The organism is Duganella sacchari (assembly GCF_900143065.1).
GTDB lineage: Bacteria > Pseudomonadota > Gammaproteobacteria > Burkholderiales > Burkholderiaceae_D > Rugamonas > Rugamonas sacchari.
Map to the genome: position 1 here is coordinate 1 of NZ_FRCX01000017.1, position 57,671 is coordinate 57,671.

Annotated in this window: 47 protein-coding genes and 1 pseudogene (1 of these 48 running past the window's edge); 34 read left to right on the forward strand and 14 right to left on the reverse strand. The window is 62.2% G+C overall.

Features of this window, described 5'->3' with window-relative positions; translation table 11 throughout:
* The 4 genes from BUA36_RS30490 to prfB form a co-directional block, all read right to left on the reverse strand.
* The coding region (locus BUA36_RS30490; RefSeq protein ID WP_371851501.1) for a helix-turn-helix domain-containing protein at positions 1–252 on the reverse strand (252 nt) is incomplete at its 3' end.
* Between the two features lie 104 nt (positions 253–356).
* Positions 357–1,886, reverse strand: coding sequence for a lysine--tRNA ligase (gene lysS / locus BUA36_RS26875; protein WP_072789498.1), 1,530 nt, complete (start codon positions 1,884–1,886; stop codon positions 357–359).
* A gap of 27 nt (positions 1,887–1,913) precedes the next feature.
* Positions 1,914–2,582: an HAD family hydrolase gene (locus BUA36_RS26880; RefSeq protein ID WP_072789501.1), complete on the reverse strand. Its 669-nt coding sequence runs from the start codon at positions 2,580–2,582 to the stop codon at positions 1,914–1,916.
* Positions 2,582–3,686, reverse strand: a protein-coding gene (prfB, locus tag BUA36_RS26885) for a peptide chain release factor 2 (protein WP_139260707.1) whose coding sequence is annotated in 2 segments (ribosomal slippage) — positions 2,582–3,604 and positions 3,606–3,686 — 1,104 coding nt in all. Because the reading frame shifts where the segments join, the coding sequence is not laid out codon by codon here. Before prfB ends, BUA36_RS26880 begins: the two co-directional genes overlap by 1 nt.
* A gap of 153 nt (positions 3,687–3,839) precedes the next feature.
* On the opposite strand from prfB, the gene BUA36_RS26895 reads away from it, so the two are divergent.
* From BUA36_RS26895 to BUA36_RS26920, 6 genes are all read left to right on the forward strand, one after another.
* Positions 3,840–5,870, forward strand: coding sequence for a bifunctional 2',3'-cyclic-nucleotide 2'-phosphodiesterase/3'-nucleotidase (locus BUA36_RS26895; protein WP_371851502.1), 2,031 nt, complete (start codon positions 3,840–3,842; stop codon positions 5,868–5,870).
* Complete coding sequence (locus BUA36_RS26900; RefSeq protein WP_072789514.1) at positions 5,867–6,391, forward strand: tetratricopeptide repeat protein; 525 nt, start codon at positions 5,867–5,869, stop codon at positions 6,389–6,391. Before BUA36_RS26895 ends, BUA36_RS26900 begins: the two co-directional genes overlap by 4 nt.
* A gap of 163 nt (positions 6,392–6,554) precedes the next feature.
* Entirely contained in the window at positions 6,555–7,712 is a 1,158-nt protein-coding gene (locus BUA36_RS26905; protein WP_072789518.1) for an ABC transporter substrate-binding protein, read from the forward strand.
* 69 nt (positions 7,713–7,781) lie between these two features.
* Positions 7,782–8,672 (forward strand): branched-chain amino acid ABC transporter permease, encoded by an 891-nt coding sequence (locus BUA36_RS26910; RefSeq protein WP_072789521.1) that lies wholly within the window; start codon positions 7,782–7,784, stop codon positions 8,670–8,672.
* Between the two features lie 3 nt (positions 8,673–8,675).
* Positions 8,676–10,625, forward strand: coding sequence for a branched-chain amino acid ABC transporter ATP-binding protein/permease (locus BUA36_RS26915; protein WP_072789524.1), 1,950 nt, complete (start codon positions 8,676–8,678; stop codon positions 10,623–10,625).
* A 12-nt stretch (positions 10,626–10,637) separates the two neighbouring features.
* A complete protein-coding gene (locus BUA36_RS26920; RefSeq protein WP_072789527.1) occupies positions 10,638–11,360 on the forward strand; it encodes an ABC transporter ATP-binding protein in 723 nt (240 codons plus the stop codon).
* Positions 11,361–11,393: 33 nt separating this feature from the next.
* On the opposite strand, the gene BUA36_RS26925 is transcribed toward BUA36_RS26920, so the two are convergent.
* Entirely contained in the window at positions 11,394–12,233 is an 840-nt protein-coding gene (locus BUA36_RS26925; RefSeq protein WP_072789530.1) for a transposase, read from the reverse strand.
* A gap of 119 nt (positions 12,234–12,352) precedes the next feature.
* On the opposite strand from BUA36_RS26925, the gene BUA36_RS26930 reads away from it, so the two are divergent.
* From BUA36_RS26930 to BUA36_RS26950, 5 genes are all read left to right on the forward strand, one after another.
* Positions 12,353–13,192, forward strand: coding sequence for an aldo/keto reductase (locus BUA36_RS26930; protein ID WP_072789533.1), 840 nt, complete (start codon positions 12,353–12,355; stop codon positions 13,190–13,192).
* 12 nt (positions 13,193–13,204) lie between these two features.
* Entirely contained in the window at positions 13,205–14,281 is a 1,077-nt protein-coding gene (locus BUA36_RS26935) for a DUF4272 domain-containing protein (protein ID WP_084560370.1), read from the forward strand.
* A gap of 79 nt (positions 14,282–14,360) precedes the next feature.
* Complete coding sequence (locus BUA36_RS26940) at positions 14,361–14,750, forward strand: RcnB family protein (protein WP_072789536.1); 390 nt, start codon at positions 14,361–14,363, stop codon at positions 14,748–14,750.
* Between the two features lie 109 nt (positions 14,751–14,859).
* Positions 14,860–16,899 (forward strand): alpha/beta hydrolase domain-containing protein, encoded by a 2,040-nt coding sequence (locus BUA36_RS26945; RefSeq protein ID WP_072789540.1) that lies wholly within the window; start codon positions 14,860–14,862, stop codon positions 16,897–16,899.
* 155 nt (positions 16,900–17,054) lie between these two features.
* Positions 17,055–18,914, forward strand: coding sequence for a carbohydrate-binding module family 20 domain-containing protein (locus BUA36_RS26950; RefSeq protein ID WP_229255824.1), 1,860 nt, complete (start codon positions 17,055–17,057; stop codon positions 18,912–18,914).
* On the opposite strand, the gene BUA36_RS26955 is transcribed toward BUA36_RS26950, so the two are convergent.
* Genes BUA36_RS26955 through BUA36_RS26965 form a run of 3 tightly spaced genes read right to left on the reverse strand, consistent with a single transcriptional unit; the run spans position 18,915 to position 20,371 of the window.
* Positions 18,915–19,244, reverse strand: coding sequence for a DUF2288 domain-containing protein (locus BUA36_RS26955; protein ID WP_072789544.1), 330 nt, complete (start codon positions 19,242–19,244; stop codon positions 18,915–18,917).
* A gap of 2 nt (positions 19,245–19,246) precedes the next feature.
* Complete coding sequence (locus BUA36_RS26960; protein WP_072789547.1) at positions 19,247–19,936, reverse strand: RES family NAD+ phosphorylase; 690 nt, start codon at positions 19,934–19,936, stop codon at positions 19,247–19,249.
* Positions 19,937–20,371 carry an MbcA/ParS/Xre antitoxin family protein gene (locus tag BUA36_RS26965; RefSeq protein WP_072789550.1) on the reverse strand — a complete coding sequence of 145 codons (435 nt, stop codon included), beginning with the start codon at positions 20,369–20,371 and terminating at the stop codon, positions 19,937–19,939. It lies immediately after the preceding gene.
* 87 nt (positions 20,372–20,458) lie between these two features.
* Between BUA36_RS26965 and BUA36_RS26970 the strand changes: the two genes are divergently transcribed.
* The gene (locus BUA36_RS26970) at positions 20,459–20,884 is read left to right on the forward strand and encodes a YybH family protein (protein WP_229255825.1); all 426 of its coding nucleotides are present in this window, start codon (positions 20,459–20,461) and stop codon (positions 20,882–20,884) included.
* Here BUA36_RS26970 and BUA36_RS26975 read toward each other — a convergent pair whose 3' ends face one another.
* From BUA36_RS26975 to BUA36_RS26985, 3 genes are all read right to left on the reverse strand, one after another.
* Entirely contained in the window at positions 20,885–21,556 is a 672-nt protein-coding gene (locus BUA36_RS26975) for a hypothetical protein (protein WP_072789556.1), read from the reverse strand.
* 79 nt (positions 21,557–21,635) lie between these two features.
* A complete protein-coding gene (recJ, locus tag BUA36_RS26980) occupies positions 21,636–23,330 on the reverse strand; it encodes a single-stranded-DNA-specific exonuclease RecJ (protein ID WP_072789559.1) in 1,695 nt (564 codons plus the stop codon).
* Positions 23,327–24,358, reverse strand: a complete 1,032-nt coding sequence (locus tag BUA36_RS26985; protein ID WP_072789725.1) for a hypothetical protein — start codon at positions 24,356–24,358, stop codon at positions 23,327–23,329. The genes recJ and BUA36_RS26985 overlap by 4 nt, the downstream gene beginning before the upstream one ends.
* Positions 24,359–24,612: 254 nt before the next feature.
* Between BUA36_RS26985 and BUA36_RS26990 the strand changes: the two genes are divergently transcribed.
* The 6 genes from BUA36_RS26990 to BUA36_RS27015 all read left to right on the forward strand — a co-directional run bounded on the left by BUA36_RS26990 (position 24,613) and on the right by BUA36_RS27015 (position 36,080).
* A complete protein-coding gene (locus BUA36_RS26990; protein ID WP_072789563.1) occupies positions 24,613–31,518 on the forward strand; it encodes an SdrD B-like domain-containing protein in 6,906 nt (2,301 codons plus the stop codon).
* 50 nt (positions 31,519–31,568) lie between these two features.
* The gene (locus BUA36_RS31360) at positions 31,569–32,282 is read left to right on the forward strand and encodes a PEP-CTERM sorting domain-containing protein (RefSeq protein ID WP_072789566.1); all 714 of its coding nucleotides are present in this window, start codon (positions 31,569–31,571) and stop codon (positions 32,280–32,282) included.
* Positions 32,283–32,429: 147 nt separating this feature from the next.
* Positions 32,430–33,695 carry a lipoprotein-releasing ABC transporter permease subunit gene (locus BUA36_RS27000; protein ID WP_072789569.1) on the forward strand — a complete coding sequence of 422 codons (1,266 nt, stop codon included), beginning with the start codon at positions 32,430–32,432 and terminating at the stop codon, positions 33,693–33,695.
* On the forward strand, positions 33,688–34,383 hold the full coding sequence (gene lolD, locus BUA36_RS27005; protein ID WP_072789572.1) for a lipoprotein-releasing ABC transporter ATP-binding protein LolD: 696 nt from the start codon (positions 33,688–33,690) through the stop codon (positions 34,381–34,383). Before BUA36_RS27000 ends, lolD begins: the two co-directional genes overlap by 8 nt.
* Before the next feature lie 3 nt (positions 34,384–34,386).
* Complete coding sequence (locus BUA36_RS27010) at positions 34,387–35,181, forward strand: TatD family hydrolase (protein WP_072789575.1); 795 nt, start codon at positions 34,387–34,389, stop codon at positions 35,179–35,181.
* Between the two features lie 92 nt (positions 35,182–35,273).
* On the forward strand, positions 35,274–36,080 hold the full coding sequence (locus BUA36_RS27015; RefSeq protein ID WP_072789578.1) for a CsgG/HfaB family protein: 807 nt from the start codon (positions 35,274–35,276) through the stop codon (positions 36,078–36,080).
* Positions 36,081–36,117: 37 nt separating this feature from the next.
* On the opposite strand, the gene BUA36_RS27020 is transcribed toward BUA36_RS27015, so the two are convergent.
* The gene (locus BUA36_RS27020; RefSeq protein ID WP_072789581.1) at positions 36,118–37,209 is read right to left on the reverse strand and encodes a hypothetical protein; all 1,092 of its coding nucleotides are present in this window, start codon (positions 37,207–37,209) and stop codon (positions 36,118–36,120) included.
* Between the two features lie 141 nt (positions 37,210–37,350).
* On the opposite strand from BUA36_RS27020, the gene BUA36_RS27025 reads away from it, so the two are divergent.
* Entirely contained in the window at positions 37,351–38,313 is a 963-nt protein-coding gene (locus tag BUA36_RS27025) for a ComEC/Rec2 family competence protein (RefSeq protein ID WP_084560373.1), read from the forward strand.
* Positions 38,314–38,623: 310 nt separating this feature from the next.
* On the opposite strand, the gene BUA36_RS27030 is transcribed toward BUA36_RS27025, so the two are convergent.
* Both BUA36_RS27030 and BUA36_RS27040 read right to left on the reverse strand, forming a co-directional pair.
* Positions 38,624–39,184 (reverse strand): hypothetical protein, encoded by a 561-nt coding sequence (locus tag BUA36_RS27030; protein WP_139260708.1) that lies wholly within the window; start codon positions 39,182–39,184, stop codon positions 38,624–38,626.
* 714 nt (positions 39,185–39,898) lie between these two features.
* Positions 39,899–40,150: a hypothetical protein gene (locus tag BUA36_RS27040; RefSeq protein WP_072789609.1), complete on the reverse strand. Its 252-nt coding sequence runs from the start codon at positions 40,148–40,150 to the stop codon at positions 39,899–39,901.
* A gap of 281 nt (positions 40,151–40,431) precedes the next feature.
* On the opposite strand from BUA36_RS27040, the gene BUA36_RS27045 reads away from it, so the two are divergent.
* The 15 genes and pseudogenes from BUA36_RS27045 to BUA36_RS27120 all read left to right on the forward strand — a co-directional run.
* Complete coding sequence (locus tag BUA36_RS27045; protein ID WP_072789613.1) at positions 40,432–41,721, forward strand: TolC family protein; 1,290 nt, start codon at positions 40,432–40,434, stop codon at positions 41,719–41,721.
* Positions 41,718–42,920, forward strand: a complete 1,203-nt coding sequence (locus BUA36_RS27050) for an efflux RND transporter periplasmic adaptor subunit (RefSeq protein ID WP_072789617.1) — start codon at positions 41,718–41,720, stop codon at positions 42,918–42,920. Before BUA36_RS27045 ends, BUA36_RS27050 begins: the two co-directional genes overlap by 4 nt.
* Positions 42,921–42,922: 2 nt before the next feature.
* A complete protein-coding gene (locus BUA36_RS27055; protein ID WP_072789620.1) occupies positions 42,923–46,147 on the forward strand; it encodes a CusA/CzcA family heavy metal efflux RND transporter in 3,225 nt (1,074 codons plus the stop codon).
* Positions 46,148–46,157: 10 nt separating this feature from the next.
* Entirely contained in the window at positions 46,158–46,859 is a 702-nt protein-coding gene (locus BUA36_RS27060; protein ID WP_072789623.1) for a HupE/UreJ family protein, read from the forward strand.
* A 9-nt stretch (positions 46,860–46,868) separates the two neighbouring features.
* Positions 46,869–47,492, forward strand: coding sequence for a hypothetical protein (locus BUA36_RS27065; protein ID WP_072789626.1), 624 nt, complete (start codon positions 46,869–46,871; stop codon positions 47,490–47,492).
* Between the two features lie 65 nt (positions 47,493–47,557).
* Complete coding sequence (locus tag BUA36_RS27070) at positions 47,558–47,908, forward strand: hypothetical protein (RefSeq protein ID WP_139260709.1); 351 nt, start codon at positions 47,558–47,560, stop codon at positions 47,906–47,908.
* A 65-nt stretch (positions 47,909–47,973) separates the two neighbouring features.
* On the forward strand, positions 47,974–49,026 hold the full coding sequence (locus BUA36_RS27075) for a DMT family transporter (protein WP_072789632.1): 1,053 nt from the start codon (positions 47,974–47,976) through the stop codon (positions 49,024–49,026).
* A 65-nt stretch (positions 49,027–49,091) separates the two neighbouring features.
* Positions 49,092–50,086 (forward strand): annotated as a pseudogene (locus BUA36_RS27080) (chromate resistance protein ChrB domain-containing protein).
* Positions 50,083–51,264 carry a chromate transporter gene (locus tag BUA36_RS27085; protein ID WP_072789636.1) on the forward strand — a complete coding sequence of 394 codons (1,182 nt, stop codon included), beginning with the start codon at positions 50,083–50,085 and terminating at the stop codon, positions 51,262–51,264. The pseudogene BUA36_RS27080 and the gene BUA36_RS27085 overlap by 4 nt, the downstream one beginning before the upstream one ends.
* Before the next feature lie 21 nt (positions 51,265–51,285).
* Positions 51,286–52,005, forward strand: coding sequence for a superoxide dismutase (locus BUA36_RS27090; RefSeq protein WP_084560375.1), 720 nt, complete (start codon positions 51,286–51,288; stop codon positions 52,003–52,005).
* A gap of 10 nt (positions 52,006–52,015) precedes the next feature.
* Positions 52,016–52,471 carry a chromate resistance protein ChrB domain-containing protein gene (locus BUA36_RS27095; RefSeq protein WP_072789729.1) on the forward strand — a complete coding sequence of 152 codons (456 nt, stop codon included), beginning with the start codon at positions 52,016–52,018 and terminating at the stop codon, positions 52,469–52,471.
* Between the two features lie 583 nt (positions 52,472–53,054).
* The gene (locus BUA36_RS27105; protein ID WP_072789642.1) at positions 53,055–53,462 is read left to right on the forward strand and encodes a hypothetical protein; all 408 of its coding nucleotides are present in this window, start codon (positions 53,055–53,057) and stop codon (positions 53,460–53,462) included.
* A gap of 78 nt (positions 53,463–53,540) precedes the next feature.
* A complete protein-coding gene (locus tag BUA36_RS27110) occupies positions 53,541–54,872 on the forward strand; it encodes a TolC family protein (RefSeq protein WP_229255826.1) in 1,332 nt (443 codons plus the stop codon).
* Positions 54,869–56,437 carry an efflux RND transporter periplasmic adaptor subunit gene (locus BUA36_RS27115; protein ID WP_072789649.1) on the forward strand — a complete coding sequence of 523 codons (1,569 nt, stop codon included), beginning with the start codon at positions 54,869–54,871 and terminating at the stop codon, positions 56,435–56,437. The genes BUA36_RS27110 and BUA36_RS27115 overlap by 4 nt, the downstream gene beginning before the upstream one ends.
* On the forward strand, positions 56,434–57,671 hold the beginning of the coding sequence (locus tag BUA36_RS27120; RefSeq protein WP_072789654.1) for an efflux RND transporter permease subunit. Its footprint extends 1,918 nt past the window's final position; 1,238 of the gene's 3,156 nt are visible here — the first part of the coding sequence; its start codon is at positions 56,434–56,436; its stop codon lies off the right edge, out of view. The genes BUA36_RS27115 and BUA36_RS27120 overlap by 4 nt, the downstream gene beginning before the upstream one ends.

Here is a 57,671-nt window from a genome sequence, read left to right on the forward strand (position 1 = left end):
GATTCGCTGTTCCGGAGTCATGGAGGTAGCACCGATCTCGGCTGGTTGATGACGGGCCAAAGCCATCGCCAGCGTACTCCAATCCTGCCGGCCAAGCTTGCGCAGCCATACTAGCACCGTCGAGCGGCCTTGGATGCCGTACAGACGCTGGGCCTGCTTGTACGTCATTTCGCCTTTTTCCACTGCATCGACTACCCCCTGCTTAAAAGCCAGGCTGTAATCGCTCTGCGTCCTCTTTTGTCTAGTTCCCATCTCGCTCTCCTAAGAAAAGGCGGGAAGTGACAACTTAAACCAGGACGGGTCATTGACTAAAAAAAAGCCGCTCGATGGAGCGGCTTTTTTGTGAGCGGCGAAGCTTACTCTTCGCGGCGCAGGTGCGGGAACAGCAGCACGTCGCGGATGTTCGGCGAGTCGGTGATAATCATCATCAGACGGTCGATGCCGATGCCGCAACCACCGGCAGGCGGCATGCCGTATTCCAGTGCGCGGATGTAGTCGGCGTCGTAGTACATCGCCTCTTCATCGCCGGCGTCCTTGGCATCCACCTGCGCCAGGAAGCGGGCAGACTGGTCTTCCGCGTCGTTCAGCTCCGAGAAGCCGTTGGCGATTTCGCGGCCGACCATGAACAGTTCGAAGCGCTCGGTGATGCCTTCGCGCGAGTCCGAAGCACGGGCCAGCGGCGATACTTCCACCGGATAGTCGATGATGAAGGTCGGTTCCCACAGCTGCGCTTCCGCCGTCTCTTCGAACAGCGCCAGTTGCAGCGCGCCCAGACCGGCGGTGGCAAACGGCTTCACGCCAAACTTCAGCAGTTCCTGCTTGATGAACGCAACGTCGTTCAGCTGCGCTTCGGTGTAGCCCGGCGCATACTTGTTGATCGCTTCGACGATGGTCAGGCGGTGGAATGGCTTGGCCAGATCCAGCTCGCGGCCGCCGTAAGTCAGGGTGGCGGTGCCGTGGGCGTCGATGGCAGCCTGGCGGATGATCTCTTCGGTGAAGTTCATGATCCAGGTGTACTCGGTGTACGCCGCGTAGAACTCCATCATGGTGAATTCCGGATTGTGACGGATCGACACGCCTTCGTTGCGGAAGTTGCGGTTGATCTCGAACACACGCTCAAAGCCGCCCACCACCAGGCGTTTCAGGTACAGCTCGGGCGCGATACGCAGGAACATCTGCATGTCCAGCGCATTGTGGTGGGTGATGAAAGGCTTGGCCGCAGCGCCGCCAGGGATGGCGTGCAGCATCGGCGTTTCCACTTCCATGAACTCGTGCTTTTCCATGAAGCGGCGCATCGACGAAATCGCGGCGGTACGCGCTTTAAACGTACGGCGGGTTTCTTCGTTCATGATCAGGTCCACGTAGCGCTGGCGGTACTTGGTTTCCTGGTCGGCCAGGCCGTGGAACTTGTCCGGCAGCGGGCGCAGCGACTTGGTGATCAGACGCAGTTCGGTGACCTTGATGGTCAGCTCGTCGGTCTTGGTCTTGAACAGCGTGCCGACCACGCCCAGGATGTCACCCAGGTCGTAGTGGTGCAGCGCGGCCATGGCGGCTTCGCCGGTCAGGTCCAGCGTGGCGTAGATCTGGATGCGGCCATCGGCCTTGGCGCCCGACGAATCCTGCAGCGTCGCGAAAGCGGCTTTTTTGCCAGCTTCGCGTTTCAGCATCATGCGGCCGGCCAGCTTGACGGTCACCGGATTGGTTTCCAGTTCTTCGCGCGACTTCTCGCCGTATTGCGCGTGCAGGTCGGCTGCCTTGTGCTCAGGTTTGAAGTCGTTCGGGAAGGCGATGCCTTGTTCGCGGATGGCGGCTAGCTTGGCGCGGCGCTCGGCGATGATTTTATTATCGTCCGGGGCGGCTGCTTGTTCTTGAAGATCCGTAGTCATGGTCTTTACTTTTGTTGAGGTGATGATTTAATTGGTGGCGAAGGCAAACAGCTCGTCTGCATCCAGCTCGCTGAAGTCGCGTACGACAGCAATCACGTTGTCGAATTCCTTAAACGCTTCAGCAGGCAAAGTGGTTGTCAGCACCACGGCGCGCATCCCCGCGCGGCGTGCTGCTTCCACGCCCAGCGGCGCGTCTTCAAATACAATGCTGTGTTGCGGCAGGGCGCCTGCGCGCTCGGCCGCCAGCAGGAATACATCCGGCTCCGGCTTGCCGCGTACGACATCGGCCGCACCGGCAATGGCGTTGAATTCCTTGCGCAGATCCAGGCCGTCCAGCGTGAAGTCGATATTCTCGGTCGGCGCCGCCGTTGCCACGGCCAGCTTGATGCCAGCCGCCTTGGCGCGCGCGATGAAATCGACAAACCCCGTGGTCGGCGCCAGATGCGGCGCGTACATTTCGCGGTACAGCGCTTCCTTCTCGCTATCGAGGGCTGCGCTTTCCTGCTTGGTCAGCGCGTTGCCAAAGTAGGCGCTCATGATTTCATGACCCTGGCGGCCGGCCGTATTGCGGAAGAAGTCATCCGCATCGAGCACATGGCCGCGGCGCTGGAAAAACTCCAGCCACGACTTCACATGGAAGGACATATTGTCGACGATGGTACCGTCCATGTCGAAGATGAATGCTCGCTGGGTCATTACACGCCTTGTTTGAGCGAGGCGGAAATGAAGTCGTCCAGATCGCCGTCCAGCACACCCTTGGTGTTGCCGGTCTCGAAGTTGGTACGCAAGTCCTTGATGCGCGACTGGTCCAGTACATACGAACGGATCTGGTGGCCCCAGCCGACGTCGGTCTTGGAGTCTTCCAGTTTCTGCTGCTCGCTCATGCGCTTGCGCAGTTCCAGTTCATACAGCTTGGCCTTCAGCATTTCCATCGCCTCGGCCTTGTTGCGGTGCTGCGAACGGTCATTCTGGCACTGGACCACGATGCCCGACGGGCCGTGGGTCAGACGCACCGCGGAGTCGGTCTTGTTAATGTGCTGACCACCGGCGCCGGACGCGCGGTAGGTGTCGATGCGCAGGTCGGCCGGATTGATCTCGATATCGATTGAGTCATCCACTTCCGGATACACGAACAGCGACACGAACGAGGTGTGGCGGCCGCCGGCCGAGTCGAACGGCGACTTGCGCACCAGGCGGTGCACGCCGGTCTCGGTGCGCAGGAAGCCGTAGGCGTATTCGCCTTCCACTTTCAGCGTGGCGGTCTTGATGCCGGCCACCTCGCCATCGGACTGCTCCATGATCTCGACCTTGAAGCCTTTGCGCTCGCTGTAGCGCAGGTACTGGCGCAGCAGCATCGAGGCCCAGTCCTGGGCTTCGGTACCGCCGGCGCCGGCCTGGATGTCGACGAAGCAGTTGTTCGGATCCATGGGGTTGCTGAACATGCGGCGGAATTCCATGCCCTCGATGACTTTGCGGACTTCTTCGGCATCGACGATCAGCGCTTCCAGCGTGTCGTCATCGCCTTCTTCCTTGGCCATGTCGATCAGGTCGCCCATGTCCTTGAGGTCGGCGTCGGCCTTGATCAGTGCATTGACCACCGCTTCCAGCGATTTCTTTTCTTTACCCAGGTCCTGGGCTTTCTTGGGATCGTTCCAGACCGCTGGATCTTCCAGTTCGCCGTTTACTTGTTCGAGCTTGTCGACTTTGCGGTCGAAGTCAAAGATACCTCCGAAGTTCGGCTTCGCGCGTGGTCAGATCGGCGAGCAGGGAGGTGAGGGCGTTGATGCGTTCGGCTTCCATGGTTTTCTTCTTTTCTAAGGCTGAAATCAAACCTTGAATTATACTCCAGACCGCCCCTGTCTCCCAGTGCCGCGCTGCGCGCCGTGTCGCGGCCCTGAAATACTGCCATTTAGGCCACAAAACAGATAGAATATTGCAGCCTGTAACTTCATCATGCCGTCCATGCGCCCAAACCACCGCGCTTGCCTAGTCTTGCTCGTTGTGCCATTCCTGCTGTCCGCCTGCGCCAGCCTGCCCGGCGGCACAGCCACGCCCGTGGGCGCCGAAGCGACGCTGGCGCTGCTGGAGACCACCGACCTGCACGCCAATGTGCTGAGTTATGATTACTACAAGCTGCAAGCCGATCCCGCCATCGGCCTGGAACGCACGGCCACGCTCATCAAGCAGGCGCGCGCGGAATACCCGAACAATCTGCTCATCGATAACGGCGACGCGCTGCAAGGCACGGCGCTGGCCGACTACCAGGCGCTGGTCAAGCCGATAGCCTGCGGCGAAACGCTGGCCATCTATAAAGCCATGAACCAGCTGGGCGTGGACGGCGCCGGCATCGGCAACCACGAATTCAACTATGGCCTGGCCTACCTGAACCAGGTCACCGCCAGCCATTTCGACGTCGATGGCGTACCTGCCGACGCGCCGCGCTGCGCCGGTCCCGGTTTCCCCATCGTGCTGGCCAACATCTACAGCGCCCGTACCCGCCAGCCGCTGTTCGCGCCATACCGCATCCTCACGCGCCGGATCAACGCCACCGGCCCGGATGGCCAGCCAATCACGGCCACGCTGAAAGTCGGCATCATCGGCTTCACGCCGCCGGGCGTGCTGTCGTGGGACAAGCACTGGCTGGCCGGGAAGGTGTACGCCGAAGGCGTGCGCGAAACGGCACAGAAATATATTCCGCAAATGCGCGCCGAAGGCGCTGACCTGATCGTCGCCATCTCGCACGGCGGCATTGACGGCGAGCCGTACACGCCGGATATGGAAAACGCCAACTACCATCTGGCGCAACTGCCCGGCATTGACGCCATGCTGATCGGCCATGAACACCTGCCATTCCCGGACGCCGCCAGCAAGCGCGTCGCCTTCAACCTGGCGGGCGTCGACAAAGTCCGGGGCACGGTCTACGGCGTGCCGACCGTGATGGCCAACCTGTGGGGCAAGAACCTGGGCGTGATTGGCCTGCACCTCCGGTACGACGGCGCGCACTGGACGGTCGACCAAAGCCGCACCACTGTTGCGGCGCGCAGCACCAGACAGCCGGACGGCAGCTATGTCGCCGCCGATCCGGCCATCGCGCCGCTGGTCGCCGCCGAACACGCGGCCACCATCCGCTATGTGAAAACCCCGGTCGGCACCAGCGACTTCCGCATGACCAGCTATTTCGCCGACGTGGGCGACATCAGCGCGATTGAACTGGTCAACCAGGCGCAAACCGCCTACGTGCAGGACTACGTCAAGGCCAACCTGCCGCAGTACGCGGCGCTGCCGGTGCTGTCGATGGCATCGCCGTTCAAGACCGGCGCCGCTGGCGTGGCCGACTACACCGACGTCAGGCCGGGCGCCGTTGCGCTGAACAATGCGGCCGACCTGTATCTGTATCCGAACGCGCTGCACGCCGTCAAACTCGATGGCGCCGGCCTCAAGGCCTGGCTGGAGAAATCCGCCGAACGTTTCAACCGCATCGATCCGGCCAGCAGCGCGCAGCAGGAACTCATCAACACCAGCTTCGCCGGCTTTAACTTCGACATGCTGACCAGTGCTGACATCCGCTACCAGATCGACGTCACGCAGGCCGTCGGCCAGCGCATCGTCGGCCTGCACTACAAAGGTGCGCCGCTGTCGCCAATGCAGGAGTTCCTGGTCGCCACCAATAACTACCGCGCCAGCGGCGGCGGCAATTTTCCCGGCCTGGATGGCGGCAAAACCGTGATCGCCTCGCCGGATTCCAGCCGCGACGTGCTGATCGCTTACATCCAGAAAACCCGGCAACTGACGCGCGCACGCAACGGCGCCACGCGCAGCTGGCGATTTGCGCCGGCCGCCGTCCAAGGTACGGTAGTATTCCACTCCGCGCCGGGCCTGCTGGACCTGGCGCGCGAAGCCGGCCTGGCCAACGTCGCGCAGCTCAAAGCGGACGACGGCAGCGGCAAAGGTTTCGCCCTGTACGCCATCGACCTGAATCAATGAAGATCCCGCACCTCGTCATCGCCGCCCTTACCGCTGCCAGCTGCGTGCTGGCCGGCGTGGCCATGGCCGGACCGGTGGAAGAAGGGCGCCTCAACCTGCGCGGCTCCGAAGCCAGGCCGGCCAACCTGCCGCGCGCCTTTGAACTGTTCAGCGGCGCCGCCAAAAAAGGCGACCCGCAGGCGGCCTACTACCTGGGCATGATGTACAAGAACGGCATGGCCGTGGGGCGCGACCTCAAGGCCGCCGCGCACTGGCTGCAGTTCGCGGCCAACCGCCAGACCCCGGCCGCCATGTACGCGCTGGCCAAGCTCTATCTGTCCGGCGAAGGCGTCAAGCGCGACGAACTGGCCGCGCGCCGCTGGATCGAAAAAGCCGCCGACCTTGAATATCCCGAAGCCGTGATGGCCATGGCCATCGGCCTGCGCGACGGCTCCATGGGCTTCGAGCGCAATGAAGCGCTGGCCGAAACCCAGATGCGCTTCGCCAACCGCGCCCTCAAACAAGCCACGCCGGGCATGTAATTCTTACTGCCAGCTTACAAGCGCACAGGGTGCCTGCCCTTGCTGCGATGCCGCACAGCTATCTGTTGCTGATGTAGTTCTACTAACCTACAATGATTTCCGATGGGGCGGCTTTTCCAGCGTACGACTATTAAAAAAAGCGTTGTATAACAGGAGATGACAGATGAACTTCAAGTTGAAATTGCTCGTGGCAGGTTTGGCACTCGGTTTCGCAGCGGCCTCGCAGGCTGCTGATCCCATCAAGATCGGCGTGTCCGGCCCCTTCACCGGCGGCTCCGCGCCGATGGGCGTATCGATGCGCGACGGCGTCAAGCTGGCCGTGGCCGAGATCAACGCCAAGGGCGGTGTGCTGGGCCGCCAGCTCCAGATCATCGAACGCGACGACGAAGCCAAGAACGAACGCGGCGTGCAGATCGCCCAGGAACTCATCAACAAGGAACGCGTGGTCGCCACGGTCGGCTACATCAACACCGGCGTGGCGCTGGCCTCGCAGCGCTTCTACCAGGACGCCAAAATCCCGGTGATGAACAACGTCGCCACCGGCTCCATCATCACCAAACAGTTTGCCGACCAGCCGGAAAACTACATCTTCCGCAATTCCGCCAGCGACCAGATCCAGTCGCAGATGATTATCAAGGAAGCGGTCGACAACCGTAAATTCAAAAAAGTCGCGATCCTGGCCGACTCCACCAACTACGGCCAGCTGGGCCGCGAAGACCTGGAAAAAGTCCTCGACAAGCGCGGCATGAAACCGGTCGCGGTGGAGAAGTACAACATCAAGGACGTCGACATGACGGCCCAGCTGCTGAAAGCCAAACAGGCCGGCGCCGACGTGGTGCTCACCTACGGCATTGGCCCCGAGCTGGCGCAGATCGCCAACGGCATGGAAAAGCTGGGCTGGAAAGTGCCGCTGATCGGCAGCTGGACCCTGTCGATGGCCAACTTCATCGACAACGCCGGCAAGAACGGCAACGGCACCCGCATGCCGCAGACCTTCATCCAGGATGCCAGCACGCCCAAGCGCAAAGCCTTCATCGACGCCTACGTAAAAGCCTACAACCCGCCGCAAGGGCGCATGCCGTCGCCGGTATCGGCCGCGCAGGGCTATGACTCGATCTACCTGCTGGCCGCTGCCATCAAACAGGCCGGCAGCACCGAAGGCCCGAAAGTCAAAGCCGCGCTGGAGAACCTCAACGAGAAAGTGGAGGGCGTGGTGACCTCCTACAGCAAGCCCTACTCGAAAGACGACCACGAAGCCATCACCGCCGACGTCACCGTGTTTGGTGAAGTCAAGGACGGCAAAGTCGTCCAGGCCAAATAAGGCCGTCTAGCGCGCCACAATGGCCAGACTTGTTGACGCAAGCCTGGCCATTTTCTTGTCGGGGGAATCATGGAAATCCTGTTGCAACTGGTGTTCAGCGGCGTCGCGCTGGGCATGATCTATGCGGTGATCGCGTTCGGCTACCAGCTGACGTTTGCCACCTCCGGCACGCTGAACTTCGGCCAGGGCGAATCGCTGATGCTGGGCGCACTCGTGGGCCTGAGCCTGGTTGGCACCATCCACGGCGGCCCGTACATGGGCTACCTGCTCATGATCCCCTTGGTGATCGTGTTCGGCGCGCTGCAAGGCATGCTGGTGGAATGGATAGGCGTGCGGCCGGCCATCAAGATCAAGTCCGAATTTGGCTGGATCATGTCCACCATCGCGCTGGCCATCATCTTCAAGAACGTCGCCGAGAACATCTGGGGCAAGGACGACCTGACCTTCCCGTCGCCGCTGGACTCCGCGCCGATCCAGATCCTCGGCGCCAATGTGCAGCCGATGCAGGTGGCGGTGGTGGTGGGCGCCCTGGCCATCATGGCCGTGGTTGAACTCTTCAACCGCAAATCCATCTACGGCAAGGCCGTTGTCGCCACCGCCAATGACCGCGACGCCGCAGGCCTGATGGGGATTAACACCGGCATGGTGATTACCTTCTCCTACGCGCTATCCTCCGCCGTCGCCGCGTTTGCCGGCGTGCTGGTGGCGCCGCTGACGCTGACCGGCGCCACCATGGGCGCCTCGCTGGGACTGAAAGCGTTCGCGGTCGCCATCATCGGCGGCCTGACCTCGGGCGTTGGCGCCATCGTCGGCGGCCTGATACTGGGCATCGCTGAAACCACCACCGGCTACTACGTCTCCACCGGCTACAAGGAAGTCCCGGGATTGCTGCTCCTGCTGCTGGTGCTGGCGGTGAAGCCGTCCGGCCTGTTCGGAAAAGCCGCCATCAAAAAGGTCTGATCCATGAACAAGAAAATCATCGCAGCCAGCGTGATCGGACTGGCGGTGCTGGCGCTGTATCCGACGCTGATACCGAACCCGTACTACATCCACCTGTTTGAAACGATACTGATCTACGCGATACTATTATTTGGCCTCGACATCGTGGTCGGCTACACAGGCCAGGTGTCGCTGGGCCACGCCGGCCTGTTCGGCATCGGCTCCTATGTTACCGGCGTGCTGGTATTCAAACTCGGTGCGCCGTTCTGGATCGCCATTCCGGGCGCGGTGGCTGGCGCGGCCATCTTCGGCGCCATCCTCGCGCTGCCGGCACTGCGCGTGACCGGTCCCTACCTGGCCATGGTGACGCTGGCCTTTGGCACCATCATCCAGATCCTGATCAATGAAATGACCTTCCTCACCGAAGGCCCAATGGGCATCAAGATCTCCAAGCCGCTGATCCTGGGCGCCAAGCTCAGTGAAGTGCAGTACTACTACCTGGTCGCCGCGCTGATGGTGGTATCGCTGGTGGTAGTGCACCGCATCCTCAAGTCCAACCTGGGGCGCGCGTTCGAAGCACTGCGCGACAGCCCGATCGCCTCCGACTGCATGGGCGTCTCCGTCTACAAATACAAGGTCTACGCCTTCATCATCAGCGCCGGTTTCGCCGGCCTGGCGGGCAGCCTGTACGCGTATTCGGAAGAATACATCTCGCCCAACACCTACAACTTCGAGCTGACCATCCTGTTCCTGCTGGCGGTCATCATGGGCGGCCGCAAGACCCGTTCCGGCGCCTTGATCGGCGCGCTGATCGTGGTCATGCTTCCCAGTCTGCTGGCCGACATTGAGCTATTCCGCCAGATCGCCGTCGCCGCCGCCGTGCTGGGCGTGATAGGCGCAGCGCTGGCCGTGGCCCGCAAACGCTCCACCGTGGGCGGCGTGATCGTGCCGCTGGTCGCCACCATCGGCATGGCCGCATTCTCCTTCAAGCTGGAAAACATCGTCGACTGGCGCCTGACCATCTTCGGCCTGATGACACTGTTCGTTGTCTACTATCTGCAGGATGGCATCGTCGGTTATCTGCAAAACCTGTTCGGGCGCGGCGCCGTCCACGCCAAAGCCATTGTCGCCACGGGCGCCGAGCCATTCCCGCGCGCGCAGGGCGGCAAGGCCGGCGACACACTGCTTGGCGTCGAACAGATCCTCATGCAGTTCGGCGGCCTGAAAGCACTCAACCAGGTCGACCTGAATGTGATCCAGGGTTCGGTGCATGGCCTGATCGGCCCCAATGGCTCCGGCAAAAGCACCATGATGAATGTGCTGACCGGGATCTACAAACCGACCGCCGGCAAGGTAGCGTTCTCGGGCGCCGTCATCTCCGGCCGCACGCCGTCCGAAATCGCGCTGGGTGGCGTGGCGCGTACCTTCCAGAACGTGCAGCTGTTCGGCGAAATGACCGCCACCGAGAATGTGCTGGTCGGCCTGCACAATACCTTCCAGTCCAACGTGCTGGACGTGATGCTGCAAACGCCGCGCTACAAGCGCGAAGAGCGCGCCGCCCGCGAGCGCGCCGCCAGCATTCTGGAGTTCGTCGGCCTGTCCGACCTGGCCAATGAGGAAGCGCGCAACCTCCCGTATGGCAAACAGCGCCTGCTGGAGATTGGCCGTGCGCTGGGCCTGAGTCCACGCCTGCTGCTGCTCGACGAACCGGCCGCCGGCCTGACCGCGCCCGACATCAAGGAACTGATGGCGATTATCCGCAAGATCCGCGACCACGGCATCACCATCATCCTGATCGAACACCACATGGATGTAGTGATGGCGCTGTCCGACACCGTCACGGTGCTGGACTTCGGCCAGAAAATCGCCGAAGGCAAACCGGCCGCCGTGCAAAGCGATCCCAAAGTGATCGAAGCCTACCTGGGCGGCAGTGGCGAAGAACACGGCGGCATGAAAGCGCCGGCGGCGCACTAACGAGGACACGACATGCTATCGATCTCCAACCTGTACGCCGCCTACGGCAAAGTCGAAGTCCTGCACGGCATCTCGCTGGAAGTCCCGAAAGGCAAGCTGGTCACGCTGATCGGCTCCAACGGCGCCGGCAAGACCACCACCATGCGCGCCATCTCCGGCATGCTCAAGCCGAAAGCGGGCAAGGTCACGCTGGACGGTAAAGACATCACCGGCAGCGACTCGCACAAGATCGCCCGCGCCGGACTGGCGCACTCGCCGGAAGGGCGGCGCGTGTTTGCCTCCATGAGCGTGACTGACAACCTGCTGCTGGGCGCCTTCCCACGGTTTACGCGTGCACGTCCCAAGGGCGACATCCAGCGCGACCTGGAAAAGGCGCTGGAACTGTTCCCGCGCCTGAAAGAGCGCCAGACGCAGTTGGCCGGCACGCTGTCCGGCGGCGAACAGCAGATGCTGGCCATGGCGCGCGCCGTCATGCTCAATCCCGACGTCGTGCTGCTGGACGAACCGTCCATGGGCCTGGCGCCGATCCTGGTGGAAGAGGTATTTCGCATCATCCAGCGCCTGAAATCAGAAGGCGTGACCATGCTGCTGGTGGAGCAATTCGCCGCCGCCGCGCTCAACGTTGCAGACTACGGCTACGTACTGGAAAACGGCAGCATCTCCGTGCACGGCCCCGCCGACAGCCTCAAAACCGACCCCAAAGTGATCGCCGCCTACCTCGGCGGCGGCCACTAAAAAGTTCGGGGTCAGTGCCGACATTCGGACATTTCAGCCGGGCATCTGCTTTTTGATGGCCCGGCTGACCGTTTTATCCGACACGCCGAAATGGGCGGCGATCTGATTCATCGTGTAGGCCGTTGAATGGTAAGCCCGGGCCATGGCTTCATCGCGGTTGTGGTACTGAGCGGCATATTCCGCTAACGAGCGCGTCAAGGCGCGGCGCTGACTTTTATTGACTGCCCGAAAAGTGGGGGAGGCAATCATCGCTCTGGCATTGGCGATGAATTCCGCGTCACCGAGCAGAAGCTGATGAGCAGTTTTAAGCAGCGGGCTTTGTTCACCTATGCCTGCGATGACAAATCGCTGATACGCCGCCATCGCCGCATCCTGCCGGACCGCGAATGTCGCCAGAGTAGATGCCACATCCAGCCATGCCGGACAGGAAGCCTGCCCGATGAAGTAGGGATAGCTGCTCCATGCCCATTGCTCTGGCGATTGGACGAAACCCGCCCGCACCGGGTTCAATACCACGTAGCGCGCCAGCTCAAGCAAGTATTTCTCGCGCTGAATCAAAATGCCTTTGTAGCGACCTTGAAATACATGACCGACTCTTTGGTGCTGACGGTTGAAGTATTGTGAATACCGGCCGTTCAGTTGCCGCATCCCCTGTATCAGGTTGCCGTCAATGGTCTCTAGCACGATGTGATAATGATTGCTCATCTGGCAAAAGCTGTGCACAACGAAGTTGTAACGTGTGCAAATTTCTTCGAGGATTGACAGCCAGACGATACGGTCCCTACGCCCAAGGTAAATGTCTGCCTTGACATTGCCGCGCGCGGTAACGTGATAGAGTGCACCGGGGAATTCTAAGCGAAGTGGACGGCTCATTCAGCCATCTTATGGATTGCGGTGGTTTGAAAAATGCGTTTGCTCAAACAATGTGATCCGCCCATTGCTGGGCTCGTGTCCAGATGTCGGCACTGACCCCGAACTGGGGAGGAGGAAAAATGAAAAGTGTGAGTTTCCCTTCGGGTGGGACGGTGCCGGTGCTCGGGCAGGGCACGTGGAATATGGGCGAGAAGGCGTCACAGCGCAAGGACGAGGTGCGTGCTTTGCAGCTTGGCCTTGATCTGGACATGACGCTGATCGATACCGCTGAAATGTATGGCGAAGGTGGCGCAGAAGAGGTGGTGGGCGCAGCCATCGCCGGCCGCCGCGATGAGGCCTTCGTTGTCAGCAAAGTCTATCCCCACAACGCCAGCTTTGAAGGCGCGCAGGCCGCCTGTGAGCGTAGTCTGCGCCGCTTGAAGATCGACTGCATCGATCTGTACCTGCTGCACTGGCAGGGCCACCATCCGCTGGCCGAGACCTTCGATGCTTTCGAGACGCTGAAGAAAGCCGGCAAGATCAAGGCCTATGGCGTCAGTAACTTCGACCTGGAGAACATGGAGGAGTCGATGACCTACGGCGCCCCGGCCACCAACCAGGTCCTCTATAACCTGATGAAGCGCGGTATCGAGTTCGATTTGCTGCCGTGGTGCCGTCAGCAGGGCATGCCGCTGATGGCGTACTCGCCGCTGGAAAGTTCAGGCCGTGAACAGGCCGCGCTGCTGGAAAATCCCGGCCTGCGCGCGGTGGCCGAGGCGCGTGGGGCCACGCCTGCACAGGTTGCGCTGGCCTGGGTGCTGCATCAGGATGGCGTCATTGCTATCCCCAAGGCCGTCGATCCTGTACACTTGCGCGCCAACCGCGCTGCGGCCGATCTCCTGCTGTCCGACGATGATCTGGCCGTGCTGAACCGCGCTTTTCCACCGCCTCGCCGTCGCCGCGCGCTGGACATGCGCTAGAAAATTATTGTTATGCTAAATCGACTTAAACAGCTGTTCGCCAAGCCGCAAGACACCGGCAACCATATCCAGACCAACGCCTTCTGCACCGTGGCCGATGTGCCCAAGCCGGACTTCCTGCATGTGCTGAATGGCCGCCGCAGTCTGGCGGACAAGGAGCTGGCGCCGCATCTGAATGGCTTGATGCACCATCTGGCCGATGCAGGGCAGGGCAAGATGTCGCGCACGCGCTACCACGTTATCCGCCATCTGCAGCGTGTGCAGCATCACGTCAGTCTGTCGTTCGCGCCGGAGCAGCAGGCGGCGTTTCATGCCTGGGCGGAGGCGGCCAATGCCATCGTCTTCATGGAAGATGGCCGTGTCTGCGATCCGCAAGGACGTACGCTGTTGCCGGTATTGAGCGATGATGGCGACCCGAAAGCCGTAGTGCCGTATCCGCCGCAAGCCTGGCAGCGCAAGGCGCGCACCGGCGAGCAGCTGGCTGCCAGCAAGATTGATGTGCCGGCCGATTTGCCGCCACTGGTGTCCGAACCGGAACTGCGCCTGCGCGCGCCGGAAGATGTGCTGCGCCGTATGCTGGCGCTGTTTGTGGTCGCCATCCGTGCTGAATCGCTGACGGGGGAGACACCGATTCCGGTCGCTGCATTGCAGGAGCGCTTTCCGCCGGCCTTCGCCGGCCTGACCGATGCTGAACGTGATTTCCTCGCCAAGGATGCACCGGGCCAGCAGGAAGTGACGCAATTCCTGTGGCGCTATGAAGCCATCCTTGTGCTGCAATGGGCGCTCGGTTTGCAGGACGCATTGCCGTTTGCGGACGCGATCTGCGACGTCTCGGCGATCTCCAGCACTGTGATCGACCGTGGTACAGAGGGCCTGCGCAAGCAGCCGGTCGCGCGTCCGGCGCCGGAGATTCTGGATGCGCTGGATCTACACTATCGTTTGCACTGGGCCAGCCGCCAGGCCATCCTGAAGAAAACGCCGGTACCGGCAGGGCTCAACGACAGTGTGCTGCAAGAGCGTCACCACGCCCTGAACTGGCTGGTGCGCTTTGAAGACCGTGAGTGGGATGATGTCGATACGCCAACCTGAGTAATGTTGGCTGGCGAACGGTGCACCGCCGTTCGCAGCCCTATGCTGATTCTATCGAAGCACACATAAGGAGCTTGATATGAAGAGCAATCGCATTGTTGTCGCCGCACTGGCGGTGCTGATCGGCGTGAGCGGCGCAGCTTCGGCGCAGGATCGCCATGACCGTGACCGCGGTGACCGTCGCGGCGGCCCGGATTTCAGCCGCTATGACGAACGCCGTAACGACCGTCAGGACTATCATCATGACGACCGCAATGACCGCGACCGTGGCGCTGGTCCGCGTCATGACCTGCGCAAAGGCGGCCGCCTGCCACCTGAATGGCGCAGCCGCCAGTATGTGGTCGATAACTGGCGCTCCCACCATCTGAGCGCGCCGCCGCGCGGCTATCACTGGGTGCAAACCGGCAGCGACTATGTGCTGGTTGCGATCACCACGGGCATCATCGCCGGACTCCTGCTCAATAATTGAACGAATATTTTCTCGCAACCTGCCGTCGGTTTGCCCGACGGCAGGGCCGTGGGTAGACGTCGGCTAACTGGCTTGCTAGGATAGGCGCTTTGCATAGCGGGAGCGCTGGATGAAACGCAAGTTGACGATGTTGGCGATGGCACTGGTCCTCACCACCGCACAGGCTGCGGTCGAACGTATTCAAGTAGTTGAACGTGCGCCGTTCGCTCCCGGCGTCACCTTTGGCGAATACGGCGCGTATGAAAAGATACGCGGCATCGCTTACTATGCGCTGGATCCCAAAGCCGCAGCGAATGCCAGCATCATCGATCTGAAGCATGCGCCGCGCGACAACAAGGGCCGCGTGCTGTTCTCCAGCGAATTCGTGCTGCTGCGGCCTGTCGGCGGCAAGCCAGCCACGCTGCTGTATGACGTCAACAACCGCGGCAACATCGCCATCCTTGGACAGGTGAATGGCCGCAGTCCGGCCAATAACGATCCGTCCACTACCGCTGACGCGGGCGATGGTTTCCTTATGCGCCATGGCTTTTCGCTGCTGTTCTCCGCGTGGACATGGGACGTGGCGCCAGGCGCCGCCGCTGGCGCACGTCCCCTGGTGTTTGCGCCGCCGGTGGCGAAGGGCGTCAAAGGCAAGGTGCAGAACGAGTTCACCGTCAACGCACCCACGGATGTCGTCACCTACGCGGGCATGCGCGGCCTGACCTATGAGCCAGCGACGCCGAATGACCCGCACGCCCAGCTTACCGCGCGCTCACGTCCGGATGATAAGCGCCGTCCCATCGCGCGTAGCGCCTGGCGTTTCGTTGAGCCGGAATTGAAGGGCGGCCCTGGCCGTATCCAGCTGGAAGGCGGCTTCCAGCCCGGCACGATTTACGAAGTGACCTATGCGGCCAAAGATCCGTACGTGACCGGCGCCGGCCTGGCAGGCATCCGCGATCTGCTGTCATACTTCCGCGACAATCCGTTTGAAGGTGCGCCCGTGCCGCGCAATGTGCTCATGTTTGGCATCAGCCAGTCCGGCCGCGTGATTGGCCGCATGATGCACGACGGCCTGAATGTCGATGAAAGCGGCAAGCTGGTATTCAATGGCGCGTATCTGCAGGTGCCGGGTGCTGGCGGCTCGGCGGGCTTCAACAGCCGCTTCGCCCAGCCTACGCGTCATCCATCAATGCTGGAGGAGCATGATTATCCGGCCGATGCGTTCCCGTTCACCAGCGCGCCTACGCGTGATCCCGCGACCGGCAAAACGGCTTCCACCCTGGACAAGGCGCGCGACAAGCAGGGCAATCTGCCCAAGCTGTTTTACGCGAATACCTCGACCGAGTTCTGGAACCGTGGCGCGTCGCTGATCGCCACCACGCCCGATGGCGTGAGCGATGTCACCCCGGCGCCGAATGTACGCATCTATGGATTCATGGGCGCGCAGCATTACGTGGGGCGCTCCAGCAAACGCGCGCCGTTCACCGCTTGCGTATCCACCACCGACCACTATTTGCCGATGCGCGCATTGATCGTCGCGCTGGATGACTGGACTACCCAAGGCACGCAGCCGCCTGCCAGCGCCTATCCAGCGCTGGCCGACGGTACGCTCACCACGGTGGCTGACTACCGCGCCATCTTTCCTAAAGGTGTTGGCCTCACGCCGCCGGAGCAGAACCTGCGCGAACCGCGCTTGAACTTCGGCCTGCGCTTCAACATGTATGGCATCGCAGATACCACCCCGCCCAAGCATGGCGACGATTACGAAACCCGTGTGCCGACACCAGATGCCGACGGCAATGACAGAGGTGGCGTGCGTCTGGTCGAACTGCAAGCGCCGCTGGGTACGCACACTGGCTGGAATCTGCGTGCGCCTGACACAGGCTTTGCCTGGGCCACCTCGCGCTTTGACGGCAGTTTTGTGCCGTTCGCCCGCACCGAGGCGGAGCGCCTGGCGGCAGGTGATCCACGTCCCAGCCTGGAGGGCCGCTACGCCAATCGCGACGCCTACATTGCTGCTGTGCGTTTGGCGGCGGAACAGCAAGTTGCCGCTGGCCTGCTGCTGCCGGAGGACGTTGAGCGTGCCACCAAGCAGAACGTCGGCCTGTATGACCGCATTCTTGCGCGTGACCCCGCCGATCAGGGCTGCACCTATCTGTTTGCCCAATAAGCCTGTGCATGGCCATATCGCTGTTGTAACTTGATTACACCAATTTGCCTGGTACCGCTTCCATATCGCGTGTGCGATTGCTGTTTACTGTAGTTCTGCTACATTTTGCTTGGGATGCAGTATTTCCCAAAACATAACTACACGGAGACAAACACATGATGATGAAATCCCTGCTCGCCGCCGGCTTGCTGACCGGCGTTGCGATGGCGCCCGCGCACGCCGCTTTTAATCCCGCCGATACGTCGGTGCAGATGTTCCGCTGGAAGTGGAACGATATCGCCAAGGAATGCACAAACTGGCTTGGCCCGCAGGGCTTTGGCGCGGTGCAGGTGTCGCCGCCGCAGGCCTCGGCCAGCCTTGGCGCCTGGTGGGATGTGTACCAGCCCGTCAACTTCGCTTCGTTGAAAAGTAATATGGGTACAGAGGCCGAATTCCAGGCCATGGTCAACACCTGCCACGCGGCCAAGGTGCGCGTGTATGTGGACGTGGTAGCCAATCACCTGGCTGCAGGCTCCGGCACCGCGACGGATGGTTCGGCATGGAATTCCACCTCGCTGGCCTATCCGTATTTCAGCAGCAGCGACTTCCATCCGGCCTGCGATATCGCGGGCGGCGACTACGGTTCGCCGGGCAACCGCTACAACGTCATCAACTGCCGGCTGAGCGGACTGCCGGACCTGCGCACCGATGGCGCCTACGTGCAAGGCCAGATCAAGAACTATCTGACCAAGCTGGTCGGCATGGGCGTGGACGGTTTCCGCTTCGACGCCGCCAAGCATATGCAGCCATCCGACATCGCAGCCATGCTGAATGGCGTGTCGCGCACCACCACGGCGGGCGAGTCGCTGTGGGTGACGCAGGAGGTTATCCCGGACAGCAATGTGGTGCGCTCGGACTACTACAGCAATGGCACGCTGAACGAATTCCAGTACAGCTTTGCGATCAAGGCCGTGTTCCGCAACGAGAACGGCGCCAGCCTGTCGCAGATCCGCGCGATCATGGGTACGCCGGGCAACTGGGGTGGCACCTGGGGCTTTGTGCCCAGCGAGAAGGCCACGGTGTTCGTCAACAACTGGGATACCGAGCGTAACGGCAGCTCGCTGGTGGCCAGCAACTACGTTTCCGGCGCCACCAACGACACCCAGGGCACCAAACGCTATGACCTCGCCAATATCTTCATGCTGGCGTGGCCTTACGGTTCGGCGCAACTGCACTCGGGCTTCCGCTTCACCAGCTACGATCAGGCGCCGCCAAGCGCCAGTCCGTTTGACGCCAGCGGCAATCCGCTGATTAACCAGAGCTGGGACTTCATCCATCGCTGGAGCGATATCTCCAACATGGTGGCGTTCCGCGCTGCGGCCTCTGGGCAGGGCGTGGACTACTTCACCAATGGCACGGCCAACCAGATCGCGTTTGGCCGCGGCGCCAAGGGCTTTGTCGCCATCAACAACGAATACGCTGCATGGAATGCGACGCTGCAGACGGCGCTCCCTGCCGGCACCTACTGCAACGTGGTGCATGGTGTGCTGAATGCCGCAGGCACAGCGTGTACCAGCGACAGCGTCACGGTGGGCAGCAATGGCGTCATCAGCGTGAGTATCCCGGCCAATGGCGGTTCAGTGGTGCCGGCGGTGGCGCTGCACATCAATCAGAAGGTGGGCGGCAGTGGTGGTGGTGGTGGCGGCTCTTGCACCACGGTGCCGGTGACCTTCCGTGTGGCGAACGCCAATACGGTGGTGGGCCAGAATGTGTACGTGGTGGGCAATCGCGCGGAGCTGGGCAACTGGGTGCAGGGCAGCAGCAACCAGCTGAACATCGAAGGCAGCGGCGCCAATGTGCCATGGTCGCGCACCTTCCAGCTGCCGCCAGCGACGCCGATTCAATACAAATTCATGAAGTACGGCGTGAATACGGTATGGGAGAGCAATCAGTCCACTGCCAGCGGCAACCGTGAAGCGATCACGCCGGCTTGCGGCGGCTCGCTGACGCTGGACGCCGGCAGCTTCAAGTTCTGATTAGTGCACGTTGGAGGGTACAGCTTTTTCCTGCTGTACCAGGATGAATGGACTGACGACGCACGCCCACAGCTGGGCGTTGTTCTCCAGCCATTCCTGCGCCTGCTGGTCGTTGACTTTGGCCAGCAGGCCAGCGTTCATCCATTGGCTGATATTGGCCTTGTCGTCGTGCGAGACGCGGACGGCCACATCGACCAGGTCCAGCGAATTGGCGACCCACACCACATTCCCCTGGGCGAAGTGTTTGAGCAGCTCGGTCCACGGCAGGCGTGCCGTTTCGCGGTTCACTTTGTTGCGGAGGTCGAGGTCTTTTTCTGGTTTGGTTTGCATGGTTAAATAATTTCTATCTTCGGTACTGGGCTACCCTGCCATGTTAACCGATAGACCGGGCCTTTGCGAACATTGCCCACCAGCGCGGGGCGGAAGCAGGCCAGGTTGATGCCGCCTTCGCGCCGCACGCTCGGGTAAATAATGCCCAGCGAGCCGCCGTCCAGCAGGCGTTCGGCCAGCGTTTGCGACGCGATGTAACTGTCCGGCGCCAGGCTGGTACTGTAGCGCGGCTGGTTGCGGATGTCGTGGAAGGTGGCGGTGAAATCGGCCAGCATGCACTGGTACTGCACACTGTCGTCAAAGCGGTTGATCTCCGCGTACTCCACGGCCTTGTGGAAGCTGACCTCGGCCAGCGCCGTCTCCGCGTCAAACGCGCAATACCAGGCGCCACGGCGGCCATCGTTAAAGCGGCTGCCCTGCGGATGGGCGTAGGTAAAGGCGGCGTTGACGATGCGGAAGTTGGGCACGCCGAACACCAGCTCATCGACATTGATGCCGGCCGCGCCGCCGTTCTGCGTGCGCAGGCGCGCATTGGTGGCGTTGTCGAGGTCGAACAGGTCGCGCAGGTGGGCGTCGCTGTCGGCCAGCGGCGCCAATACGGAATCCTCGACATCCGCAAAGCGGGAGGGCAGCAGACGGCAGGTGTCGAACTGGCGTAAAGTGGTTAAAGGGGGAACGAGGCTGACCGGCACTTACAGCCCTCCACGGCGCGCGTCCAGTAGCTGACGCACGATTTGCATGGCCAGCAAGCCGCCGCCCAGCATATAGGCCAGCGGTGTGCGGCCTTCGAAAATGTGATTACTATTGGGCAGGCTGACCCATTCATCGGCAAGTTTGTCGCCGTAGATGATGTGCAGTGCCTTGTAAATGCCCAGCAGGTAGGAAATGCGCGTGATGCAGTCCACTTCCAGCGTACGCTCTGGATGCTTTTTCCAGTCGTAGTAGCTGCTGCTGGAGACGCCGCCGAGCAATTGGCGTGCATCTTCATCGCGCACCTTCCAGGTGGCGACCAGTTTGAAAAAGCCCTTGAGGGCGGATTGGGACAGGCGTTCGCGCTCGGCCTTGGCATTCAGATCCACCAAGACGGTTGGCTCGAAGCGGCTGCGGGGGTAGGCATAGTTGAGCATAAATCCTCCGTTTGTGGAGTCTTTATACTCTCATTTCGGATAAATAGCAATTGTGTAGCATGCCAAGGGGAGGCAGCGATGAAATGGATGGCGATACCGTTAGCGGCTTTTCTGGCCGCCGGGGCGCAGGCGGCGCCCGCATTCACCGGCATCCAGGAGGAGGTCGCCCAGGTTGAGCGCGCGTTTGCGGCAACCATGAAGGCCCGCGACCATGCGGCTTTCGTCAGCTTCCTGTCCGAGGAGGCGATCTTCAGCGGCGGCACGCAGCCGTTGCGCGGCAAACAGGCGGTCGCCGACGAATGGAAAAAGTTTTACGCCAAGCCGGCTGCGCCATTCTCCTGGGAGCCGGACGAGGTCGAAGTGCTGGCCTCGGGCACGCTGGCCAAGACCGCCGGCCCCGTGTATGGCCCGGACGGAACGCTGATCGCGCGCTTCAGTTCCGTCTGGCGGCTGGAAGCGCCCAAGACCTGGCGTATCGTCTTCGATGGCGGTACCGAGGTGTGCAAGAAATAACTATTTGGCCTTTTCGTAGGTGCCGCCGATACCCAGGCCGGACTTGCTGTCGGCATGCAGGGCATTGCCTTCCACCGTCAATGTCATCGTCTTGAACGCGGACGGGGTAAAGGCTTCGCGGTTCTTGACGGTAAAGCCTGCCAGTCGTGCCTTGGCCCGGTCTGCTGGCAGGTTGATCCATTGGTAATCGGTGGCGGCGCCTTTCATGCGCAAGCCGGCGCGTTGCCATTGCTCGCCGCCGGGCATGTTGGTGATGGCGTCGCCGTTGCGCTTGGAAACCGCAGTGGCGGTCTTGCCGCTGGCGCTTTCAAACAAGACTTCCACCTCCGCCAGCGGCCCTTCGTGCGGAAAACCGACGATGGCAACCCACAAGCCGGGTTCGGCGGGTTTGGTTCTGCCATAGTCATCGGCTTCGAACAGCGCAAAATCGGGTTTTTCCTGTGGCGCGCTGGTCAGCGTGACTTCATCCCCCTTTGCGGCCCAGGTGCCATGGGCATACTGGTCGACCGCGCCATACATGAGGGCCCATTGAAAGGTGCCATCGGCCTTGAGCAGTAATTCGGAGCCGACTTCGCTGCGGCCATTCAGGTAGTAGTGCCCGGGAAGCGTGGCGGCGAGTGCTGGCGCTGAACAGATCAGTGCCAGCACTGCGGCGGCGAGAAAGCGTTTCATAGGAGCCTTGAGTTATTTTTAAGGCAATCCTATCACTTGCCGTAAACGCTCGCCGCCGCGTCTTCAATCGTGCGCGCGGTCAGGCCGGCTCGGCGTGCTCCACCAGCAACTGGACCTTGGTGACGCCGTTGTACTCGTTGGCGTCAAGGCGGAAGGCCACGCGCGCGCGGTCGCCCAGCGCATCGATGTGGCCGAACCAGATAGCGTCGTAGCGGGCGCCGTTTTTCTCCAGCAGCAGCTTGAGGTGGCGCTCCTTGAGAATGCGCTGGCTGACGATCCGGAACTCGTCGCAGAACACCGGCGGCGCAAAGCCCTGGCCCCACACCTGGCCGTCCATGAGTTCAATGAAGGACGTGGTGTAGTAAGCATCTTCCAGCGGGCCGTCGGTTTCGATGACGCGTTCCAGCTGCTGCTTGCTGAGCCACGCACGGCCCACTTCTTCAAACGCGGCGGCGAAAGCGTCGAACGTCTCGGCGCGCAAGGTCAGGCCGGCCGCCATCGCGTGGCCGCCAAACTTATCGATCAGCGACGGCGCTTTTTTGTACACCAGGTCCAGCGCATCGCGCAGGTGGAAGCCGGGGATCGAGCGGCCCGAGCCCTTGATCCAGCCGTCCGCGCCTGGCGCGAAGGTGATGGTCGGGCGGTAGAACTTTTCCTTGAGGCGCGAGGCCACAATCCCGATCACGCCCTGATGCCAGGTATCGTCAAACACGCAGATGGTGCTGCTTTCGGCCGGCTCAAACGCGTCCAGGTGCAGCATGGCGGTGTCCTGCATGTCGGCTTCGATTTCGCGGCGCTTGAGGTTGATGTCATTGAGTTGCTGCGCCAGCTGCCAGGCGCGGCCCTCGTCGTCGGTAATCAGGCATTCGATCCCGAGCGACATATCTTCCAGGCGGCCGGCCGCATTCAGGCGCGGACCCAGGGCGAAACCCAGGTCGAACGGATTGGCGTTGCGCGGCTCGCGGCCCGCCACGCGGAACAGGGCCGCCACGCCCGCGTGCATGCGGCCCATGCGCATGCGCTTGAGGCCTTGGGCGACCAGGATGCGGTTATTGGCATCGAGGCGCACCACGTCGGCCACCGTGCCCAGTGCCACCAGGTCCAGCAGATTGTCCAGCTTGGGCTGGGTCTGGGCATCGAATACACCGCGCTTGCGCAGCTCGGCGCGCAGGGCCAGCAGCACGTAGAACATCACGCCGACGCCGGCGATGTGCTTGCTCGGGAAGCCGCATTCCGGCTGGTTGGGATTCACGATCACGCGCGCGGCGGGCAAGGTATCGGCCGGCAGGTGGTGATCGGTCACCACAACCTCGATGCCGCGGCGGTTGGCCTCGGCCACGCCATCGATGCTGGCGATGCCGTTATCGACCGTGATGATGATGTCCGGCTGCTTTTCGCGCGCCGTCAGCGCCACGATTTCCGGTGTCAGGCCATAGCCATACTCGAAGCGGTTGGGCACGATGAAATCGATGTTGGCGCCCATCGCGCGCAAGCCGCGCAGCGCCACGGCGCAGGCGGTGGCGCCATCGCAGTCGTAGTCGGCCACGATCACCATGCGCTTGCCGGCGGCGATCGAGTCGGCCAGGAACACTGCAGCGGCGTCGATATGCAGCAGGCCGGAAGGCGGAATCATGGCCGCCAGCTCGCTTGACAGCTCTTTCACGTCGGTCAGGCCGCGTGCCGCGTACAGGCGTGCCAATACAGGATGGATGCCGTTCTGGCGCAGCATTTCGGATTCGCGGAACGGGTAGGGACGGGTGGCGATGCGGGTCATGATTGCTTCAACAGGTGAGACAGGGAAGGCTTGCGCCAGAATTTACGTTGCGTCATGCCGGTGCTGTTGACATCCGTCCAGCCATGGCGATGGCTGAGCATCAGGTTCACGCGCGCCACGCGGCCGGCTTTCAGCGCCGCCAGCAGCGGCGCAAACCAGTCCTGCTCAAGGCGCTGCATGCGCGCCAGCCAGTCGGCCCAGTCGCCCACCTGCGCCGGCGCGATCAGCTCCGCCAGCATGGCGGTTCCCGGTTCGGCGATCAGTTGTTGCGCATCTGGCTGGCGCTGGCTTAATGCCGCCATCCAGGCCGGGCCGCCGGCGATCGCCAGTTGGCCGCCGGGTGCGGCCGGGCCGGCGCCGCCCCACAGCCAGCAGGAATTCACCGGCTGCAGGCCGCGCGCCTGGCGCGCTTCATTGATCGGATGCTCGTGCCACAGCATCTGGATTTCATTTTGCAGGCGGCGGAAATCGCGCGCGTGATCGCCTTCCGGCAGCCAGTCGCTCATGCTCTGGGTGGTGGTGGCGTCGGGCGAGGCGGTGCTCAGCGTGGTCCAGTCATCGGCGCGCATAAACCACAGGCCGGGCGCGCCATGCAGCAGCGGTTTGCCGATGTCGTCGAAATACGGGCGGGCGATGTCATACAGGCTAAGCGACTCTGCCTCGGTCAGTTGCAGGCCGCGCAGGTCGGACAGGAGCAGGTGCGTGCGCGAGATCTGCACGTGCGCAGGCTGCAGCATGAACCAGTAGCCCTGGCTTGCCTCGGCGGCCAGTCCGCAGCCGCGCATGGCCGCGGTGGCCAGCGGCGCCCCGGTGTCCGGCTGGCCGGGCGCGCTGGCCAGGCCCAGTGCATGGGCCAGCCAGGCTTCGTGCGGCAACACGCGGCTATCGCTGTCATAACTATGATGTTGCAAGCTGCCGTGGCGCGCCAGCAACGCTGCCAGCGCCGGCGCGTTGAGCGCGCGTATCAGGTCGTTGGCCAGCTCTGGTGGAGGTAGTGCAAAGGGGATTGCGAGGGTAATTTCGTTCATCCCGAGATTGTAGGGCATCCCGCGACGGGATGAATTAATTCTTTCAAGAAATTAAAATTACCAAAAAACCACGCGAATAGGAAAATTCTTAATTATTGTAAGTAAATGTTCGCTATAATTGCGACAACTAACATGCATTAACAGCATTACTCGAACCACCGTAATGCTTGGTATCACCAGCCCCTGCCTACCCAAACACCGTAACAGCGGCGCCGGCCCACAACTCCAAAAACGATTTTTTTTGAAGGCCTAGAATGAGCGCGATCAACCTTGCTACCACTATTCACATTTGCGAAGATACTAATGGTAACTTCGACATCCGCGATATCCTGAAACAGGCGGGCTACACCGCACAAACCTCGTTGGAAATTGCTGAGATGTCGGTTGTGCTGCCAGACGGTACGATTGCCGACGGCGACACGCCGCTGTTTGGCCAGGTGGATGCGGATACCATTTACGTTCATCCGGGCGCCTGGGCGCCGAACTACAACGGCCAGTTCGCGACGTTTGAATTTGTGCTGGACCAGGGCAAGAACACCAATTCCATCACGCTGAGCCTGCAAGTGGTGGTCGATCCCGTCAATGACGCGCCAACCGGCGCCGACAAGGCCTTCAACCTGAACAATGGCGCACCGGTGGTGCTGTCCCAGGGCGATTTCGGCTTTGTGGACGCGGTCGAACACGACGCGTTCATGTCGGTCATCATCACCTCGCTGCCAACCGCTGGCAAGGTCACGCTGAACGGCGTTGCCGTCGCCATCGGTACGGAAATTTCCGCAGCGGACATCGCAGCGGGCAAGCTGGCGTTTGAGCCGAGCCAGTCCACGTCGGGCAGCTTCGATGTCGGCTTCAAGGTACGCGATAACGGCGGCACCGTCGGCTGCGGCGCGGCCGACACCAGCGCCACGCCCAACTACCTGACCTTCAAAGTGCCGCAAGCGCACATCGGCGATTTCGTCTGGGAAGACAGCAACGGCAATGGCGTGCAGGACAGCGGCGAAGCCGGCCTGGCCAATGTGACCGTGCAGCTCAAGAACAGTGCGGGCCAGGTGGTCGGCACCACCACTACGGACGCAGCCGGAAAATACCACTTTGACGTGGATGCCGGCACTTACTCGGTGACCGTGAAAACCCCCGACGGCTACAGCGTGACGCAGAAAGGCCAGGGCGGCAACGATGCGCTCGATAGCGATATCGACGCCGCCGGCAACACCGCGCCGATCGCGCTGGCGCCAGGTGAAACCAATAACAAGGCCGATGCCGGCCTGTACCGTCCCGTCTCGTTGGGCGACACTGTGTGGTACGACAGCAACCGCAATGGCGTGCAGGATGCGGGTGAAGCTGGCGTGGCCGGCGTAAAAGTCACGCTGCTGGACGCCAGCGGCAATCCGGTGGCTGGCGCAACTGCCACCACCGATGCCAACGGCCATTACCAGTTCAGCAACCTGAAACCGGGCACCTACAGCGTGCAGTTTGACCAGACCAGCCTGCCAGCGAACTATGTGTTCACGGCACAAGGCCAGGGCGGCAATGCCACCAAGGATTCCGATGCGGATGTCAGCACCGGCAAGACCGCGCAAGTGACGCTGAACTCGGGTGACAGCAGCCAGCACCTGGATGCGGGCATCGTCATCAAGCAGGCCACCGTGGGCGACCGCGTGTGGGAAGACACCAATGGCAACGGCGTGCAGGACGCGGGTGAGCAGGGCCTCGACGGCGTGCAGGTGGCGCTCAAGGACAGCACCGGCAAAGTGGTCAGCACCGTTACCACGCATGATGGCGGCCAGTACAGCTTCACGGTGGATCCAGGCACCTATTCGGTATCGGTCACCGCGCCGAACGGCTACGTCGCCACCGGCGCCGGCCAGGGCGGCAATAGCGCCACCGACAGCGATATCGACACCAACGGCAACACCGGCAGCTTCACCCTGACGCCGGACCAGAACAAGAGCGACGTCGATGCGGGCTTCTACCGTCCTGCCTCGCTGGGCGACAAGGTCTGGTACGACGGCAATCACAACGGCGTGCAGGACAGTGGCGAAGCGGGCGTGGCAGGTGTTAAAGTCATCCTGCTGGACGCCACCGGCAATCCGACCGGCATCACCGCCACCACTGACGCCAGCGGCAACTACAGCTTCAACAATCTGAAGCCAGGCACCTACAGCGTGCAGTTCGACAAAGCCACGCTGCCAGCCAACTATGTCTTCACCGCGCAAGGCCAGGGCGGCGCCGATGTCGATTCGGACGCCAATGTCACGACCGGCAAGACCGGCCAGGTGACCCTGAATTCGGGCGACAACAATCACGATCTGGACGCAGGCGTCTACATCCAGCAAGCCACCGTGGGCGACCGCGTGTGGGAAGACCGCAATGGCAATGGCGTGCAGGACACCGGTGAGCAGGGCCTGGATGGCGTGCAGGTGGCGCTCAAGGACAGCACCGGCAAAGTAGTCAGCACCGTGACCACCCACGATGGCGGCCAGTACAGCTTCACGGTTGATCCAGGTACGTATTCGGTATCGGTGAGCGCGCCGTCCGGCTACGTGGCGACCGGCGCGGGCCAGGGCGGCAACAGCGCGACCGACAGCGATATCGACGCCAGCGGCAACACCGGCAGCTTCACGCTGGTATCCGGCCAGGCCAAGACCGACGTCGACGCCGGCCTCTACCGTCAAGCCTCGCTGGGCGACCGCGTGTGGAACGACGCCAACCAGAACGGCGTGCAGGACGCCGGCGAAAGTGGCGTGGCGGGTATCAAGGTCATTCTGCTGGACGCCTCGGGCAACCCGACCGGCATCACGGCGACCACTGACGCCAGCGGCAACTACAGCTTCAACAACCTCAAGCCAGGCACTTACAGCGTGCAGTTTGACAAGGCCACGCTGCCAGGCGGCTATGTGTTCACCGCGCAGGGAGCGGGCACCAGCGCCACCGATTCGGATGCCAACACCAGCACCGGCAAAACCGCGCAGGTTACGCTCAATTCGGGTGACAACAACCAGGATCTGGATGCCGGTATCTATGTCCAGAAGGCCAGCGTGGGCGACCGCGTGTGGGAAGACAGCAACGGCAACGGCGTGCAGGATGCGGGCGAACTGGGTGTCGATGGCGCCACCGTGTCGCTCAAGGATGCGAATGGCAATGTGGTCAGCACCGTGGTCACCCACGATGGCGGCCAGTACAACTTCACCGTTGATCCAGGCACATACACCGTGTCGGTGGCGGCGCCTGCGGGCTATGCTTTCACCGGTTCGGGCAAGGGCGGTAACGCCAATCTGGACAGCGACGTCAACGCCAGCGGCGAAGTCAAAGTCTCGCTGGCGCCGGGCGAAACCAATAACAGCATTGATGCCGGTGTCTACCGTCCGGCCTCGCTGAGCCAGGTGGTCTGGTTCGATGCCGACCGCGATGGCCGCTTGAACAACGGCGAAGTGGGCGCGGCGGGCGTCAAAGTGATCCTGCTGGACGCCAACGGTGTGGCGGTGCCGGGCGCGGTGGCGACCACCGATGCGAACGGCCACTACCAGTTCACCAACCTGGCGCCAGGCAAGTACAGCGTCCAGTTCGACAAGAGCAGCCTGCCAGCGGGCTATGACTTCACCTCGGCCACCCAGGGCGGCCCGGGCAGCGGTGGCTCGGATGCCGACACCGGCACCGGCAAGACCGCGCAAGTCACGCTGACCTCCGGCCAGGACCTGACGCTGCGCGCCGGCCTGGTGATCCAGCAGGCCACCATTGGCGACCGCGTGTGGGAAGACACCAACGGCAACGGCGTGCAGGATGCAGGCGAAGCCGGCATCGTTGGCGTCAAGGTTGACCTGAAGGACGCCAGCGGCAACGTCGTCAAGACCACCACCACCGGCGCCGACGGCAAGTACAGCTTCACCGTTGACCCGGGCAAGTACACCGTGTCCGTGACTGCGCCAAATGGCATGACCGCGACCGGCCAGCACAAAGGCGCCGACGGCTTGGACAGCGACATCAACGCCGACGGCCAGAGCGACCAGATCACCTTGAGCGCCGGCCAGACCAACAACAACGTCGATGCCGGCTTCTACAAGGGCGCGACGCTGGGCGACCGCGTCTGGTATGACACCAACAAGAACGGTATCCAGGACAGCGGCGAAACCGGCGTGGCCGGCGTCAAGGTCATTCTGCTGGACGCGTCCGGCAATGCCACCGGCGTCACCGCCACCACGGATGCCAGCGGCAACTACAGCTTCACCAACCTGAAACCGGGCACCTACAGCGTCCAGTTCGACAAGACCACGCTGCCGGCCAACTACGTGTTCACCGCCGCCGACCAGGGCACCAATGACGCCAAGGATTCGGACGCCAACGTCACCACCGGCAAGACCGCACAAGTGACGCTGACCTCGGGCGCCGTCAACAGCGACCTGGACGCGGGCATCGTGGCGCTGCCGGCCAAGCTGGGCGACACCGTCTGGGAAGACAAGAACGGCAATGGCGTGCAGGATGCGGGCGAAGCCGGCATTGGCGGCGTCACCGTGCAGCTCAAGGACAGCACTGGCAAAGTGGTGCAAACCACCACCACCGGCGCTGACGGCAAATACGCCTTCACCGCCGACCCGGGCACGTACACGGTGTCGGTCACCGCGCCGAAGGACTACTACTTCACCGGTAAGGATGCCGGCACCGACGATACCGTCGATAGCGACTTCAGCAGCACTGGCCAGAGCAATGCCGTGACGCTGAAACCAGGCGAAATCAACAACACCGTGGATGCGGGCCTGTACAAATACGGTACCATCGGCGACCGCGTCTGGTTGGACAGCAACAAGAACGGCCTCCAGGACAGCAGCGAATGCGGCATCTGCGGCGTCAAGGTCAAACTGATCGACGCCGACGGCAAGCAGGTCGGCGCGACGGTGACCACCGATGCCAACGGCAACTACCAGTTCACCAACCTGAAACCAGGCAGCTACACCGTGGTGTTCGACAAGAGCTCGCTGCCGGAAGGCATGACCTTCACCAGCGCCAATGTCGGCAGCAACGACAGCATTGATTCCGATGTGGATGCCAACGGTGTCTCGCACGTAATCAAGCTGACCTCCGGCCAGGTCGACAAAACCGTCGATGCGGGCGTGCTGGCCGCCGCCACCATTGGCGACCGCGTGTGGATCGACAAGAACGCCAACGGCATCCAGGATGATGGCGAAAGCGGCAAGTCCGGCGTCACCGTGGAACTGCGCGACAGCACCGGCACCGTGGTCAAGACCACCACCACCGACAGCAACGGCAACTACAAGTTCTCGGTGGAGGCAGGCACCTACTCGGTCGGCATCAAGGCGCCAGCCGGCTACCTGATTACCGCCAAGGACGTCGGCAGCAACGGCGCCGTCGACAGCGATGCGGACGCCAGCGGCAACCTGGGCTCGGTCACCGTGACCGCAGGCCAGAACGTCACCAATATGGACGCCGGCCTGTACCAGAAAGCGGAAGTCGGCGACAAGGTCTGGTACGACACCAATGGCGATGGCATCCAGCAAAGTAACGAACTGGGCGCCAAAGGCCTGAAAGTGTCGCTGCTCAACGAAAAAGGCGATGTGATCGCGACCGACACCACGGATTCCAGCGGCGTGTACTCGTTCACCGATCTGATGCCTGGCAAATACTCGGTCAAGTTCACCGCGCCGGACGGCTACATCTTCACCAAGCAGGACCAGGGCAGCAATGACAGCGTCGATTCGGACGCCGACAGCACCGGCCAGACTGCGCAGTTCACGCTGAGCTCCGGCCAGGTCGACAAAACCCGTGACGCCGGCCTGGTCAAGGCCGCCAGCATTGGCGACCGCGTGTGGGAAGACAGCAACTACAACGGTATCCAGGACAGTGGCGAGAAGGGCGTAGACGGCGTGACCGTCAAGCTGTACGACGCCAACACCGGCGCACTGAAAGCCACCACCGTGACCCACGACGGCGGCCAGTACCTGTTCGACGACCTGGCGGCAGGCAGCTACAAAGTGGAAGTCACGGCCGGCAGCGGCTGGTACTTCACCAAGTCCGGCCAAGGCACGGACGCCAACGATTCCGACATCACCATCGTGTCGGGCAGCAGCGGCAAGACGGGCGCGATTACGCTGGGCACCGGCCAGAACATCACCACCGAAGATGCCGGCCTGTACCGCAAGGCGGCGATTGGCGACAAGGTCTGGCGTGACGCCAACCACAACGGCATCCAGGACAGCGGCGAAGAGGGCATCGGCGGCATCAGCGTAGCGCTGTTTGATACGGCAACCGGCAAGCAGATCGGCTCGACCGTCAAGACCGACGCCAACGGCAACTACAAGTTCAGCGACCTGAACCCGGGCAACTACTACCTGCAGTTCGACAAGACCGATGTGAAGGTGTACTTCGCTTCGGACAAGACGACCTACAACATGAGCAACTGGAAGTGGGGCATGAAGAATATCGGCACCAACGACCAGATCGACTCGGACGTGCAGGGCGATGGCAAGTCGCTGGTGAACATCACCAAGACCGACAACATCGCGCTGACGTCGGGCAAGAACGACATGAGCTGGGATGCCACCATCACGCCAATCGCGATCGACCTGAACGGCGACGGCATCCACACCATCGCGCGCCAGGACATGACCGGCAGCTTCGACCTGCTGGGCAATGGCAAGCCGATCCAGTCGGGCTGGCTGTCCAAGGGCGATGGCTTCCTGGCCATCGACAAGAATGGCAACGGCCAGATCGACGACATCAGCGAACTGTTCGGCGGCGTCAGCAAGGGTTCGGGCTTCGCCAAGCTGGCCAGCTACGACAGCAACCACGATGGCGTGGTGGACGCCCGCGATACCGACTTCGCCAGCCTGCTGATCTGGCAGGACGCCAACAGCAACGGCAAGACCGATGCGGGTGAGCTGATGAGCCTGAAGGATGCGGGCATCGCCAGCCTCAAAGTGAGCTACACCGAATTGCCGTTCGTGGACGAGAACAACAACCTGCATCTGGAGCGCAGCAGCGTCACGCTGAGCAACGGCAAAACCGCAGACATGACCGACGTGTATTTCAACGTCGCCAGGGAAGATGCGGCAGCGGCTGGCGTGATCACGCCAACCATCGCCGACCTGATGCAGGAAACCAGCCAGGCCGTGCAGCTGGTGGGCCAGTGCCCGGCAGTACACGCTTAATTCGCCAGACCAAGACCGACCAATAGAAAACAGAAAATAGAAAGCACATTATGAAAATCAAATTCGCACTGAAAACCGCCGCCATCGCAGCAGCCCTGGCCTTCTCGGGCGCCAGCCACGCCGCCATCGGTTACGCTCCGCACACGGTAGGCCTGGTGACCGACACCCACGGCACGCTGCTGAGCGGCACCGCCTCCCAGGGCGTATCCGCCTACGACCTGACCGGTACCGCACTGGGCGCGCAGATCCTGGCGTTTTGCGTGGAAGCCAAAGTCGCGCAGGGCAACGGCACGGTCTACACCGAACACGATAAAGTGAACCTGTCGACGCTGTGGTCCGGCTCGACCGGCAACAAGGTCAAAGCGCTGTTTGAAACCTCGTACGGCACGCTGCTGGATGGCACCGCCATCGAGCAGAAGAAAAAGCTGCTGGGCTTCCAGCTGGCGCTGTGGGACCTGATTGAAGATGATGGCGATATGTACCACGGCACGACGCAGAAGTTCTCGACCGGCCTGACCGGCAACAGCGGCGCCTACGTGGCGACCGCGCAGCAAATGCTGACGGCGGCATCGACCCACACGCTGACCAATATGTACAATTACAGCACCTTCACCGGTGTGGCGGATAGCGCCCATTCGCAAAACCTGCTGAGCGTGTCGGCCGTACCGGAAGCCGATACCTGGGCCATGATGGCCGTCGGCCTGGGCCTGATCGGCTTCATGGGCCGCCGCAAATCCGACAAGAGCGAGAAATTCGCCGTTTAAGCAGTTCTTAAGGCCTGAACGCCGCGCCCTGGCAGCTGCACGCTGCCCGGCGCGGCTTTTTTATGGGCCAAGGTTCGGTGTTTCACCCATGAAATCCCTTTTGTATGGCACACTGCGGGCTATTCAGATTGATCCCCTCGGGAGCCCATGAGCATAGTCAAGAATTTGCCGTTCGAATGGCTGGTTGGCCTGCGTTATACGCGTGCTGGCAAGCGCAGCGGGCGGAATAGTTTTATATCGTTTATCTCGCTGATCTCCATGGCCGGCATTGGCCTGGGCGTGGCGGCGCTGATCGTGGTGCTGTCGGTGATGAATGGCTTCCAGAAGGAAGTCACGGACCGCATGCTGTCGGTGCTGGCCCACGTCGAGATTTTCGATGGCCGCGGTTCCATGCCGAACTGGCAGGCGGAAGCCGCCGAAGCGCGCAAGAATCCAGAAGTGATCGGCACCGCGCCTTTCGCAGAAACCCAGGGCATGCTGGTGCGCGACGACGTGCTGCGTCCCGCCGTGATCCGCGGCGTGCTTCCGGAAGAAGAACCGAAAGTCTCCGATGTCGCCAGGCAGACCAGGCGCGGCAGCTTTAACGCGTTGCAGCCGGGCGCTTACAATATCGTGCTGGGCATCGAGCTGGCGCGCGCGCTGCGCGTCAACCTCGGCGAGAAAGTGACGCTGGCGCTGGCACAAGGCCAGCCGACGCCCGCTGGCGTGCTGCCGCGTTTGCGCTCATTTACCGTGGTCGGCATCTTTGAAGCTGGCCACAACGAGTTCGATTCGGCACTCGCGTTCGTGCACCTGACCGACGCCGAGAAACTGCTGCGCATTGACGCGCCGGCCGGCCTGCGTCTGCGCTTGCAGGACATGCACCGCGCGCCGCAGGTGGCCGAGGATCTCAAGCACTCGATGCCGGGCGAGCTGTTTGTGCGCGACTGGTCCAAGCTCAATGCCAACTGGTTCGCCGCCGTGCAGACCGAAAAGCGCATGATGTTCATTATCCTGACGCTGATTATCGCGGTGGCCGCATTCAACCTGGTGTCCACGCTGGTGATGACCGTGACCGACAAGCAGGCCGACATCGCCATCCTGCGCACGCTGGGCGCCTCGCCGCGTTCGGTCATGAAGATCTTCATGATCCAGGGCGCGCTGGTGGGCATACTGGGCACCGTGATCGGCGTCAGCCTGGGCGTGCTGGTGGCGCTGAACATCGATGTGATCGTACCGTTTATTGAACATTTATTGGGAGTGCAGTTCTTGTCCAAGGATATTTACTACATCAGCACCGTGCCTTCGGATTTGCGTTGGCCGGACGTCTTCAAGATCGGCGGCGTGGCCGTGGTGCTGGCTTTTGTCGCGACCTTGTACCCAAGCTGGTGGGCCGCCCGTGTGAAACCTGCGGAGGCGCTGCGCTATGAGTAACCAGGAACCTGTCGTTCTGTCCTGCCGCAACCTCGGTAAGACCTTCACCCAGGGCAGCTACTCGGTCAAGGTGCTGGCCGGTATCGATATCGACGTGCGCCGTGGCGAGCGGGTGGCGATTGTCGGCGCTTCCGGCTCCGGCAAATCGACGCTGCTGCATCTGCTGGGCGGCCTCGATACGCCGACCGCCGGCAGCGTGACCCTGCAAGGCAAGGACTTCGCCAGCCTCAGTGAATCGGCGCGCGGTGACCTGCGCAATTCGTCGCTGGGCTTTGTCTACCAGTTCCATCACCTGCTGCCGGAATTCAGCGCGCAGGACAACGTCGCCATGCCGCTCATGATCCGCCGCGTCAAGCGTGACGTCGCTACGTCGGCGGCGCAGGAAATCCTGAAGCGCGTCAATCTGGGCAAGCGCGTATCGCACGTGCCGGGCGAGCTGTCCGGCGGCGAACGTCAGCGCGTAGCCCTGGCGCGCGCGCTCGTCACCCAGCCGGCCTGCGTGCTGGCCGATGAACCGACCGGTAACCTGGACCACGCCACCGCGCAGCAGATTTTTGACCTGATGCTGGAACTGTCGCGCACCCTGGGCACCGCGTTTGTCATTGTCACCCACGACATCGAACTGGCACGCCGCTGCGACCGCGTGCTGCGCATGACCGAGCAGGGATTGCAGCCAGACGAGGCGTAAGCCATGTGGATAGACACCCACTGCCATCTGGACGCGTACGAATTCGGCAACGAATCCGTGGCCCTGGCCGCGCTGGCCAAGGCGCAGGGCGTGGACATGATCGTGCTGCCGGCGGTGGAAGTGGCCAACTTCGCCATCATGGCGCAGCTGGCGGCCAGCGTGGACAATGCCTGTTATGCGCTGGGCATCCATCCCATCTACGTACCGCATGCGAAGGAAGATGACCTGCGCGTGTTGCGCGAGCAGGTCGCCGCCGCCATGGACGATCCGCGTTTTGTGGCGCTGGGCGAGATCGGCCTCGACTTCTTCATTCCCATGCTGACCGAGCCGGCCATGCGCGACAAGCAGGTCTTCTTCTTCCGCGAGCAGCTGAAGATTGCCCGTGACTTCAACCTGCCGGTGCTGACCCATGTGCGCCGTTCGCAGGACGTGGTGCTCAAGCATGTGCGGCAGATTCGGCCGAATGGCGGCATCGCGCACGCCTTCAATGGCAGCGCGCAGCAGGCGCAAGGCTATATCGACCTCGGTTTCAAGCTGGGCTTCGGCGGCGCCATGACCTTCACGCGCGCCTTGCAGATCCGCCGGCTGGCGGCGGACTTGCCGCTGGAGTCCATCGTGCTGGAAACCGATGCGCCGGACATTGCGCCGTCCTGGGTACATCCGGGCCGCAACAGTCCGGACCAGATTCCGCGCATCGGCGCCGTGCTGGCCGAACTACGCGGCATGACAGTGGAGCAGGTGGCCGCCGCCACCACGGCGAACGCCCAAAACGTGCTGCCAAGAATTTCCTTGCGGTAATTATTTCCCAATTGTGGGATTTGGTTAGATTTGATATTTGCTTAACAGTGCATAATTTCAAATCTTTACACCCACCTAACGGAGAGCCCGCCTTGAAAAACAACGTACGTAACTATAGCCTCGCAGCCCTCCTGCTGGTGCCCGCGCTGGGCTTCGCCGAGCCGAGCGAAGTCACCGAGCGCGCGATTGACGTCCCCAAATGCAACGCACCGGCTGCCAAGGTGGTGTTCACCGAATTCAAATGCAAATCGGCAGACTGCTCATCCGGCTCCGGCCAGCAGGACCCGCGCCAGTACCGCTGGTGGGAGCGGCAGGGCAATGTGGCGCAGCCAAGCTACACCGGCGTCGGCACCGGCATGACCGAAATGCTGGCCACCGCGCTGACCCAGACCGGCTGCTTCGACGTCCAGGAGCGCGCCGCGCTGGACGAAATCAACAAGGAACTGGCCCTGGTGGGCAAGAAGGTCGAAGCCGAAGCGGCCGACTACATGATTACCGGCTCGATTACCTCGCTGGGCTTCGAACAAAGCTCGACCGGCCTGGGTGGCCTGAGCTTCCTGAAAGGCCCGTTGGGCCTGCTGGCCGGCTCGGTTGACTTCAAAAAATCCAAGGTCCACATGAACATGGACATCCGAGTGGTGGACGTCAAGCGCGCCAAGATCATCGCGTCCAAGACCTTCCAGGCCAATAACGAGAAAAACGGTTTCGGCATCTCGGCACTGGGCTGGGGCGGCGGCACCGCGCTGGGCGGCAACCATGCCAGCATCAGCGGTTCGCCGCTGGAAGAAGTGGCGCGTGACCTGCTGGTGAAATCGACCTCGTTCCTGACCGAGACCATCGCCGCGAAAAACATCACCGAACACGTGGCCATCAAAGCCACCGACGTGAGCGTCAAATAAAGCGGCCACCTGGCGGTGGCCGATGGACGCCGCCTTGCTATTTGCACTGCGGACTGGCGGGCATGCCACACATGATGGCGCGGGTGACGTCGTCATTTGCCAGATACGTGGTGTGGGCCGTGTAGGGATTTTCCAGGTAGCCGAAATAGGTCTTGTCGTTGGAGACCAGCACATTGGCGATGGCCGCCTTGTTGCTGTAGTTGCTGGGCTGTAGCCACCAGGAGAGCTGGTCGTTCGGGTCGGTGAAAGCGACCACCGTGATCTTCGGTACCAGGCTGCGCGTCTTCTGGGCCGACAGCAGCCGGTTGAGGGCATCGTCACGTTTGCCGTCGGCCAGCAGCGATAGCGTAGCACTGCGGTCGGCCAGACTCAGTATCGGCAATTGATTCGCGCCCATGTACAGATAGGAGATACGTTCGATGGCGTCATCGCCCGCGCGCTTGCTGCTGCTATCGGCAGGATGGCCTGCCATGAGGTTGAGCGCGTCGAAAGTCATCTTGCTGCCCAGGCTTTCGGAGATCAGCACCAGCGGCACCGTCTTGCCGGCATTGCGGCTGGCCTGTTCTGCGGTTACCTGCGTGATGGCGTTGATGAAGGCCTGATTGATCGCGGCCTTGCTCTCGCCCTGATAAATCAGCGCATCGGACAGGCAGTCATTCATCAGCGTGTCTTTGAGCCTGGCGTTCAAGGTGGCGCGCACTGGCCGGCATGCATCATCCGCCGCGCAATTGGTCGGCGTGCCGCTGAGGTCATAGGCCAGCGTGGCCTTGCCTGGCGCCGTGAGGCCGGACCAGATAAACGCACTAAAGTAAATCGTGCCATCGGGCGTGCTGCTTTCCGCGCTGACGATCTCGATGCCATCGATATTTTTTGTCTGACTGGTTTTGGCCGCAGAGGTGCTTTGTCCTGTCGCCCTGGCGAGCGTGGTGATCGTCTCCAGCGCCCACTGCTGCTTATGCGTGCACATGCCGTGGACCAGTATCACATCAACCCTTTTGTCGGGCGTATTTGCCAGCAACTGTGTGATGCCTGCAAACGGTTTGCTGTCCTTGATCACCACATCCGGCTTGTACGGCGTGCTGCTGCAAGCGGCAAGGAAAACGGCCAAAGCGGCGATACCTCTTTTCATGGCGTACTCCTGGGCATCCGTTGTGAGATTGCCTATGGTGCCTGAAATTCTGGCTAACAATTCTCGTCAATTATCACGTTGAGGCATCTCAAGCGGGCAGGGTTGTCCAGCGTTGTAGTATCACTGCCGGGAGGTGGTGCGATGCGTATGGTGCTGATTGGCGTTGCGGCAGGCGTGACAGCGCTACAGATGCAGGCGTCGCTACCTTCATGGACCATGCTCGCCGCGCTGGCCGTCCTGTCCGCGTTGCTGCTCCTGCTGCGGCGTCGCCTGCGCGCCATGGCGAACCTGGGCCATGGCGCGATTGCCGGCTTCCTGTGGGCCGGCTGGCTGGCACACCAGGCGCTGGCGCCGCAGCTCGCGCTGGAGGACGAGGGGCGCGATATTCAGCTGACCGGTACCATCGATAACTTGCCATACCGTTTTTCTCAAGGCGTGCGCTTCAATTTTTTAGTGCAGGGCGCCAGCGCCGCGGTGCCGCAGCGGCTGGCGTTAGCGTGGTATGAAGGGTATCGCGACCAGGTCAGTGTGGTGCCGGACCTGCAGCCCGGCGAACGCTGGCAGCTTACCGTGCGCTTGCAGCGGCCCCATGGCAATGCCAATCCCTACGGCTTTGATTACGAAGCGTGGCTGCTGGAGCAGGGCTTGCGCGCGACCGGCTACGTGCGTCCGGCGCGCGGTAACCAGCGGCTGGATGGCTTCGTTGTGAGTGTTGGCAACCTGGTTGAACGTAGCCGGGCGGCGCTGCGGGAACGCATCCTTGCCGCGCTGCCGGGGCGGCCGTATGCCAATGTGATCGTCGCGCTGGTGGTTGGCGATCAGCGCGGTATCGAGCAGTCGGACTGGCAGGTGTTCAACCGCACTGGTATCGGCCATCTGATATCCATTTCAGGTCTGCATATCACCATGGTGGCGGGCCTGTTCGCGCTGGTGGCCTATACGCTGTGGCGCTGGTCCTTCTTCACGCGCGCGCAACTGCCCCTGCTGCTGCCGGCGCAGAAAGTGGCGGCGCTGGTCGGGGCGGCGGTGGCGTTGCTGTATGTGCTGCTGGCTGGTTTCGGCGTGCCGGCGGGACTTATACGTTGCGCAACACTTGATTTATAAAAGAAGCCGAAGATTTTGTTGGGATACTTATCCATCTAGTGTGCTGTCGCTAGATGAAAGTTTACTGTGGCAGATCAACAACGTTTTGCCCAAGCTGTTCGATTCTTTTCCAGCAGTAGACTTGCCCGCGAACTGAGAAAGCTATCACGTACTCGTGAGTACACCTCCATATGCGATTGCCAAAGGGCTCTAGGGGGCAAGGAGGGCGAGGCTGAGGTTTTGTTTTTTGGCCGGCAATATACGTCTTCCGAAACTACGAGGAAGGTTGGAATGCGAGTGAATACGCAAGGATGCTTAAGCGCCCAGCTGTTCACCTGCTTTGCGCTAAAGTCACGGCTGTTGCGCCATAGAATGCGCTGATAGAATTCTCAACGTAATTACTCGGGTTTGACGGAAGAACCCAAGTTGCCACCAACAACAATCTTCCTGTTGAGGCTGGCGCGAGATTTATGCGATCTCTCGCCGCCTTGATGGCTTTCATAGCTCGCTCGCCGGGCTCGCCAGGTAGTCGTTGTGCACCGCCAAGGAGCAGGACTAGGTTATGAGATTGGTTGTGCATGACGTCCGCTAGGGTGTCTGCCAGCGTCAATTCGCCCATCTCACTGGCCGGAGCACATTCGCCCCCGCATCGTGCGCGAAGCAGCTGAGCGAGGCGCGGTAGCCCATTTCTAACCATGATATTCGCCGCATCGATCACTTCCACGAGCATCCCGCCGGCCTCCAACATTGGAGCTAGGTCCCAAAAAAATTGAGAGGACTCTTCGTTGGAACTAACCTGAACGAACACGCCGGAAGCCAGCCCGCCGTCGATTGCCCCTGGAAACAGCAATCGATCCGCTAGCTGACGCGCATTTAGAGATGGATTTTTCATGTGTTGTCGTGACTGCCTACGTATTGGAAAACACTACACCGTATTCCCGCGCGCGACTAGGTAGCGCAGCAGTCGAGGCAATTGTATTGATGCTCGAATTGCTTCATGATGACCTCATTGAGGTCGAGGGTGGTATGAGAATTACTATCACTATTGATGACGAACTGTATTATACGGCCCTTGAATTTACCGATTCCCCATGAATAAGGCCGATTTGTTCCGCGAGGCAGTTAGGACGTTCGTCTAGGTGCGTTCTGCCAAGCGACTTAACGCTTTGGTTGGTATGATAGCCAGCTATAGAGGACGTACCTCTATATCGTGGTGATACGTCGTAGTAGTCCAAGTGGCGTTGTCCGGATCGTTCTCGATTATCAATACCTTCATCTGCTGCGGGAATCCCAATTAGTCTGCTTTGAATAAAAGTTGCAGTGTCGTACGCATTTTGTTTTAAACGATACCGTAGAGGAAATGCCCTATTTTGAGGAATTCTCCCGATCATCTTGACCTGCCTGTAATGGCTCTGCAAGGCCTACATAGCTAAGTACCCGCTCGAAAGCAAATGTGAATTTTGTCTTCCATACCCGGCGCGCTGCAAGGGGGGCGCCGAGCCTTGCCCGCTGCTAGCAGTGCCCGCACTGCGTCGCATCGTGCGCCTTGCATCGCATCCGGTTATGTTCGCCAAAATTTCACATTTCCTTCCGTTCGGGTACTTAGTTATATTTGTTCTGTTTGATTGAAAGCTGCTGCTATAATCGCCCGGCAATGAAAAAAGCCCTCCTGATACTGCTGATGCTGATACTCCCTCTGCAAGCGATTGCGGCGGCGGATCGCAATCTCACGCACGTATTGGGCAGCAGTGGCGGTCATGGGCTGGCGTTTGTCGCCAAACATATGGCGGAACACGCCGAGCACATCCTGCACCACCATGACGATGATGATGATGACGCCGATGATGGCGGCACTCATGTCGACAGTTCCCAGAAATCCATCCAGCACCTTGCCGACTATGAGCAGGGCTGCGGCATGAATATCCTGTTCCCCGCTTTCAGCGAACCGTGTTTGCCTGTGGCGCCACGCGCCGCGCCGTCATTCCGACCCGACGTGTTCTCTGATCGCAGCACCACACCGCTACTCCGACCTCCGCGCGCGCTCGCCTGAGCGCGGGCGTCCTTGCGCACGGCCGTTGACGGCCGCTGCCTGACCCAGCCCGCTTGACTGCATCCAGTTCAATCCTGCAGGGGCTTTTCATGCAAAAAATATCTGTACGGCCACGCGCGTTGTCGCGTGGCCGTTCGTCGGACCTTGCCGTCCGCCGGACTGTTTTATCCTTTCTTCTGGCAACAGCGGCTGCGCTGAGCCAGGCAGTCGAGGCGCCATCTTTCGCGGCGCTGCTCCAGCAGTCGCAGGCCAACGCGCCGCAGTTGCTGGAACAAGCCGCCAATGTGCGCGCCGCCAGCGCCGACGCCCGCCAGGCCGGCGCCTGGCTCAATCCGACCATCAGCGCCACCGCCGAGAACCTGGGCGCACCGCGCTCCGGCGGTGTATCCCAGCGCCAGGATACCTATACCGTTACGCAAGTGTTTGAACTAGGCGGCAAGCGCACTGCGCGCATCGCGGCCGAACAACGCAAGTTCGCCGCCGCAGGCGCGCGCGAGCGGCAGGTCCGGCTGGCATTCGCCGGCGAACTGGCGGTGGCCTACGCGACAGCCGAAGCCATGCAGCAGCGCCGGCAGGTGGCCGATGCCGAGTTGGGCAGGGCCGACGACGACTTGCGCGCGGCGCAGGCACTAGTCAAGGCCGGCCGCGAGGCCGAGCTTCGCCTGGCGCTGGCGCGAGCCGGCGTCGCCGCCGCGCAGGCCGCCGTGCAATCGGCATCCGCCGACGCCATCGAGGCGCTGGAGCGATTATCGGCACTGGCCGGCGCCGCGGAGCCTTATACCAGCATCGGCCAGCCATTCCTGGCCTCGGTGGCGACGCCGCGCCCACAGCCGGACTGGCGGCCGGGGGATGCGCCGGCGCTCGCCAGTGCCACCGCCGAACGCGACGCCGTCTCGGCACAAGTACAAGTGGAGCAAAAGCGCTGGTTGCCGGATTTGGGCGTGAGCGTTGGCATGCGCAAGTTCGGCTGGTCCGACGACAAGGCCGCAACCGTGGCCCTGACCGCCAACATCCCGCTGTTCGACCGCAACCAGGCGGGCATCGACGCCGCCAAGGAGCGTGCCACCAGCGCGAGCATGCGGCTGGAAGCGGTCCGCCTGGAGGCGGTTTCGCAGCACCGCTCTGCCTCGGCCCAGGTACAGGCCGCCGAGCGCCGCTTGCTGGCCGCCCAGCAAGGCGAGGCCGCCGCCACCGAGGCATATCGCCTGGGGCGCGTCGGCTATGACGCCGGCAAGACCGCTCTGGTCGAGCTGCTGGCCATACGCCGCGCCCTGTCCGAAGCGACCGCGCTTGCCATCGAGGCCCGCCTGGCCCGGGTGCGCGCGCTCGCTACCCTCTCTCTGGCCCAAGGCCGCAACCTATTTGGAGAAGCACCATGATGGAACAACAACGTGGACCGCTGGGCTGGCCTCTCGTCGCGGCCTTGGTGGCCGTCGCCGCCGCACTGGGATTCGGCGCCTCACACTGGCTGGCCGCGCGCCATGCTCCAGTGGCCGCCCCCGCCAGCACAAGCGGCGCCACAGCTGCACCCGCAGCCGCGACGCCGGCAGCGGCCAGCGCCGCCGACAACGGCGTGGAAGTCAAGATTCCTGCCGAATACATCGTCATCGCCAAGATCGCGGTGGAGACTGTCGGCAACGGCGGGCTGCTAGCCGAGATCCTGACCGCCGGCACCGTCGCGGCACCGCCGAATAGCGAGGCGGTGATCGTGGCACGCGCCGCCGGCAATGTCACGCGCGTCAAGCGCCAGCTGGGCGACACCGTGCGTGCCGGCGAGGCACTGGCCCAAGTCGATTCGCTGGAAGCGGCCGCTATGGCGGCCGACCACAGCGTGGCTAACGCCAAGGCCGAACTGGCCCGGAAAAGCTACGCTCGCGAGTCCAGCCTGTTCGAACAAGGCGTGACGCCGCGTCAGGACATGGAGGCGGCGCAATCATCGCTGGCCGTGGCCGAAACCGAGGCGCACCGCGCCAGCGCCGTGGCCAAGGCGGCCCACGTCGCCGCCGACGGCAAATCGGTGGCCGTGGTCAGCCCCATCAACGGCAGGATCACCGCTCAGATGGCGACCTTGGGCGGCTTCGTCCAGCCGCAGACCGAGCTATTCAGAGTGGCCGGCGACGGCCAAGTGCAGGTCAATGCCTCGCTGCCAGCCGCCGATATCAGCCGCGTCGCCGTCGGCGACAAGGCCACCATAGTCGCCTCCGGCGGCGCACCGGTGGAGGCGACCGTGCGCTCTGTCACGCCAACCGTCAGCGGTAGCACGCGCGCCGCGACCGTGGTGCTGACGCCGGTCGCGCCCGTACGCACACTGGTGGTGGGCGAGGGCGTGCAGGCCCGCCTGCACGTCAAGAACGGTGCCGCCGGCCTGGTCGTGCCCGAGGACGCGGTGCAGAACGTGGACGGCCACGACGTGCTGTTCGTCCGAACCAAGGATGGCTTCCGCGTGCAGCCGGTACTGGTCGGCACCCGCAGCGGCGGCGTGGCGCAGATCGTATCGGGCGTCAGCGCCGGGCAGCAGGTCGCCACCCGTAATGCCTTCCTGGTCAAGGCCGATATGATCAAGAGCGCCAAGGACTAATGATGATCGATTCCATACTCACCGGTTCGGTCCGCGCACGCTGGCTGATCCTGTTCCTGACTCTGGTGGTCGCGCTGGCCGGCGCCTGGCAGTTGAATCTGCTGCCGATCGACGTCACGCCGGACATCACCAACAAGCAGGTGCAAATCAACACGGTGGTGCCGACGCTGAGCCCGGTCGAAATCGAGAAACGCGTGACGTTCCCGATCGAGACCGCGCTCGCGGGCCTAAACGGCGTCGAGAGCGTGCGCTCGTTCTCGCGCAACGGCTTCAGCCAGGTCACCGCGGTGTTCAAGGAAAGCGCGGACTTGTATTTCATGCGCCAACAGGTGTCCGAACGCCTGGTGCGGGCCCGGCCAGATCTGCCGGAAGGCGCTTCGCCGCAAATGGGACCGGTTTCCACCGGCCTGGGCGAGGTGTTCCACTACAGCGTCGAGTACAGCCATCCCGACGGCAAGGGGGCGCCGCGCAAGGACGGCAAGCCTGGCTGGCAGCCCGACGGCAGCTTCCTGACCGAACAGGGCGAGCACCTGACCGACAACGTGGCCCGGCAAGCCTATCTGCGCACGGTGCAGGACTGGATCATTCGCCCGCAGCTGCGCACCACGCCCGGCGTGGCCGACGTCGATTCTCTGGGCGGCTACGTCAAGCAGTATGTGGTCGAGCCCGATTCCGCCAAGATGGCCGCACACGGCGTTTCGCTGGCCGAGTTGGCGCGCACGCTGGAGGACGCCAACGTGTCGGTCGGCGCCAACTACATCCGCCGCTCCGGTGAATCTTACCTTGTGCGTGCGGACGGCCGCATCCGTAACCAGGATGAAATTGCCCGCGCCGTGGTGGCCAGCCGCAATGGTGTGCCGGTCACGGTCGACCAGGTGGCCAAGGTCAACGTGGGCGGTGAACTGCGCACCGGCGCGGCCAGCCGTGACGGCTACGAAACGGTGGTCGGCAGCGCGCTGATGCTGGTTGGCGCCAACAGCCGCACGGTGGCGCACGCGGTGGGCGAGAAGCTGAAGGACGTCTCCAAGACGCTGCCGGAGGGGATCACCATCGTGCCGACGCTGGACCGCTCGCAGCTGGTGGTGGCCACCATCACCACCGTCGCCAAGAACCTGGCCGAAGGCGCGCTGCTGGTGATCGCCATCCTGTTCGGGCTGCTGGGCAACTGGCGCGCTGCGCTGATCGCGGCGTTGGTCATTCCCTTGTCGCTGCTGATGAGCGCGATCGGCATGAACTCACTCGGCATCTCCGGCAACCTGATGAGTCTGGGCGCGCTGGACTTCGGCCTGATCATCGACGGCGCCGTCATCATCGTGGAAAATACACTGCGGCGGCTAGCCGAACGCCAGCATACGGAAGGGCGCCTGCTGCTGCTTAAGGAGCGGCTGGAGGAAGTGGTGGCGTCCTCGCGCGAGATGCTGCGTCCGACGATCTATGGCCAGCTGGTGATCTTCCTGGTGTTCCTGCCGTGCCTGACGTTCCAGGGCGTGGAAGGCAAGATGTTCTCGCCGATGGTCATCACGTTGATGCTGGCCCTGGCCTCCGCCTTCGTACTGTCGCTGACCTTCGTGCCGGCAATGATCGCCGTGTTGATGAAGGGCCCGGTGGCCGAGCAGGAAGTCAAGCTCATCGCCATCAGCAAGACGCGCTATCTGCCGTGGCTGCGCCGCGCCGTCGACCGTCCGCTGCCGTTTATCGCCATGGGCCTGGCGGTCCTGGCGCTGGCGGGAGTTGCCTTCACTTTCCTCGGTCGCGAATTCATGCCGACGCTCGACGAGCAGAATCTGAACCTGTCCTCGGTGCGCATCCCTTCGACCAGCATCGACCAGTCGCTGGCGCTCGACCTGCCGCTGGAACGCGCCGTGCTGACACTGCCGGAAGTCAAGACGGTGTACTCCAAGGCGGGCACCGCGAGCCTGGCGGCCGACCCGATGCCGCCCAACGCGTCGGACAACTACATCATCCTGAAACCGAAGGATGAATGGCCCGCCGGCGTCACCACCAAGGAACAGGTGATCGAGCGGATCCGCGAGAAGACCAAACCGATTGTCGGCAACAACTACGACGTCACCCAGCCGATCGAAATGCGCTTCAACGAGTTGATCGGCGGCGTGCGCAGCGATGTCGCTGTCAAGATCTACGGCGACGACCTGGACCAACTGGCCGACAGCGCCAGGCGCGTGGCCGAAGTGCTTCGCAAGACGCCTGGCGCGGCGGACGTGCGGGTGGCGCAAACGGAGGGCTTCCCGACTTTCGATGTTGTCTTCGACCGCGCCGCCATCGCGCGCTATGGCTTGACGGTCAGGGAAGTGGCCGACACCGTGTCGACCGCGCTGGCGGGACGTCCGGCCGGGCAGATCTTCGAGGGCGACCGACGCTTCGACATCGTGGTCCGCCTGCCCAGTGCGTTGCGCGACAATCTGGACGAACTGGGCTCCCTGCCGGTGATGCTGCCGGCTGAAGGCGAGCAGCAACGCGCCTCGGTGCCGCTGCGCCAGCTGGTGCAGTTCCGCTTCACGCAGGGCTTGAACGAGGTCAGTCGTGACAATGGCAAGCGCCGCATCTACGTCGAGGCCAACGTGGTCGGCCGCGATCTGGGCGGCTATGTGGACGACGCCCATGCCCGCTTGGCCCAGGAGGTCAAGCTGGCGCCGGGGTCGTGGATGGAGTGGGGCGGCCAGTTCCAGAACCTGCGCGCCGCCACCGCACGCCTGGCCCTGATCGTGCCGGTGTGCCTGGTGCTCATTTCAGCCGCGCTGTACTTGGCGATCGGCAATGCGATGCTGACCGCGACCGTTCTTACAGCCGTGCCGCTGGCCCTGGCCGGCGGCGTGTTCGCGCTGGTGTTGCGCGGCATGCCGTTTTCGATCTCGGCGGCGGTGGGCTTCATCGCCGTATCCGGGGTTGCTGTGCTTAATGGTCTGGTGCTGATCTCGGCCATCAACAAACGTCTGGCCGATGGCGTCGATACGGCGACTGCCGTCATCGACGGCGCCATGGAACGGCTGCGCCCGGTGCTGATGACCGCGCTGGTCGCCTCGCTGGGCTTTGTGCCGATGGCGATCGGCAGTGGCACCGGCGCCGAGGTGCAGAAACCGCTGGCCACCGTCGTCATTGGCGGCCTGGTCACGTCGACCATCCTGACGCTGTTCGTCCTGCCGGCCATCACCGGCATGGTGCTGCGCCGACGCCGTGCCAAGGCGGCCAGCAATCCATTACCTACCTGAGGAGTATTGCATGACTTTTTCTAATCGCGCTCCCGCCGCCTGGCGCCGCTGGCTGTTGGGCGCCGTGCTGAGTTTGGCGGCGGCGGCGCTGGCGCATGGCGTATCGGAATCGGACAAGGGCTTCCTGCAAGGCCGCAACGGAGTACAGATCCTGCCGTTCCTGTACCTGGGCGCCAAGCACATGGTCACCGGCTACGACCACCTGCTGTTCCTGTGCGGTGTGATCTTCTTCCTGTACCGACTGAAGGATGTCGGCATGTACGTGACGCTGTTCGCCGTCGGCCACAGCACCACGCTGCTGATGGGGGTACTCAACGGCTGGCATATCAACGCCTACCTGGTGGACGCCATCATCGGCCTGTCCATCGTGTACCGCGCCTTCGACAACCTGGGCGGCTTTCGCACCGTGTTCGGGGTGCAGCCGAACAAGAAGGCCGCTGTGCTGATCTTCGGCTTCTTCCATGGCCTGGGCCTTGCCACCAAGCTGCAGGATTTTGCGCTGTCGCAGGACGGCCTGATCCCGAATATGCTGGCCTTCAATGTCGGCGTGGAAATCGGCCAGCTGCTCGCCCTGAGCACGATCCAGATCGCCATGCGCTACTGGCGCAGCACCGCCAGCTTCGCGCGCCACGCGGTCAAAAGCAACTTCGCGCTGATGACCGCTGGCTTGGTCCTGGCCGGCTTCCAATTCACCGGCTTCTTAACCAAATAAGGAAACACCATGTCCCAACCATCCAATGGCGCCGTCGTAGCCTCCAAAAAAGAACTGCTGCGCGGCGCGCTGGTCGCCATCGGCGTGGCCGGCCTGCTGCTGGTGACAGCGGTGCTGCCGGCCGAATACGGCATCGACCCTACGGGCGCCGGCAAGGCGCTGGGCCTGACGCAGCTGCACCAGCCGGCTTCGGCCCTCGCCGCCGCGCCCGGCATGCCCGACCTGCAGGGGACCACCAAGGGCTCGACTGTGTCCGCCAAAGGTGAAGTGCGCCAGATGACGATCGCGTCGGCGCAGGACGCGGCCTACCGCACCGACGTGATGGAAATCGTGCTGCCGCCGAAGAAGGGGCTGGAAGTGAAGACGCATCTGGCCAAGGGCGCGACCCTGATCTATTCCTGGAAGACCAAGAACGGTGAGCTCGTGAATCACGAATTCCACGGCGAGCCGGTCGACGCCGGCAAGGACGAGTTTGAAAGCTTTATCGTCGGTAAAGGCGTCAGTGAATCGCGCGGTTCGCTGATCGCCCCGTTCACCGGCGTGCACGGCTGGTACTGGAAAAACCTGAGCGCGGCGCCGGTCACCATTGTGCTCAACGCCAGCGGCTTCTACAGCGACATCTTCCGGAAATAAAGACGGTCGCCCGGGCCAATGGCGGCGAGCCCGACATCCAATCGTCGCCACCAAGGAGGAAGACCATGAAATTTGCAAGCGTAGTACTGTCTATGATGTTGAGTGTATCCAGCGGCGCCTTCGCGCATCCGGACCATGACGACGAACCACAGCAGACCATCAAGTTCAATGCGAGCAGCTCCGCCAGCGGCGTGGTGGTGTTCCTGACCGACAAAGGCGCGAAGGTTCCGACCGCCGGCGCATCGGGCAAGCTGGTGTGGTTCAAGGGGGCCGCCAAGGGAGAAGCCGCGCTGCAGCCTGTGGCCGACAATGGCATGGAAGCCAAGGGTGCCAAACCGCCAGTGGGAAGCAAAATGCAGGCAAGCATCACCTTTGCCGATAAAACCGTCTTCATCGGCGACGTCGCCGTAAAATAAGCGGCTCCGGGCCTGCCTGAGCGCAGGCCCCACTCGATACAGTTCCCACCACTCCGGATCATTTTATGCATATAGGCGTCATCTACGCATTGCTCGCCGCCGTCTTGTTCGGCGCCAGCACCCCTTTCGCCAAGACCCTGGTCGGTCAGATGCCGCCCGTGGCCCTGGCCGGCGTGCTGTATCTCGGCAGCGGCATCGGCCTGTTGATCTGTTATGCGGTGCGCGCGATCGTCAAGCGCAACGATCAAGATCAGCCGGTGGCGCTGACCCGCCGTGACGTGCCCTGGTTCGCTGGCGCGGTCGCCGCCGGCGGGGTGGCCGGACCGCTGCTGCTGATGGTAGGACTGACCAGCATCTCCGCTTCGGCCGCCTCGCTGCTGCTCAATATGGAAGGGGTACTGACCTCGATGCTGGCCTGGTTCGTGTTCAAGGAGAATTTCGACCGCCGCATCTTCATCGGCATGCTGCTCATCGTCGCGGCTGGCGTATTGCTGTCGTGGGACCAGGCGCCCGCCATCGGATTGCCGTGGGGCGCGATCGCCATCATCGGCGCGTGTCTGTGCTGGGGCATCGACAACAACTTGACGCGCAAGGTATCGGCCAGCGACCCGCTGCAAATCGCCGGCACCAAAGGCTTGGTGGCCGGATCGGTCAACCTGGCGATCGGCTTGGCGCTGGGGGCGACGATTCCAGCCGCACCCACGGTACTGCTGGCCGGAGTGGTCGGCTTTTGTGGCTACGGCCTGAGCCTAGTGCTGTTCGTACTCGCGCTGCGCCATCTGGGCACGGCCCGCACGGGCGCATATTTCTCTGCCGCGCCGTTTGCCGGCGCCGCGCTATCGCTGCTGACGCTGGGCGAGGTGCCCGGAGCCTTGTTCTGGATCGCGGCGGCGTTGATGGGCGGCGGTATCTGGTTGCACCTGACGGAGTCCCACGCCCACGAGCATGAGCACCTGCCAATGTCGCACGCGCATATGCACAGCCACGACGATCACCATCAGCACGAGCATGACTTTGAATGGGATGGCGTCGAGCCGCACGCGCATGCACACCAGCATCTGCCGCTGCGGCACAGCCACCCACACTATCCGGACATCCATCATCGTCATGAGCACTAAGATATAGCTTTGTAGAGATAGCGATAAATCTTGTAGTAAACACGACTTAGCACTAGGTTAAGCGTATGACTACATCAATTTCCATCTGGCTGGCATTAATTGTCAGCCTGCCAACCAATAGCGCGACGGCCCGCATGCGTATTTGGCGCACGCTCAAGAGCCTTGGCTGCTGCGCCTTGCGCGACGGCGCCTACCTCCTTCCTGACTAGGGTTCGCTACGCCGGCAACTGGACGAGCTGGCGGCCGAAACCATCCGGGAAGGCGGCACCGCCTGGTTGTTGACGGTGCAGGCCGACTCGGACGAGCAGGGCCGCATGTACCAGGCGCTTTTTGGACGGGGCGAGGACTACGCGGCCTTTTCCAAAGTGCTGCTGGCCGCCGGCCATGAATTCGCCAGCGCGACACCCGCCGACCCCAATCGCTCGTTACGCAAACTACGGCGCGACTACGAGGCGATCCGCGCCATCGATTATTTCCCTGACGAGACGAGACGAGTGCGGGCGCTGAAGCCGCATGGCTGGACTCCGTCACCGCGGCGGAAGCTGTGCTGTCCCCGGGCGAACCGCAAGCTGTGGACGGCGCGATCGCGCTGCTCGACCGCGCTAGTTATCAAGCCCGCACCTGGGCCACCCGGCGCCATCTTTGGGTGGACAGGGCGGCCAGCGCCTGGCTGATCAAGCGCTTCATCGATCCGCAGGCCAGCTTCCTTTGGCTCGATAGCCCGGCGGACTGCCCGGCCGACGCGCTCGGCTTCGACTTTGACCTCGCCACCTTTACCCATATCGGGGACCGCGTCATGTTCGAGGTGCTGCGGGCCAGCTTCGGGGTGGGCAACGACAAGGGGCTGATGGGCCTGGGCGCCATGGTGCACGCGCTCGACGTGGGCGGCAGCTTCGTGCCGGAAGCGGCCGGGTTCGAGGCCATGTTGGGCGGCGTACGGCAGCGCGTTGCCGATGACGACCATCTGATGCGGGAAATAGGTGCTGTACTGGATTCACTCTACCTCCACTTCTCCGGCGAGTCGCAACCGGCGCGTGGCAAAAATAAGGAAATCACATGAGCGCGCAGGTATCAACACCGGAACGGGCCATCTACACCATGTGGCAGATGGTGCTCTACATGCTACGACTGGGCACCCTGGGATTCGGCGGCCCCGTCGCGCTGGTTGGCTATATGCACCGCGACCTGGTGGAGGAGCGCAAGTGGATCAGCGAAGCCGACTACAAGGAAGGCCTGGCGCTGGCGCAGATGGCTCCCGGTCCGCTGGCGGCGCAACTGGGGATTTACATGGGCTACGTGCACTATCGCATCGTTGGCGCCACGCTGGCGGGGTTGGCGTTCGTGCTGCCCTCGTTCCCGATGGTGGTGGCGCTGGGCTGGGCTTATGTGCGCTTTGGCGGCCTGTCGTGGATGCAGGCGGTGTTCTACGGCGTTGGGGCAGGGGTGATCGCCATTATCGCCATCAGCGCCCGCAAGCTGTTCATCAAGAGCGTGGGCAAGGACAAACTGCTGTGGGCCAACTACTTGCTGCTGGTCGTCGTGACGATCGTGACCGAATCGGAGGTGGCCTGGCTGTTCATCGCCTCGGGCATGTTGGTCTGGCTGCTGCGCGCACCGCCGAAATGGCTAGGGAAGGGCAGCATGCCGGCGATCGCACTGGCGCAAGCGCCGGCCATGCCTGCCGTGGTGGCCGGCTTCGACCTGTCGCTGTTGACACAGATCGGCATCTTCTTCGCCAAGGCAGGCGCCTTCGTGTTCGGTTCCGGTCTGGCCATCGTGCCGTTCCTGTATGGCGGCGTGGTGACGGAGTACCAATGGCTGAACGACAAGCAGTTCGTCGATGCTGTGGCGGTGGCGATGATCACACCGGGCCCGGTGGCGATGACGGTCGGTTTCATCGGCTACCTGATCGCCGGCCTGCCAGGCGCCTCGGTGGCGGCGCTGGCTACGTTCCTTCCCTGCTACTTGTTCATCGTCCTGCCCCCGCCGTATTTCAAGAAGTACGGCAAGCTGCCCGGCGTGATGGCCTTTGTCGACGGGATCACGGCGGCGGCAGTGGGCGCGATCACTGGTTCGGTCATCGTGATCGCCCGTCGCTCGATTGTCGATTTGCCGACACTGGCGATCGCATTGGTGGCGGTCGTCTTGCTGTTGAAGTTCCAGAAATTGCAGGAACCGGTGGTCGTGGCGGCGGCAGCCGCAGCGGGCCTGGTGATTTATCCGCTGCTGCACCATTAACCCACTACGAGGAAGAACGCCATGTCAGCAACACGCCGTCAGTTCATCCAAGCCTCCGCCGCCGCTGGCGCCGGAATCGTCGCCGCACAGCTGCCAGAGGCAGTCGCCAAAGAGGGGAGCCGTACCATGGACCAGTTGACCGATGCGAGTGGCAAGTATGCGGTGGCGGCGCTGCCGTTTGCATACGATGCGTTGGAGCCGGTGATCGACGCCAAAACCGTTGAGCTGCGCTACAACTTCCACAAGCCCGCGGCCGCCGCGGCCAACAAGGCCGAGGAGGCCTTGGCCAAGGAGCGCGACAGCGGCGACTTCGCCTTGGTCAAGCACTACGAAAAGGAGTTGGCCTTCCAGCTATCGAGCCACATCCTGCACACCATTTACTGGAGCAATCTATCCGGCAAAGGCGGTGTGCCGAAAGGTGAGCTGGCCAAGGCGATCACGGCCGAATTCGGTTCCTACGACAAATTCAAGGCCCATCTGATCGCCGCCATCACCACGGTCGAGGCATCCGGCTGGGGCATGCTGGGCTACCACGCCGGCACCAAAAAGTTGATGGTGCTGCAGTGCGAGAACCATCAAAAACTGACCGCCTGGGGCGTGCCCCCGTTGCTGCTGCTGGATGTGTTCGAACACGCCTACTACCTGGAGTATCAGAATCGCCGCGCCGAGTATCTGAACAACCTCTTTAATATCATCAACTGGGACAACGTGGCCGAACGCTACGACGCAGCGCGCGTCTGAGGAGAATATGATGAAGTGGATTACCCGTGAGCGGCCGAAGATCGACCGCATCGCCTGCCCCTGGCTGATCAGCCGCTTTATCGATCCACACGCCCAATTCCTGTACGTGCCGGCGCAGGAAGTGCTGCAGCGCGCCGCGAGCGACGGCGCCATTCCCTACGACATTCCAGGCGTTGAACTCGGCCACGAAGGGGAGCTGTGCAGCTTCGATGCCTTCCTGAAGAAGTATGCGCTGGAGGAGCCGGTACTGCAGCAGGTCGCGCTGATCGTGCGCGGCGCCGATACCAGCCGCCTGGATCTGACGCCGCAGTCTGCCGGACTGTTTGCCCTGTCCTTAGGCCTGTCGAAGATCTACAGCGACGACCACGAAATGCTCCGGCATGGCATGGTCATGTACGACGCGCTCTACGCCTGGTGCCAGTCGTGCCAGGCGGAGGCGCACAACTGGCCGCCGAAGATGGATTAACCATGCGTGCCATCCTCCTCCCCTCGTCGTACTGGCGCTGCCGCTATTGTTGGCGGCAGCCACGCCGTTGCCGGTGAACGTGGTCGCGGATATCCCGCTGCCGGGCCGTACCACGCGCTGGGATTATGCCAGTCTGGATTCCCTCACGCACCGCCTTTCCAAGCGTGTCCAGTGCGCGTTTTTTGAGGCGGGCGATCACAATGGTGTCCCCGAAGGCGACGCGTGCGAGCACGAATTCTGGATGCTCGTCCGACGCGATCGCATTAGCTCCTTGATCATCAGCGCGTGTATTTCATCGCCCAGAAACGCGCGTACGCCTACCGCTGTGCGCAACGCAAAAGGGGCGGCGAAGCTCGTTCCCTTAGAATCCGTTCCAAAACAGACATGGATATCATTTTTATCCCACCTAGAACAAGATGTTAGCGAGGATTGACCTTCCCACTGTTGGAAGCATTATATTGCGTGTAAGGATTGGTGCTCTGGTCCGACCGATGCGATACAATGGGACTAATTCGCTCCTGCAAAATCCGACAGTCCATTTGATCCTGTATACGCTAATTGAACGATAAATAGCATTTCCTCTATGAAGACTTCTCGCCTCGGGCGCTTTCTGACGGCCATCGTCGCTATCCTCAGTATGCTGTATATGCAGCTTGCCGTGGCGGCGTATGCGTGCCCAGGGATGCCAGGAGGAGGTCAAATTACCGCGACATCGGCTCACGCTACGGTGGCCGACATGTCGAACTGCCAAGGCATGGATGCGGCGCAGCCGGCGCTCTGCCATCTATACGGACATGGCGAGCCCTCTAAGCAGTCGCTCGATAAAACCCCAGTGTCTGACGTGCCACCGTTCGTGCCGGTCGCGCTGGTATTGGACTTGCAGTTCTTCGACGTAGCATCAGTTTCTGATGCCAAGCCGTACCTACAGGTCGCTTTGACGCGAACGACCGCCCCGCCTATCGCAATCCGAAATTGCTGTTTCCGCATTTAATTCCCCAGACTGCCTAGTTCGTCATCGCATCGCCAAAACTGGCGAGCGCGGTGCTGTCCGTCGCATTCTGGAGGAACCATGTCATCCCCGTTATTCGTGCATTTCAATGCGCGCTCGCCCCGTCTTCACATGTTGTCGACGACCGCGCTCGCGCTCTCGTTACTCACCGCCGTCCATCTTGCGCTGGCGGCGCCGCTACCGCTCACGCTGGGTGAGGCACAGCGGCAAGCTGTCGCCCGTTCGCGCCAGCTAAGTGCGCAAGATCAAGCAACCACCGCCGCACACGAAATGGCGGTCGCGGCGGGCCAACTGCCCGACCCCGTCCTCAAGGTCGGCATCGACAATCTGCCCGTCAGCGGCTCCGACCGTCTCAGTCTAGGTAGTGATTTCATGACCATGCGCCGTGTCGGCATTTCGCAGGAATTGACGCGTGCCGACAAACTGCATTGGCGCTCCACACGCCTTGAACGTGAAGCCGACAAGGCGCAGGCACAAAAGGACGTCGCCTTGGCGGCGATCCAACGCGATACCGCGATCTCTTGGTTAGATGTTTACTACACCGAACAGATGGCTGACGCTGTTGCCAAGCAAGCAGCCCTGTCGCGTCAGGAAATCGAGGCTGCCGAGGCCATCTACCGTGGCGGACGCGGCAGCCAGGCTGACATCCTAGCGGCCCGCTCCGCCTTGCTCACGCTTGATGACCGAGGAAGCGAAATTGGACGGCGGCTTCGCGTTGCTCAAACCATGCTAGCCCGGTGGACCGGCGGAGCGGTTACCGTGGTTGGAGCGCCCGACATCGACAGCATCCGTCTGGATCTGGCTTCGCTCGACAGCGACCTGTCCCACCACCCGGAGATCGCGGTGTTGAACAGGCAGGAAGACATCGCGCAAGCGGAAGTAAATCTGGCCCAGGCGAATCGGCGAACAGACTGGAGCGTGGAGGTCGCGTTCCAACAACGTGGCTCGGCCTATTCGAACATGGTATCGATCGGCATTTCGGTGCCACTGCAGTGGGACAGGAAGAATCGGCAGGACCGCGAACTGGCCGCCAAGCTCGCGATGGTCGAACAAACCAAGGCTGAGCGCGATGAGATGCTGCGCGACCATGTTGCTGGGACCCGCGCCCTGATCGTTGAGTGGCAGAGCGGCAAGGAGCGGGTGTCCCGGTACAAACGTGAAGTGTTGCCGCTGGCCGGCGAACGCAGCCAGGCGGTGCTCGCCGCCTACCGGGGCGGAAAGGCGACGTTGGCCGAGGTGCTGGCCGCAAGACGCAGCGAGACGGAGGCACGTATGCAGGTGCTACAGCTCGAGCTCGATACCGCGCGGCTGTGGGCACAACTGAACTTCCTCTTTCCAGAGGGCGGAACCGCACAGCATGCCGCCATGAACAATCGACAGGAATCCAAATGAAGAACAAGAGAAAAATACTCGTGCTGTTGATCGCTATAGCCGTCGCCACCGGCGGATACGCCGCCTACCGATTTGGCGTACAACAGGGGATGAAAGCCATACCGGCCAATGACGGAGCGACAGCAGCCGCTCCTGGCGGGACCGGTAAGAAGCCACTCTACTGGCATGATCCGATGGTCCCTGGCCAGAAGTTCGACAAGCCCGGGAAATCGCCTTTCATGGATATGCAACTGGTGCCAGTCTATGGCGGTACCGATGGCGACGACGGCAGTGTCACCATCAGCCCTCGGGTCCAGCAGAATCTGGGCGTGCGGACGGCGATTGTCACTACCGGTAAGCTGTCCTCAGGTGTGGTGGCAGTCGGCAGCGTCGCGTACAACGAGCGCGACGTAGCGCTGGTCCAGGCTCGCAGCAACGGGTTTATCGAGCGCTTGTACGTGCGCGCTCAGCTTGATCCAGTCAAGCAGGGACAGCCGCTGGCGGAATTGTACGTACCCGACTGGATTGCGGCGCAGGAGGAGTACCTGGCGGCCAGGCGTATGCAAGGCGGCGACACCGCATCGCTGGTCGACGGCGCCCGCCAGCGCATGCGGCTGGCCGGCATGACCGACGCACAGATCCGTTTGGTTGAATCGAGCGGCAAGGTACATCCCCGCACCACTATTTCCGCTCCCGTCAGCGGCGTCATCGCGGAGCTCGGCGCCCGCGAAGGCATGACCGTGGTGTCTGGGGCGCAGCTGTTCCGCATCAACGGCCTCTCCACCGTATGGGTGAATGCGGACGTGCCCGAGAGCCTAGCGGCCCAAGTGCGGCCTGGTGACACAGTCGAGGCGCGTGCGCCGGCCCTGCCGGGAAGTATCTTCAAGGGCAAGGTCGGCGCGATATTGCCAGAAGTGAGCACTGCAACGCGCACGCTTAAGGCACGTATCGAACTGACGAACCCCGGTGGGCAACTGATTCCCGGCATGTTCGCTACGATCACCTTCGCGTCCAACCGAGGCGTCGACGTCTCGCTGGTGCCATCGGAGGCGGTGATCCAGACTGGCACGCGCAGCGTTGTGGTTCTGGCCAAGGAAGATGGGAAATTCCAGTCGGTTGACGTAGAACTCGGTGGTGAAAGTAGCGGGTTTTACGAGGTTCGCAAGGGGCTGACCGCCGGGCAAAAAGTCGTTTTGTCAGGCCAGTTCCTTCTCGATTCAGAGGCCAGCCTGAAGGGAACGACGACCCGGATGGGGGATGCCCAGCCTCCCGGTTCAAACCCAGAGGTGCCACTCCATCACGGCGAAGGCAAAGTGGAGCGTATCGACAAGGACGAAGTCACCATTTCCCATGGCCCGATAGCCACGCTGCAATGGGGCGCGATGACGATGGGGTTCAAGGTGCCGGCGGCAGGCCTGCCGCGCAATGTCGGATTGGGCGACCGGGTCGCGTTCGACATCAAGTCGCGCCAGGACGGTGTTTTTGAGATCGTCGCCATTTCGCCAATCGCGGACGCTCCTGCCGCCAACGACAAAGGCATGGGCAGTATGACAAAGCCCAAGGCGCCAGAGGGAGCGAAGAAATGATCGCGAAACTGATTCGCTGGTCGATCACAAACCGCTTTCTGGTCTTGCTTGCGACCGTGTTTATCGCCGCTTGGGGAGTATGGTCGCTGGCGCGCACGCCGCTCGACGCTATCCCGGACCTGTCCGATGTGCAGGTCATCATCCGTACGACCTATCCGGGACAGGCGCCGCAGATCGTCGAGAACCAGGTGACCTATCCGCTGACCACCACCATGCTGTCGGTGCCAGGGGCGAAAACTGTGCGCGGTTATTCCTTCTTCGGCGATTCCTTCGTCTATATCCTGTTCGAGGACGGCACCGATCCTTATTGGGCCAGGTCGCGCGTGCTCGAATACCTGAACCAGGTGCAATCCCGTCTGCCGGCGCAGGCGAAAACGGCGCTCGGTCCTGATGCTACCGGCGTGGGCTGGATTTACGAATATGCGTTGGTCGACCGCAGCGGCAAACTCGACCTGTCGCAGCTGCGCGCCTTCCAGGACTGGTTCTTGAAGTTCGAGCTCAAGGCGGTCCCGAATGTCTCCGAGGTGGCCAGCGTAGGCGGCATGGTGCGCCAGTATCAGATCGTGCTCGATCCCGACAAGCTGCGCGCCTATTCCATCCCGCACGGCAAGGTGATCGAGGCAGTGCAGCGCGCCAATCAGGAAACCGGTGGCTCCGTAATGGAGCTCGGCGAGGCCGAGTACATGGTGCGCGCGTCCGGCTATTTGCAGTCGCTCGACGACTTCCGGAAGATTCCGCTGATGACCACGGAAGCAGGAGTGTCGGTGCGCTTGGGTGACGTGGCACGCGTCCAACTGGGACCGGAAATGCGGCGCGGTATCGCTGACCTCAACGGCGAAGGCGAAGTCGCTGGTGGCGTGATTGTCATGCGCTCTGGGAAGAACGCGTTAGAAACCATCGAGGCTGTCAAGACCAAACTGGCTAAGCTTAAATCGAGCCTACCGGCCGGCGTGGAGATCGTACCTGTGTATGACCGCTCCAACCTGATCAAACGCGCGGTCGACAATCTGGAGCACAAACTGATCGAGGAATTCATCGTCGTCGCGATGGTCTGCGCCATCTTCCTGTTCCATATCCGCTCGGCGCTGGTGGCTATCGTATCGCTGCCGCTGGGGATACTGATCGCCTACATCGTGATGTCCTACCAAGGGGTGAATGCCAACATCATGTCGTTGGGCGGCATTGCGATTGCCATCGGCGCCATGGTCGATGCGGCAGTGGTGATGATCGAGAA

Coding starts and splice junctions, on each gene's coding strand:
- BUA36_RS27000 (WP_072789569.1), top strand. CDS start 32,430: ATGAGCATAGTCAAGAATTTGCCGTTCGAATGGCTGGTTGGCCTGCGT.
- BUA36_RS27040 (WP_072789609.1), bottom strand. CDS start 40,150: ATGAGTGCCGCCATCATCGGCGTCATCATCATCATCGTCATGGTGGTG.
- recJ (WP_072789559.1), bottom strand. CDS start 23,330: ATGACCCGCATCGCCACCCGTCCCTACCCGTTCCGCGAATCCGAAATG.
- BUA36_RS26945 (WP_072789540.1), top strand. CDS start 14,860: ATGAAACGCAAGTTGACGATGTTGGCGATGGCACTGGTCCTCACCACC.
- BUA36_RS27095 (WP_072789729.1), top strand. CDS start 52,016: ATGAAGTGGATTACCCGTGAGCGGCCGAAGATCGACCGCATCGCCTGC.
- BUA36_RS26920 (WP_072789527.1), top strand. CDS start 10,638: ATGCTATCGATCTCCAACCTGTACGCCGCCTACGGCAAAGTCGAAGTC.
- BUA36_RS26930 (WP_072789533.1), top strand. CDS start 12,353: ATGAAAAGTGTGAGTTTCCCTTCGGGTGGGACGGTGCCGGTGCTCGGG.
- BUA36_RS26935 (WP_084560370.1), top strand. CDS start 13,205: ATGCTAAATCGACTTAAACAGCTGTTCGCCAAGCCGCAAGACACCGGC.
- BUA36_RS27065 (WP_072789626.1), top strand. CDS start 46,869: ATGTCCCAACCATCCAATGGCGCCGTCGTAGCCTCCAAAAAAGAACTG.
- BUA36_RS27060 (WP_072789623.1), top strand. CDS start 46,158: ATGACTTTTTCTAATCGCGCTCCCGCCGCCTGGCGCCGCTGGCTGTTG.
- BUA36_RS27025 (WP_084560373.1), top strand. CDS start 37,351: ATGCGTATGGTGCTGATTGGCGTTGCGGCAGGCGTGACAGCGCTACAG.
- BUA36_RS26990 (WP_072789563.1), top strand. CDS start 24,613: ATGAGCGCGATCAACCTTGCTACCACTATTCACATTTGCGAAGATACT.
- BUA36_RS26895 (WP_371851502.1), top strand. CDS start 3,840: ATGCCGTCCATGCGCCCAAACCACCGCGCTTGCCTAGTCTTGCTCGTT.
- BUA36_RS27045 (WP_072789613.1), top strand. CDS start 40,432: ATGCAAAAAATATCTGTACGGCCACGCGCGTTGTCGCGTGGCCGTTCG.
- BUA36_RS26940 (WP_072789536.1), top strand. CDS start 14,361: ATGAAGAGCAATCGCATTGTTGTCGCCGCACTGGCGGTGCTGATCGGC.
- BUA36_RS27090 (WP_084560375.1), top strand. CDS start 51,286: ATGTCAGCAACACGCCGTCAGTTCATCCAAGCCTCCGCCGCCGCTGGC.
- BUA36_RS27050 (WP_072789617.1), top strand. CDS start 41,718: ATGATGGAACAACAACGTGGACCGCTGGGCTGGCCTCTCGTCGCGGCC.
- BUA36_RS26900 (WP_072789514.1), top strand. CDS start 5,867: ATGAAGATCCCGCACCTCGTCATCGCCGCCCTTACCGCTGCCAGCTGC.
- BUA36_RS27020 (WP_072789581.1), bottom strand. CDS start 37,209: ATGAAAAGAGGTATCGCCGCTTTGGCCGTTTTCCTTGCCGCTTGCAGC.
- BUA36_RS26965 (WP_072789550.1), bottom strand. CDS start 20,371: ATGCTCAACTATGCCTACCCCCGCAGCCGCTTCGAGCCAACCGTCTTG.
- BUA36_RS26905 (WP_072789518.1), top strand. CDS start 6,555: ATGAACTTCAAGTTGAAATTGCTCGTGGCAGGTTTGGCACTCGGTTTC.
- BUA36_RS26970 (WP_229255825.1), top strand. CDS start 20,459: ATGGCGATACCGTTAGCGGCTTTTCTGGCCGCCGGGGCGCAGGCGGCG.
- BUA36_RS26880 (WP_072789501.1), bottom strand. CDS start 2,582: ATGACCCAGCGAGCATTCATCTTCGACATGGACGGTACCATCGTCGAC.
- BUA36_RS27085 (WP_072789636.1), top strand. CDS start 50,083: ATGAGCGCGCAGGTATCAACACCGGAACGGGCCATCTACACCATGTGG.
- BUA36_RS26955 (WP_072789544.1), bottom strand. CDS start 19,244: ATGCAAACCAAACCAGAAAAAGACCTCGACCTCCGCAACAAAGTGAAC.
- BUA36_RS27110 (WP_229255826.1), top strand. CDS start 53,541: ATGTCATCCCCGTTATTCGTGCATTTCAATGCGCGCTCGCCCCGTCTT.
- BUA36_RS26910 (WP_072789521.1), top strand. CDS start 7,782: ATGGAAATCCTGTTGCAACTGGTGTTCAGCGGCGTCGCGCTGGGCATG.
- lolD (WP_072789572.1), top strand. CDS start 33,688: ATGAGTAACCAGGAACCTGTCGTTCTGTCCTGCCGCAACCTCGGTAAG.
- BUA36_RS26975 (WP_072789556.1), bottom strand. CDS start 21,556: ATGAAACGCTTTCTCGCCGCCGCAGTGCTGGCACTGATCTGTTCAGCG.
- BUA36_RS26915 (WP_072789524.1), top strand. CDS start 8,676: ATGAACAAGAAAATCATCGCAGCCAGCGTGATCGGACTGGCGGTGCTG.
- BUA36_RS27055 (WP_072789620.1), top strand. CDS start 42,923: ATGATCGATTCCATACTCACCGGTTCGGTCCGCGCACGCTGGCTGATC.
- lysS (WP_072789498.1), bottom strand. CDS start 1,886: ATGACTACGGATCTTCAAGAACAAGCAGCCGCCCCGGACGATAATAAA.
- BUA36_RS27115 (WP_072789649.1), top strand. CDS start 54,869: ATGAAGAACAAGAGAAAAATACTCGTGCTGTTGATCGCTATAGCCGTC.
- BUA36_RS27075 (WP_072789632.1), top strand. CDS start 47,974: ATGCATATAGGCGTCATCTACGCATTGCTCGCCGCCGTCTTGTTCGGC.
- BUA36_RS26925 (WP_072789530.1), bottom strand. CDS start 12,233: ATGAGCCGTCCACTTCGCTTAGAATTCCCCGGTGCACTCTATCACGTT.
- BUA36_RS27030 (WP_139260708.1), bottom strand. CDS start 39,184: ATGAAAAATCCATCTCTAAATGCGCGTCAGCTAGCGGATCGATTGCTG.
- BUA36_RS27070 (WP_139260709.1), top strand. CDS start 47,558: ATGAAATTTGCAAGCGTAGTACTGTCTATGATGTTGAGTGTATCCAGC.
- BUA36_RS26985 (WP_072789725.1), bottom strand. CDS start 24,358: ATGAACGAAATTACCCTCGCAATCCCCTTTGCACTACCTCCACCAGAG.
- BUA36_RS26950 (WP_229255824.1), top strand. CDS start 17,055: ATGATGATGAAATCCCTGCTCGCCGCCGGCTTGCTGACCGGCGTTGCG.
- BUA36_RS27105 (WP_072789642.1), top strand. CDS start 53,055: ATGAAGACTTCTCGCCTCGGGCGCTTTCTGACGGCCATCGTCGCTATC.
- BUA36_RS27010 (WP_072789575.1), top strand. CDS start 34,387: ATGTGGATAGACACCCACTGCCATCTGGACGCGTACGAATTCGGCAAC.
- BUA36_RS31360 (WP_072789566.1), top strand. CDS start 31,569: ATGAAAATCAAATTCGCACTGAAAACCGCCGCCATCGCAGCAGCCCTG.